The 57,671-nt window shown below is 70.1% G+C and carries 47 protein-coding genes (2 of these 47 cut by a window edge); 24 read left to right on the forward strand and 23 right to left on the reverse strand.

All coding sequences use genetic code 11. The features are described 5' to 3' along the window. Nucleotides 1–285 carry the 5' end (the start) of a GAF domain-containing sensor histidine kinase gene (locus IT371_17625; GenBank protein MCC6749489.1) on the reverse strand. Its footprint begins 1,506 nt before the window's first position, so the window shows 285 of its 1,791 coding nt (coding positions 1–285); it begins with the start codon at nt 283–285; its stop codon lies beyond the left edge, outside the window. Between the two features lie 70 nt (nt 286–355). Next, nucleotides 356–3,046 (reverse strand): DNA polymerase I, encoded by a 2,691-nt coding sequence (gene polA, locus IT371_17630; GenBank protein MCC6749490.1) that lies wholly within the window; start codon nt 3,044–3,046, stop codon nt 356–358. Between polA and IT371_17635 the strand changes: the two genes are divergently transcribed. Beyond that, nucleotides 3,021–3,935, forward strand: coding sequence for a hypothetical protein (locus tag IT371_17635; protein MCC6749491.1), 915 nt, complete (start codon nt 3,021–3,023; stop codon nt 3,933–3,935). The two genes, polA and IT371_17635, sit on opposite strands and share 26 nt — an antisense overlap. Nucleotides 3,936–3,949: 14 nt before the next feature. Here IT371_17635 and IT371_17640 read toward each other — a convergent pair whose 3' ends face one another. Beyond that, nucleotides 3,950–8,344 carry a translocation/assembly module TamB domain-containing protein gene (locus tag IT371_17640; GenBank protein ID MCC6749492.1) on the reverse strand — a complete coding sequence of 1,465 codons (4,395 nt, stop codon included), beginning with the start codon at nt 8,342–8,344 and terminating at the stop codon, nt 3,950–3,952. Nucleotides 8,345–8,384: 40 nt separating this feature from the next. Beyond that, entirely contained in the window at nt 8,385–10,853 is a 2,469-nt protein-coding gene (locus IT371_17645) for a hypothetical protein (protein ID MCC6749493.1), read from the reverse strand. Between the two features lie 106 nt (nt 10,854–10,959). Between IT371_17645 and IT371_17650 the strand changes: the two genes are divergently transcribed. Then, nucleotides 10,960–14,088, forward strand: coding sequence for a BamA/TamA family outer membrane protein (locus IT371_17650; GenBank protein MCC6749494.1), 3,129 nt, complete (start codon nt 10,960–10,962; stop codon nt 14,086–14,088). Between the two features lie 312 nt (nt 14,089–14,400). Next, nucleotides 14,401–15,486, forward strand: a complete 1,086-nt coding sequence (locus tag IT371_17655; protein MCC6749495.1) for a hypothetical protein — start codon at nt 14,401–14,403, stop codon at nt 15,484–15,486. Between the two features lie 43 nt (nt 15,487–15,529). Here IT371_17655 and IT371_17660 read toward each other — a convergent pair whose 3' ends face one another. From IT371_17660 to IT371_17675, 4 genes are all read right to left on the reverse strand, one after another. Then, entirely contained in the window at nt 15,530–15,787 is a 258-nt protein-coding gene (locus IT371_17660) for an acyl-CoA-binding protein (GenBank protein ID MCC6749496.1), read from the reverse strand. Between the two features lie 33 nt (nt 15,788–15,820). Then, on the reverse strand, nt 15,821–17,227 hold the full coding sequence (locus IT371_17665) for a sigma-54-dependent Fis family transcriptional regulator (GenBank protein ID MCC6749497.1): 1,407 nt from the start codon (nt 17,225–17,227) through the stop codon (nt 15,821–15,823). 61 nt (nt 17,228–17,288) lie between these two features. Continuing rightward, nucleotides 17,289–18,308, reverse strand: coding sequence for a folate-binding protein YgfZ (locus IT371_17670; protein ID MCC6749498.1), 1,020 nt, complete (start codon nt 18,306–18,308; stop codon nt 17,289–17,291). Beyond that, on the reverse strand, nt 18,305–18,529 hold the full coding sequence (locus IT371_17675) for a hypothetical protein (GenBank protein MCC6749499.1): 225 nt from the start codon (nt 18,527–18,529) through the stop codon (nt 18,305–18,307). The genes IT371_17670 and IT371_17675 overlap by 4 nt, the downstream gene beginning before the upstream one ends. Before the next feature lie 178 nt (nt 18,530–18,707). On the opposite strand from IT371_17675, the gene IT371_17680 reads away from it, so the two are divergent. The 5 genes from IT371_17680 to IT371_17700 all read left to right on the forward strand — a co-directional run bounded on the left by IT371_17680 (nt 18,708) and on the right by IT371_17700 (nt 25,312). Further along, on the forward strand, nt 18,708–19,754 hold the full coding sequence (locus IT371_17680) for a radical SAM protein (GenBank protein MCC6749500.1): 1,047 nt from the start codon (nt 18,708–18,710) through the stop codon (nt 19,752–19,754). An 11-nt stretch (nt 19,755–19,765) separates the two neighbouring features. Beyond that, nucleotides 19,766–21,232: a TolC family protein gene (locus tag IT371_17685; protein MCC6749501.1), complete on the forward strand. Its 1,467-nt coding sequence runs from the start codon at nt 19,766–19,768 to the stop codon at nt 21,230–21,232. A gap of 200 nt (nt 21,233–21,432) precedes the next feature. Beyond that, nucleotides 21,433–22,047, forward strand: coding sequence for an ABC transporter substrate-binding protein (locus tag IT371_17690; protein ID MCC6749502.1), 615 nt, complete (start codon nt 21,433–21,435; stop codon nt 22,045–22,047). 8 nt (nt 22,048–22,055) lie between these two features. After that, entirely contained in the window at nt 22,056–23,351 is a 1,296-nt protein-coding gene (locus IT371_17695; protein MCC6749503.1) for a hypothetical protein, read from the forward strand. A 62-nt stretch (nt 23,352–23,413) separates the two neighbouring features. Beyond that, on the forward strand, nt 23,414–25,312 hold the full coding sequence (locus IT371_17700; protein MCC6749504.1) for a beta-galactosidase trimerization domain-containing protein: 1,899 nt from the start codon (nt 23,414–23,416) through the stop codon (nt 25,310–25,312). An 11-nt stretch (nt 25,313–25,323) separates the two neighbouring features. Here IT371_17700 and IT371_17705 read toward each other — a convergent pair whose 3' ends face one another. Next, nucleotides 25,324–26,397 carry a PilT/PilU family type 4a pilus ATPase gene (locus IT371_17705; GenBank protein MCC6749505.1) on the reverse strand — a complete coding sequence of 358 codons (1,074 nt, stop codon included), beginning with the start codon at nt 26,395–26,397 and terminating at the stop codon, nt 25,324–25,326. A 169-nt stretch (nt 26,398–26,566) separates the two neighbouring features. Here IT371_17705 and IT371_17710 point away from each other — a divergent pair, with 169 nt between their 5' ends. The 4 genes from IT371_17710 (at nt 26,567) to IT371_17725 (ending at nt 30,072) form a co-directional block, all read left to right on the forward strand. Next, nucleotides 26,567–27,784: a thioredoxin family protein gene (locus tag IT371_17710; protein MCC6749506.1), complete on the forward strand. Its 1,218-nt coding sequence runs from the start codon at nt 26,567–26,569 to the stop codon at nt 27,782–27,784. Between the two features lie 61 nt (nt 27,785–27,845). Further along, on the forward strand, nt 27,846–28,517 hold the full coding sequence (locus IT371_17715) for a hypothetical protein (protein ID MCC6749507.1): 672 nt from the start codon (nt 27,846–27,848) through the stop codon (nt 28,515–28,517). Further along, a complete protein-coding gene (locus IT371_17720) occupies nt 28,514–29,110 on the forward strand; it encodes a hypothetical protein (protein MCC6749508.1) in 597 nt (198 codons plus the stop codon). The genes IT371_17715 and IT371_17720 overlap by 4 nt, the downstream gene beginning before the upstream one ends. Before the next feature lie 62 nt (nt 29,111–29,172). Further along, complete coding sequence (locus IT371_17725; GenBank protein MCC6749509.1) at nt 29,173–30,072, forward strand: hypothetical protein; 900 nt, start codon at nt 29,173–29,175, stop codon at nt 30,070–30,072. Between the two features lie 6 nt (nt 30,073–30,078). Here the strand turns inward: IT371_17725 and IT371_17730 are convergent, their stop codons facing one another. The 5 genes from IT371_17730 to IT371_17750 are packed head-to-tail and all read right to left on the reverse strand — an operon-like array spanning nt 30,079 to nt 37,012. Continuing rightward, on the reverse strand, nt 30,079–31,776 hold the full coding sequence (locus IT371_17730) for a tetratricopeptide repeat protein (protein ID MCC6749510.1): 1,698 nt from the start codon (nt 31,774–31,776) through the stop codon (nt 30,079–30,081). After that, complete coding sequence (locus tag IT371_17735) at nt 31,773–32,996, reverse strand: beta-ketoacyl synthase chain length factor (protein MCC6749511.1); 1,224 nt, start codon at nt 32,994–32,996, stop codon at nt 31,773–31,775. The genes IT371_17730 and IT371_17735 overlap by 4 nt, the downstream gene beginning before the upstream one ends. Before the next feature lie 31 nt (nt 32,997–33,027). Continuing rightward, entirely contained in the window at nt 33,028–34,602 is a 1,575-nt protein-coding gene (locus IT371_17740; protein MCC6749512.1) for a trypsin-like peptidase domain-containing protein, read from the reverse strand. A gap of 40 nt (nt 34,603–34,642) precedes the next feature. Next, nucleotides 34,643–35,608: a serine/threonine-protein phosphatase gene (locus IT371_17745; GenBank protein MCC6749513.1), complete on the reverse strand. Its 966-nt coding sequence runs from the start codon at nt 35,606–35,608 to the stop codon at nt 34,643–34,645. Nucleotides 35,609–35,626: 18 nt separating this feature from the next. Next, the gene (locus IT371_17750; protein MCC6749514.1) at nt 35,627–37,012 is read right to left on the reverse strand and encodes an FHA domain-containing protein; all 1,386 of its coding nucleotides are present in this window, start codon (nt 37,010–37,012) and stop codon (nt 35,627–35,629) included. A gap of 168 nt (nt 37,013–37,180) precedes the next feature. Here IT371_17750 and IT371_17755 point away from each other — a divergent pair, with 168 nt between their 5' ends. Together IT371_17755 and IT371_17760 are read left to right on the forward strand one after the other, a co-directional pair. Then, nucleotides 37,181–38,338, forward strand: a complete 1,158-nt coding sequence (locus IT371_17755; protein MCC6749515.1) for a carboxypeptidase regulatory-like domain-containing protein — start codon at nt 37,181–37,183, stop codon at nt 38,336–38,338. Next, complete coding sequence (locus IT371_17760; protein MCC6749516.1) at nt 38,335–39,867, forward strand: hypothetical protein; 1,533 nt, start codon at nt 38,335–38,337, stop codon at nt 39,865–39,867. Before IT371_17755 ends, IT371_17760 begins: the two co-directional genes overlap by 4 nt. Here the strand turns inward: IT371_17760 and tadA are convergent. Further along, nucleotides 39,857–41,932 carry a Flp pilus assembly complex ATPase component TadA gene (gene tadA / locus IT371_17765; protein ID MCC6749517.1) on the reverse strand — a complete coding sequence of 692 codons (2,076 nt, stop codon included), beginning with the start codon at nt 41,930–41,932 and terminating at the stop codon, nt 39,857–39,859. The two genes, IT371_17760 and tadA, sit on opposite strands and share 11 nt — an antisense overlap. Before the next feature lie 178 nt (nt 41,933–42,110). On the opposite strand from tadA, the gene IT371_17770 reads away from it, so the two are divergent. The 5 genes from IT371_17770 to IT371_17790 all read left to right on the forward strand — a co-directional run bounded on the left by IT371_17770 (nt 42,111) and on the right by IT371_17790 (nt 47,274). Continuing rightward, nucleotides 42,111–42,698: a hypothetical protein gene (locus tag IT371_17770; GenBank protein MCC6749518.1), complete on the forward strand. Its 588-nt coding sequence runs from the start codon at nt 42,111–42,113 to the stop codon at nt 42,696–42,698. A gap of 125 nt (nt 42,699–42,823) precedes the next feature. Continuing rightward, entirely contained in the window at nt 42,824–43,810 is a 987-nt protein-coding gene (locus IT371_17775; protein ID MCC6749519.1) for a hypothetical protein, read from the forward strand. A gap of 141 nt (nt 43,811–43,951) precedes the next feature. Next, entirely contained in the window at nt 43,952–45,634 is a 1,683-nt protein-coding gene (locus IT371_17780; protein ID MCC6749520.1) for a S8 family serine peptidase, read from the forward strand. 129 nt (nt 45,635–45,763) lie between these two features. Then, a complete protein-coding gene (locus IT371_17785; protein MCC6749521.1) occupies nt 45,764–45,985 on the forward strand; it encodes a hypothetical protein in 222 nt (73 codons plus the stop codon). A gap of 59 nt (nt 45,986–46,044) precedes the next feature. Further along, nucleotides 46,045–47,274, forward strand: a complete 1,230-nt coding sequence (locus IT371_17790; protein ID MCC6749522.1) for a beta-ketoacyl-[acyl-carrier-protein] synthase family protein — start codon at nt 46,045–46,047, stop codon at nt 47,272–47,274. A 15-nt stretch (nt 47,275–47,289) separates the two neighbouring features. Here the strand turns inward: IT371_17790 and IT371_17795 are convergent, their stop codons facing one another. Then, nucleotides 47,290–48,099, reverse strand: coding sequence for an alpha/beta hydrolase (locus IT371_17795; protein ID MCC6749523.1), 810 nt, complete (start codon nt 48,097–48,099; stop codon nt 47,290–47,292). 300 nt (nt 48,100–48,399) lie between these two features. Here IT371_17795 and xerD point away from each other — a divergent pair, with 300 nt between their 5' ends. From xerD to IT371_17820, 5 genes are all read left to right on the forward strand, one after another. Beyond that, the gene (gene xerD, locus IT371_17800) at nt 48,400–49,290 is read left to right on the forward strand and encodes a site-specific tyrosine recombinase XerD (protein ID MCC6749524.1); all 891 of its coding nucleotides are present in this window, start codon (nt 48,400–48,402) and stop codon (nt 49,288–49,290) included. A 140-nt stretch (nt 49,291–49,430) separates the two neighbouring features. Then, nucleotides 49,431–50,102, forward strand: a complete 672-nt coding sequence (locus IT371_17805; GenBank protein ID MCC6749525.1) for a site-2 protease family protein — start codon at nt 49,431–49,433, stop codon at nt 50,100–50,102. 4 nt (nt 50,103–50,106) lie between these two features. Then, nucleotides 50,107–50,904: a segregation/condensation protein A gene (locus IT371_17810; protein MCC6749526.1), complete on the forward strand. Its 798-nt coding sequence runs from the start codon at nt 50,107–50,109 to the stop codon at nt 50,902–50,904. Between the two features lie 48 nt (nt 50,905–50,952). Next, the gene (gene scpB / locus IT371_17815) at nt 50,953–52,014 is read left to right on the forward strand and encodes an SMC-Scp complex subunit ScpB (GenBank protein MCC6749527.1); all 1,062 of its coding nucleotides are present in this window, start codon (nt 50,953–50,955) and stop codon (nt 52,012–52,014) included. 6 nt (nt 52,015–52,020) lie between these two features. Beyond that, nucleotides 52,021–53,109, forward strand: a complete 1,089-nt coding sequence (locus IT371_17820) for an rRNA pseudouridine synthase (protein MCC6749528.1) — start codon at nt 52,021–52,023, stop codon at nt 53,107–53,109. A gap of 16 nt (nt 53,110–53,125) precedes the next feature. Here IT371_17820 and nusB read toward each other — a convergent pair whose 3' ends face one another. The 7 genes in view from nusB to rpiB are tightly spaced (at most 17 nt apart) and all read right to left on the reverse strand, a layout consistent with a single transcriptional unit that may run on beyond the window. Further along, complete coding sequence (gene nusB, locus IT371_17825; GenBank protein MCC6749529.1) at nt 53,126–53,563, reverse strand: transcription antitermination factor NusB; 438 nt, start codon at nt 53,561–53,563, stop codon at nt 53,126–53,128. Between the two features lie 10 nt (nt 53,564–53,573). Further along, nucleotides 53,574–54,062 (reverse strand): 6,7-dimethyl-8-ribityllumazine synthase, encoded by a 489-nt coding sequence (locus IT371_17830; GenBank protein MCC6749530.1) that lies wholly within the window; start codon nt 54,060–54,062, stop codon nt 53,574–53,576. Nucleotides 54,063–54,070: 8 nt separating this feature from the next. After that, complete coding sequence (ribB, locus tag IT371_17835) at nt 54,071–55,192, reverse strand: 3,4-dihydroxy-2-butanone-4-phosphate synthase (GenBank protein ID MCC6749531.1); 1,122 nt, start codon at nt 55,190–55,192, stop codon at nt 54,071–54,073. Beyond that, complete coding sequence (locus IT371_17840) at nt 55,189–55,836, reverse strand: riboflavin synthase (GenBank protein ID MCC6749532.1); 648 nt, start codon at nt 55,834–55,836, stop codon at nt 55,189–55,191. The genes ribB and IT371_17840 overlap by 4 nt, the downstream gene beginning before the upstream one ends. Before the next feature lie 7 nt (nt 55,837–55,843). Beyond that, on the reverse strand, nt 55,844–56,962 hold the full coding sequence (gene ribD / locus IT371_17845; protein ID MCC6749533.1) for a bifunctional diaminohydroxyphosphoribosylaminopyrimidine deaminase/5-amino-6-(5-phosphoribosylamino)uracil reductase RibD: 1,119 nt from the start codon (nt 56,960–56,962) through the stop codon (nt 55,844–55,846). Next, nucleotides 56,959–57,426: a transcriptional repressor NrdR gene (nrdR, locus tag IT371_17850; GenBank protein MCC6749534.1), complete on the reverse strand. Its 468-nt coding sequence runs from the start codon at nt 57,424–57,426 to the stop codon at nt 56,959–56,961. Before nrdR ends, ribD begins: the two co-directional genes overlap by 4 nt. Nucleotides 57,427–57,443: 17 nt before the next feature. Continuing rightward, on the reverse strand, nt 57,444–57,671 hold the final stretch of the coding sequence (rpiB, locus tag IT371_17855; protein MCC6749535.1) for a ribose 5-phosphate isomerase B. It continues 288 nt past the right edge of the window; the window shows 228 of its 516 coding nt (coding positions 289–516); its start codon lies beyond the right edge, outside the window; the stop codon is at nt 57,444–57,446.

Below are 57,671 nucleotides of genomic sequence, written 5' to 3' on the forward strand. Positions count from 1 at the left end.
GTTCACCGTCTGCCCGCTCTGGGCGGCCCACCCGGCGACGCCTTCCCCGACGCGCAGCCGGATCTCGCGCAGCTCGTCCGCCTGGAGCACCTTCGTCCAGAGCTCGGTGCGCGTTTCGTCCATCACGTAGAGCGTCGAGCGCTCCGCGTCCATGAGCTCCGTGATCTTGCCGACGATGAGGCGCAGGAGGTCGTCGAGGTCCAGGGTGGACCCCACCGCCCGCGCGATCTGCTGGATCGAGCGAACCTTGGCCCGCTCGCGCTCAAGTTGTGCTGCCAGATCCATCCGGAGAAGCTTCCCGCTTGAGGTAACCACGACCTCTCGGGGGAAACAAGCGTCCGTTGGCGTCGACCCGTCAGTCGCCGAGCTCGTGCTGGTCGGCCCAGTTGGTCCCCCAGCCGAGATCCACCACCAGCGGCACCGCCAGCGTCATCACGTCGGTCATCGCCTCCCGGAGGAGCGCCGCCGCACGCCCGAGCTCGGCCTGCTCCACCTCGAGGACGAGCTCGTCGTGCACCGTGAGGATCATCTCCGCCGCCACGCGCTCGTCGCGCAGGCGCCGGTCCACCTTCAGCATGGCCAGCTTCATCAGGTCGGCAGCCGTGCCCTGGACGGGCGTGTTCCGCGCCACGCGCTCGGCGTACTGCCGCACGGCGGGGCGCGCGGCGTCGATGTCGGGCAACGGTCGTCGCCGCCCGAGGAGGGTCCGGACCACCTTGGTCCGACGAGCCTCTTCGATCGTCCGCTCCATGAAGGCTCGCACGCCGGCGTAGCGCGCGAAGTAGCCCTCGATGTAGCGGCGCGCCTCCTCGCGCGGGATGCCGAGCTGCCGGGCCAGGCCGAAGTCGCTCTGGCCGTAGATCACGCCGAAGTTGACGGCCTTCGCCACGCGACGATGCGCGTCCGTCACCTCCTCGGCCCGCACCCCGAAGACCTCCTCGGCGGTTCGGAGGTGCACGTCCTGCCCCCGGCGAAAGGCGTCCGTCAGGAGCGGGTCCTCGGAGAGGTGCGCGAGGACCCGCAGCTCGATCTGCGAGTAGTCGGCCGTGAGCAGCACCTTGCCCGGCGGCGCCACGAACGCCCGGCGGATCTCCCGCCCCAGCTCGGTCCGCACGGGGATGTTCTGCAGGTTCGGGTCCGAGCTGCTCAGGCGTCCCGTGGCCGCCACGGCCTGGTTGTACGAGGTGTGGACCCGGTGCGTCTCCGGGTTGACCAGACTCGCCAGGGCGTCGATGTACGTGCTCTTCAGCTTCGTCAGCGTGCGGTACTCGTCGATCAGGGCGGCCACCGGATGCTCGAGGGCCAGCTCCGCCAGCACCTCGGCGTCGGTGGAGTACCCCGTCTTCGTCTTCCGCCCCGCGGAAAGCCCGAGCTGTTCGAAGAGCAGCTTCTGCAGCTGCTTCGGCGAATTGACGTTCACGTCCCAGCCGGCGTGGCCCCGCACGGTGGCCTCTAGCTCGCGCGCCTTGCGGTCCACCTGCTCGCCGAGGGTCTTCAGGCGTGGCAACTCGACCGCGCAGCCGGTGAGCTCCATGCGGGCCAGCACCGCGGTGAGCGGCAGCTCCACCTCGTGGAGCAACCGCCGCAGCTCGGGGTCGGCGTCCACCTCGGCCCCGAGGCGCTCGGCGAGCAAGAAGGTGGCCTCGGCGTCCTCCGCGGCGTAGGCCGTCGCGGCGGGCACCTCGACCGCCGAGAAGTCCCCGCGTGGCCCGGCCACCTCCTTGAAGGTGATCATCCGGTGACCGAGGTGCGCCTGCGCGAGCTCGTCCAGACCGTGGCTCTGCCGCGACGGGTCGAGCACGTAGGAGGCCAGCATCGGGTCGCAGGTGACACCCGACATCTCGACTCCCGCGCGCTTCAGCACCAGCCAGTCGTACTTGTGGTTCTGCCCGAACTTCGGAAAGGCCGGGTCGGAGAGGAGCGGCCCGAGCTGCGCCAGCACCTCGGCCTCGGCGAGCTGGGGGGGAGCCCCGAGGTAGCGGTGACCCGTGGGAATGTACGCCGCGCAACCGGCCCCCCAACACACGGACACGCCCACGATGCGGGCGCGAATCGCGTCCAGGCTCGTGGTCTCGAGGTCCACGGCCACCCGTCCGGCAGCGCGAATGGCACGGAGCACCTCGTCGAGCCCGTCGCGCGTCGTGGTCGTGCGATACAGGCTCCGGTCCAGGCTCGTCGCCGGGGCCGCGAGCCGCGTCTGCAAGCGGGTGAGCTCGAGCTCCGCGAGCAGCGTTTGAAGCGCCTGCGCGTCGGGGGCCCGGCGTCGAAGGTCCTCGAGCTCCACCTCCAGCGGACAGTCCCCGCGCAGCGCCACGAGCTGGCGAGCCATTCGGGCCCGGTCGGCGTTCTCGCCCAGGGTGGCCTGAAGCCGCTTCCCCTTCACCCGCTCCGCCCCGGCCAGCAGCCGCTCCAGGTCCCCGAACTCCTCGAGCAGCTTCGTCGCCGTCTTCGGACCCACCCCCGGCACCCCGGGCACGTTGTCGCTCGCATCCCCCACGAGGGCCAGCCAGTCCCCGAGCTGCTCGGGGAGCACGCCGAACTTCTCCTTCACCTCCTCGGGCCCGTAGCGCCGGTCCTTCATCGTGTCGAGGAGCCGCACCCCATCCCCCGCGAGCTGCATCAGATCCTTGTCGCTGCTCACGATCACCACCTCGAGCCCGAGGGCCCTTCCGCGGGCCGTGAGGGTGGCGATGACGTCGTCTGCCTCGAACCCGGGTACCGCCAGACGCCGAACGTTGAGGGCGTCCAGCAGCCGGTCCACGAGGGGAAACTGCGGGACGAGATCCTCGGGCATCGGCGGGCGATGCGCCTTGTACTCCGGATAGAGATCCGCCCGGAACGAGGGCGCCCCGGTGTCGAAGACCGCCGCCAGAAAATCGGGGTGGTGATCCTCGAGGAGCCTGATCAACATATTGGCGAAGCCGAGGACGGCACCGGTCGGCGTCCCGCGGGAGCTGGTAAGAGGGGGCAGCGCGTGGTAGGCGCGAAAGACGAACCCCGGCGCGTCGACGAGGTACAGCGTGGGAACCGAGCCCGCAGGGGACATGCCGCAGGTCTTATCACAGCCGCGCCGACGAGGGCCACGCGCAACGGCCCGGGTCCCGCTCGCCGCCGCCCTGGGCCTCTGGCTCGTCGCCGCCGGCTGTCCGGGCCCACCTCCACCGGAGCCGCCGGCGCCGCTGGACCCCGCGCTCGCGGCGCTGGACGAGCTCGCGGCCCGCTCGTCCCAGCGCCCGGGACGCCACGCGGAGCGGAACCTCGAGGCCTGCCTGGCCCGCGTGGCCCGCGAACACTCTTGCGCCCCCACGCCGGGAGTCCAGCACCGCGTCGGGGTCCGCCTGGCCCTCGACCCGCGCTACGCCGCGCAATGGCCCGGGTGGCGGGCTCGCCTCGCCTCGACCTTCCGGTGCGTCAACCATCTGTACCGACCCACGGGCATCGAGTGGCACGTGAGCTCCATGCTCTCCTTCGAGCCCGGAGCCGAGCGGCACGACCTCTACGCCCTGCTCGCGCGGCTGCAGCGGGAGTTCCCCCCCGACCGGCGTGCCCTGACCCTCGGCATCACCGTCTGGGACGAGCGGCACGTCTACCGCACCTCGGGGGGAGAGATCGGGCTCAGCCAGCGCGGCCACTGCGTCGTCCCCTCCTGGCCGCGCGTGGAGAACGACTGCATCATTCTGGCCCACGAGCTCGGGCACCTCATCGGCGCCAAACACGTCCCGGGCAAGCAGTGGGTCATGGGATGGGCGGCGACGCCCTTCTACCTACCGGCCTCGGATCCGCTCGCTCGCGTGGTGGCCACCTATCGCTTTCACCCGCGCAACGTGGCAGCCATCCAGGCGCACCAGAGCGCGCGCTTCACGGCGGACGGGCTGACTCCGACCCCCGCCTGCGCGGCGCGCATCGCCGCCCTCGACGCCTGCTGGAGCCTTTGATCGCTCCGGCGCGCCTAGCGCAGCGGAAGCCGGAACTTCAGCTCGAGTCGCACCCGGGACGGGTTCTCCTCACCGAGCGTGTCGATGCGGGTGGAGAGGCGCTCCGCCTTCCCGATGAGGCGCAGGTAGTCGTGAATCCGCCCCTCGGCGCGCCCCTCCACGCGAGACTGCCCGGCGAGCCCCTTCTCGTATTCTCCGCAGACGTCCACGTAGCGGCCGAACTTCTTGCACCCCTTGACCTGCACCGACTCGGTTCCCACCTCGAGCCGGGCGAGGTCGAGCCCCGTCACCTGTTTGATCGGATCTTCTAGAATGCTCGACAGGAATTGCCCGCTGAACTCTTTCAGCTGGGCGTCCGCGGCACCGACCGCGCCCGAGCCCCGCTGCTGCCCCGTGGTGAGTTCCTGGCGGAACTGCTCGGTGGTCCGCCCGAGCGTCAGCAGGGCGAGGATCTGCCCTTGGTCCAGAGTCGGCACGCTCGCCAGACTCATGCGCATCTGCGTGAGGGGGCCCCGCAGCATGAGCTTGATCTGATAGACCGAGCCGTTGCGGTCCTCGTGTTGCGTCTCGGCCACGAGATTGGCCTCGGCGTGGTCCGGATCGGCGTTCTTGTCGAAGACGATCTCCCCACGCTCCAGCGTGTACTCACCGCGCAGGAAGGGGATCCGGAACTTCCCCTCCTCCATCCGCACGATCCCCTCGAGCCGCGGCTCGGAGAGCGTGCCGCTCACGCTCAGCGCGCCGGTCATGCCGAGCTTCCCGTAACGGTTCGTCACGAGTAGCTGTCCGGTGGCCCGCACCCTGAGCTGCAGACCGAGGTTCGTCAAAAGTGAATTACCTTTCCAGAATGGATGTTCCTCTTCGAAGGTCCGGGGCCGGAGAAACGCCTGTCGCACGATGTCGAACTCGCGGATGTAGCGACCGTCCACTAGGTCCACGTCCCCGCGCAGCTCGAGCGACCGCGCGTCCCCGAGGAGCCTCACGTTCAGGTTGGCCTCGGCCAGGTACGTCTTCGGTTTGCGCTGCGGGATCCCGGAGCCGACGAGCTCGAGGTAGATGTCCACCGGCTCCCAGCGGTCGAGACGCACCTCGCCACCGATGCGGATGCTCCCCTCGTCGTAGGTGCCGTGCAGGGGCCGAACGGCGTAGAGTAGGTGGTTCTGCAGGGCGACGTGACCACGATTGAGCGTCAGCGTGCGTCCCCACCCGCGAGGCGAGAGCTCGACGCGCTCCACGCGAAGAGAGCCGACCACCCGCGGATCCGCGAGGGGGCCTGCCAGGCGGGCGTTGACCTTCACCACCCCCGCGGCGCGAGTGAACTGCTCGGGGAAAAAGAGCTCGAGAAGCTCCACGTTGACCGCGCCGGCGACGGACGCCTCCACGGTGGTGGGGCGAAAGCGGTCCAGGTTGAGCTGCCCCTGGGCAGCCAGCTCTTGCCCTCCTACGCTCAGGCGGATGACGGGGACCCGCAAGGCGCCGGGTACGAGCTGCACGCGGGCGTAGGGCACCTCGATGCGCGGGTCGAACTTGGGCAGCCGGACGAGCACCTTGGCCAGCTCCAGCGCCCCCTCCAGCTTCACCGCCTGCCAGGGTCCGCTCAGCCGGAGGTCCGCGCGCGCATCGCCCGACACCCAGCGCACCCGCCGCGCCAGAAAGAACTCAGCCAGCTTCAGCGTGAGCCGGCCCCGCAGGCGGAGGTCCGCCTGCCGCGTCGAGAGCCAGCCGCCGAGCACGAACTCGGCGTCGTGCACCGCCCGCCCCGGGACGGACGAAACGAGCTGCGCGTCAGTGACCTTCAAGAGGCCGTCCCGATACCTGAGCACCACGTCGTCGCGATTCGAGAGCTGCACCGTTCGAACGGTGTAGAGCCCCGGCGGCCTGTAGCGCATTCCGAGACGGAGCTCGCTGAACCGCGCATCGGCCTCGGTGAGGCCCCGCTCCGCGTCGGCCCGGAGCCGCACGCGCCCGCTGGCGGTGCCCCGCACGTCGCCGAGCGTCCGAATCTCCTCCGCCAGCCGTTCGATGGGGAAGCGCTGCACGTCGAGCGTCAGGTTCAGGCTGCGCTGCCCCCGCATCATGACGTAGCCGTCGAGGCGGAGCAGCCCGCCGAAGAACCGACCCGTGACGCGAATGGTGTCCGATCCGGGCGCGAGCGTCAGCGCCCCGGATCCGAGCGGCATGCGTCGGACGCGCGCGTCCTCGAGGTGCACGGTTCCCGCCAGACGGGGATCCTCGACGGTTCCGGAGAGCTCCACCTTGCCGTTGATCCGTCCCGCGAGGGGCACGGGCAGCTCCGGCACGCCGGGGATGCCGCGCACGGGGAAGTTCTGCGCCGACACGCGCAGGTCGAGCGCTCCGTCGAAGTGAAGGTCTCCCCAGACGCTGAGCGTCCCCCCATCTGCGCGCGGCAACCGCCCCTCGTAGACGCTCACGCGGTCGGGCAGCAGGCCGAGACGCAAACGAACGTTGCGGTAGCTCTGCCCATCTACGGTGGCCACCGGGAGCTGGATTGTCGCCACGCCTTTGGGCTGACCGAGCGGCCCGGAGAGCTGCAGGTCCGCATTCCCCCGCCCCTGGACGCGTCGCGGTAGGCCCAGGGTCCCCAGGTCGAGCCCAACGACCTGGAGGTGCCCCTCGACCGTCGGTGCCCTCTGCCAGCGCAACTCGGGGGTGAATAGGGCGAGCGAGGCCGCCCCGCGGATCTCGCCGCCCAGTCCGTCGGCGCGCAGCTTCCGGAGGTGCACCACGCCGCGCGACACCTCCACCGCGCTCGACACCAGCGGAAAGCGCAGCCCGCGGTAGCCCACCCGCTTGGCCGACACGCTCCCCTGGGCGGCGAGGCGGGGCCAGCGCCCGGTGACGTGCAGCGCGCCGGTCAGGCTCTCCACGGCCGCTGCGCGTCGCCTACGGGCGAGCGAGCTGCCGAGAGCAGGCAGGTCGATACCGAGCTGGAGGTTCACCCGCCTTTGCACCAGGCTGACGGAGCCGCGGGCGTGGAGACTGTTCCCCTCCGCGGAAACGGTCATCCCCGCGAGGTCCAGGATGGTGGGCGTCAGATGCGTCCGCCCTCGCACCTGCAGGTGGCGAGGCCACGCATCCCGCAGCTGGCCTCCGCGGTCCCAGTGCACGTTCACGTTAGCCGCCGCGCTGAACAGGGGCGCGGTCTGGCCCTGCAGCCGCAGCACGCCCTCCATCTTCCCGCCGAGAGCCGCGTGCAGCGGTGCCGGTGCGACGCCGGCGAGCCGGAGCTCTCCGTCCCAGCGTCGATCCACGAAGTTCATCTGGGCCCGACCCGAGACCTGCCCCTCGAGGAAGGTCCCGTGCACGTGCTGGAGGTCCAGCATCGGTCGGTCCGTACGGAAGCGAAAGCGCCCCCCGAGCCGCGCGAGAGCCGTCGGCCCCCGCCCGAGCTCCGCCTCGGCGATCCAGCCTTCGATCACCGGTCTCAGTATGGGGCCCCTCATGCGCAAACCGAACGCCGAGCGGCCCTCCACGGCCTGGCCCGAGACCTCGGCCAGCACCCCCTTGCCACGCTGGCTGTTGAAACCGAGGTCGATGCGCGGATGCTGGCCAAAGAACTGGATCATGCGCCCCGTCACCCGCAGCGGCGATCCGCGCACCTGGGCCTGCAGGTCGATCATCGCCTCCATCGGTTGGGCCTCGCTCGTGTCGAAGTGGGCGACCTGCACCTCGGTCAGGGGCACCTTTCGCCCCGCGACCTCGAGGACGCCCCGCGGAGCCCTGACCTGCGAGCCGAAGATCATCCCCTCCTTGGCCGATGGACCGCCGTTCCACCCGTAGTGCGCCTCGCGCAGGGCGAAGTCGTGCAGCCGCAGCCTCCACGACGGAAACCCGAGCACGAGCTGGCCCCGGTCGATTCTGACGTTACGAATGCGGATACGGGGTCCGCGCCCTGGCTTGCGAACCCGCGCGCTGAAGGCCGCCACGAGGCCGACCTCGGCGCCGCCGTCCGGCTGCTTCCCCTCGACGATCGCGCAGCGAACGCCCTCCACACGCCCGTCGTGGATCCGGATCTCGCCTCGCGTGAGCAGCGCCAGAAGATCCATCCGCGCCGTGGCGCGTCGCACGTAGAGGACCTCCCGCCCCGCGGGATCGAAGGTGTAGAAGTGCTCCACCTCGAGCGGGTGCGAGGCCCCGAGCGCGATGTCCACCACCGCCCGCGGCGACCAGTGCACGCGGCCGATCTTCATCCGACCGCGGATGTGCGGGTTGAGCTTCTCGGCCAGGTAGCTCGCGAGTCGCTCGTCGTTCCGATTGCGATAGGCCCAGTAGACGATCAGCGCGCCGCATAGACCGAGCAGCGACAGGACGAGGAGGAGCTTCGCCGGCCACCTCGGCGGTGCGCCCCAGCGCCGCTTCCGGCTAGGCCTCGGTTCGGGGTCGGTCATGGTCTGGTGGTTGAGTATACCAACCGGCTTCGTACAGGCCTCATTTGGGGGTGACGGTGCGCACGACCGGCGACCTGGCCGAGCTGCCCTCGCCGTCCTCCTCGAGGGCCGGTAGCGCCACTCGGAACTCGGTGGCCTCCGCAGCCGACGCCACGTCGATGCGCCCCCCCATCTCGCGCAGGAGCTGCCGCGCGATGGCCAGGCCGAGGCCGGTCCCCCCGGGCCGGCTGCTGAAGAAGGGCTCGAAGATGCGGTCCCTCGCCGCCTCGGGGATGGCCGGCCCGTCGTTCCCGACGCGGAGCTCCACTGTCCCCGACCGTCCCCCCGGGCTCCGACCGCCCGAGACCCACGCCATCCCGCCCCCCTGTCTCCCCTCGAGCGCCTGCTTCGCGTTGAGCAGCAGGTTCATCAACACCTGCGTGAGGTGATCGGCGTCGGCCAGCGCCGGCAGGGGGCCCGGCAGCTCGCAGCGCACGGTCACCCCGGCCTGCGCGAACTCGGGGATGAGCGCCGTGGCTACCCGACGCGCCACGTCGGCCAGGTCCAGTCGAACGAGGCGCGGCGGCTGCGGTCGGGCGAACGAAAGGAACTGCCCGATGGTTCGATTCATCCGGTCGACTTCGTCTTCGATGAACGAGGCGAGCTCGTGCCCCGTGTCGCCGCTGACGAACCGCCGCTTCAGCGTCCCGCTCGATACCTTGATGATACCGAGAGGGTTCTTGATCTCGTGGATCATCACGGCCGACAGCTGCCCGAGCGCGGCCAGACGCTCGCGCGCCGCGTGCTCCTCCACAAGGAGCGCATACTGCAGGGCGAGGGCCCCAGCCGGCGCCACGCCGCGGAGCGCTCGCAGATCGAAGGCCGCGTAGCGGTCGCCGTGCGCCCGCGGCCCCAAGACGAGCACCCCGGCGAGCCGCTCCGAGCTCCGCAGAGGGAGCAGCATAGAGACGCCGAGCGAAGCCATGAGCCGCTGGAGCCCGACCGGGGGTGCGCCCCGGGTCAGTTGCCCCACGTCCGTCGGCTCGCGAAGCGCCTCCAGCCACTCCAGCGCCGCAGCATCGAGGCCATCCGTCAGCTCGCGCACGGCGCCGCGGTCCTCCCCCGCGGTCGCCACCGGCTCCAGTCGCGCTCCCCCACGGCCGCAGACGAAGAGGCTGGTGAACTGGCACCGCGCGAGTTCGGTCACGCGCTCGGTCAAGCGGTGCGCGACCTCCGGTAGTCGCGCGGCCTCCTCGGCGAGCTCCCGACCGAGTCGCGCCACGGTCTCCTCCGCACGTCCCGCCTCCCGGAAGAAGTAGCGGTCCACCACGCGCTGCACGCCAAGCCGCAGCGGATGAAACACCAGGACCACGACGAGCGTAGAGACCACCACCGCCTCGGCGTGCCGGACGAGGTCGGTGTACCTCTGGGTCCAGTATCCGAGCGTTACGGCCAGAACGAGGACCACTCCGAGGTAGACGAGGACCACCAGCACCGTCGCGATGCCGTAAGTCGTGGTCGTGCGCAGCACGAGTCGCAGGTCGAACAGGTCCCGTTTGATGACCGCGTAGGCCAGCAGCACCGGAAAGAGGGCGGAGAGGATCAGGACGCGCTCGGCCGTGACCACCCGCGGCGAGAGGCGGGCGAGCAGCAGCGACCAGAGCAGGCCACCCGCGAGCGTGACCAGCAGCCCGATCCGGATCGCGGTGGCCTTGTTTCGGACGCGCTCCGACGGATCCCGGCGCGCGGCCACGGTCAGCAGACCGAGGTCGACGAGGAAGCAGACGGCCAGAAAGCCCGATGCCAGGTGGCCGGCCCACCCCACGGCGGGGCTGCCGCTCAGGCGAGCTTGCAGCAGCGCGACCACCGCCATCGCAGCGGCGTACGGGATGGCCAGGATCCCCGGCCGGTGCACTCCCTCGAGGCGGCGAGGGAAGACGCAAAAGAGGTGCACCGAGACGGCTCCGAGCAGAGGGTAGCTCACCCAGAGGCGCGAGAAGACGAAGGTCGTGTGCGCGTCGAAGAGGGTCAGGTAATACACCGCGGCGAGCACGCAGACGGACATGGCGAGGGCCGCCGCGTAGCTTCGACGGACGAAGAAGATGGCCGCACCGAGCAGCAGGTACATCGCGCCGATGGAGTACGGCAGGACGAAGGTGGCGACGAAGTCGCCCCGTCCGAGGGGGCGCACGGGGAGGCTGACCTGATACGCACGCCCTTCGGCCCGCGATACGAGGCGCAACGCGACGGGCCGCTCGACTGGCTGCGCCTGCAGTCGGGATCGCAGCGCCCTCCCATCCGCGATCGGCCGGCCCTCCACGGCCACCACGCGGTCACCGGCGCCGACACCCGCGGCGGGACCGGGCCACGCGCTGCGCTGGACCGAGGAGACGACGCCGCTCGCCTGGAAAAGAAACCCCGCGACGCGGAGCTCTCGCGACGCCACCGCCTGCGCCAGGGCAAGCGCGGCGAGCACCACCGTGGCGGTCAGGACCGCAGCCGGGATGGCGTACAGCAGGCGGCGGTCCATCCGGCTGCCATAGCACGCGCCCCCGCGCCGCGACAACGACCGGGGGACGCCACGAGGGCCCGCAAACTACCCGTGAGGTAAGGGCTCGGGTAGAGTGGGGCTGCTCATGGCCCGCCGTGCCTCCCCGCTCCTCTGGGGCCTCCCTTGCCTCTGCGCCCTGAGCGCCCTGCCCTCCTCCTTCGCCAGGGCCGACGCGACGCGCCGTCCGCTGGTGTCGATCGAGGGTCAGCTCCAAGACGACCCCCGGCAGCTCCTGCGCGCCCTCGCGCTCCCCACCGATCGGGACCCGTCCGATGAAGCCATCTTGCGCGCGCGGCAGAGCCTCGACGAGCTGGGCTACCGCGTCGCGGTGGACCGGCGAGGCGGGCGGACCGTCTTCCGCGTCGCGCCCTACACGCTCATCCGGCGCATCTACGTGAAGGGGAACTGGCCCCTCTTCGAGGAAGAGATCGTACGTCGTCTCGGATTCCGGCCGGGACAACGACTCCCCGAAGGCCGCGCCCTGGCCCACTCCATCGCGCTGCAACGCGACCGGCTGAAGAAGTACCTGGAGCGGGAGGGCTACTTCGACGGGGACCTGCACATCCGCGTGACGCCCCCGGACGCCCAGCACCACGTGAACGTCTACGTGCGCGTGAACAAGGGGCGGGGCTACAAGCTGGGGGGCGTGGAGGTCGAGCACGTCGGCCCGGGCGGGCGGGCCCTCACAGGGAGCGGCGCCGCGGCCACCGGGTTCGTCCCCGCGCTCTCCGATCGCCAGATCGAGCGCATCTTTCAGCACCGGCTGCTGCTCTATCGTCGGTCCTTCAACACCCGACGGTTCGCCGAGGACGTAGACGAACTGCTCAAGCGGTACCACCGGCTCAACTACCCGGGCGCACGGGTCAAGGAGAGCTTTCGTGTGGTCGCGGGTCGCCCCGCCGACCGGGCAGTGCAGATCAAGCTGCGGGTCCAGCAGCGAAAGCGGATCGTCGTCACCTACCGCGGGAACCGGGCGCTCGACGCGGGACAGCTCGACGAGGTCCTCACGCTGAAAGAATCGGGGAGCTACGACGACTACGAGCTCGAACAGAGCGCGAAGCAGATCCATCGGCTCTATCAGAGTCGCGGTTACCTCCAGGCGCGCACGCGCTTCACCCGCACCGTCGGAGGCAACACCGACTGGGTCACCTTCTGGGTCGACGAAGGCCCGCGGTTCAGAGTCGAGCGCGTCGAGCTCGTGGGCCACCGCTCCGTGAGCTCCAGCGAGCTGCGCAAGGTGATCAAGACGCGCCCCTTCCCCTGGCTCGGCTGGGTGGGGCTCGGCGAAGGGGGCTACATCACCGACCTCCAGCTCAGGCAGGACACCGAGCGCCTCGTCCAGCACCTCCGGGACCGTGGGTTCCCGGATGCGCGCGTCTTCGGGGACGTGGCGCCAGCCCCCGAACTCCTCGGGCACGCCGGAGCTCTCGCGGCGGTCGTGGGGACCGGGGCCCGGGCGCGGAGCCGACGCGCGTACGTGCGCTTCGTGATCCACGAGGGAGCGCAGGTGATGGTCCGCGCCGTGAGCGTTCTGCCGGCCGCGCTCTTCGCCGGGGCGCTGCCCGAGGTGGCGCCGCCGCGGATCGGCCCGCGAGGCCGCGCCGCGGAAGCCGACTCCGCTGCCTCGAGCAGGGGCACGAAGCTCCACGTCCTGGAGGGCCGCGCGGTCGCCGACAAGCCGTTGCCGCTGCCTCCGCCCCGCGGGGAGGCCCGCCTGTCGTTCGGGCGCGACGAACTTCTCGCCCAGCTCAGCCTCAAGCCCGGCCAGCCCTACGTCCCCGCGCAGCTCGAGCGCGACAAGCTCCGCCTCATCCGCTTTTATGCCGAGCGCGGTTTCCCGGGGGCCAAGGTCCAGGTCTTCGAGCAGCGGAGCCTGGACGGACGCCAGGTCGAGATCCAGATCACCGTCCAGGAGGAAAGCCTCGTCCGCTTCGGCCCGATCTTCGTGCGCGGCAACTTCCGCACGCGCGAACGCGTGATTCGCTCGGCTCTCGGTTTTCGCGAGGGCCAGCTCTTCGACATCCGCAAGCTCGAAGCGGCCGAGAAGACCTTGCGCGACCTCAAGATGTTCAACGCGGTGTTGATCCGGCCCCTCGCCTACCAGACCGGGCGCACGGTCGTACCGATCCTGGTCCGCGTGGAGGACCGCTACGACGACTGGGGGGCCCTCGAATTCGGCGTCGGCGGGAGCAGCGACAACCCGATCTTCGGATCGGTGGCCTACGTCTGGAACAACGTGCTCGGCTTCAGCACCACGCTCTCGCTCCGAGGCGAAGTCGGCCCCAAGATCCAGAGCATCACCGGGCTGTACAGCGACCCGCGCCTCCTCGGCTGGCCGGTCAAGATGGAGACCCAAGGCTTCTACCGCAACCAGATCACCGCACGCCTCGGGGACACCACGAGCTACGGCGGAACCCTCACACTCTCGAAGGAGCTCCTCCCGCGCCTGCTCGGCTCCGTGCGCTACGAGTTCCGCCAGGTGCAGCGCAAGGAGCCCCTCAATCGACCCACCGGGATCGCCGACGAAGCGAGCGAGGTGGACGTCCCGACTCGCACCGGCGCCGTGGGACCTGGGCTGGTCTACGACCACCGGGATAGCCCGCTCGCGCCCACGCGCGGCTTCTACCTCGGCGCGAATCTCCTCTTCGCCTCTCGCGCCCTCGGCGGCAGCGACGACTTCTTGAAGGTGCGGGCCAACGGCCAGCTCTACGTGCCGCTCCCGCTGCGTTTCACGCTGGCTGTCGGCGTCCGCTACGACCACGGGATCCCCTTCGGGGGGGCCGTCCTCCTGCCGAAGGTGGAACGCTTCTTCGCGGGCGGCGACAGCACCATCCGCGGCTTCGAAGAGGATCGCGCCTTCGCCGAGCGGGTCGAGCTCCCCGCCTCGCCCTACGGGGGCGTGAGCCTGTACCGCGTGCTGCCGCAGGGGGGCAACATCCGCATCCTGGGCAATCTCGAGCTCCAGTTTCCCATCTGGAAGGACAGCCCTATCTTCGGGCTGGATCTGCTTGGCGCGGCCTTCCTCGACAGCGGGGTGGTCTTCAACTCCTACGAGGTCCTCAAGGTCCGCGACTTCCGGCACGGCGCGGGTGTGGCCCTGCGCCTGGTCCTGCCCGTGGGCTTCGCCAGCTTCGAGTACGCGTTCCCCCTGGATCCCACCGTTGGCGATCCCCGGGACGGCCGCTTCCACTTCAACTTCGGCTTCATCTTGTAGGCGGGGCGTCGCCGCCCGCCGAGATCCCGCCCGGCCCCGCCGTGCGGAATTCGTAGAGCCCTGGACCTCCCCACCGGAAACCGGAAGACGCGTCCCGTGCCCCGGCCCGCCGCCTGAGAAACAGGCCCACATTCCGCAAGTTTGAAAAGACGAGGCGGCTGGCATGTGCCTTGCTCTACACGTCACCCGAGGAGCGAGAGCGGACTCGCCATCATCATTCGAGAGCCGAATCACCGAGGGAGGCCCCCGCGCGGAGGGGGTTAATCCACCCGGTGGCCAGGCTTGTCCTGTCGTCCACGAGGAGGAGAAGCGATGAGTGCCCTTCGACGAGCATCAGTCCTGGCGGTGATCTGCCTGACGGTCCCGAGCCTTGCGCGCGCCGAGCGCATCCAGGCTCCGGGGGCCGGCTTCGCGGTGGAGGTTGGTCGCGATCAGGCCGAGCGCATGGGGCGCTTCCAGCAGCGCCTGCGCTCCGCCGGGGTGCAGGGCTACGTGAACCTCTTCAAGTGGAACGCGCCGAGCCCCGACGGCCAGACGGGCGCCACGATCGTCGGGCTCGTCAACCAGCAGAACTGGAGGGGCTGGCTCAGCGACGTCGCCCCCCACACCATCGGCTTCATGAACAACGGTGCGCCGAACTCCCCCGGCGGGACGGGCTACCTGCGCATCGGCAAGCACTTCTGGCCGTACGGGACGATCCATCATGGCGTGGCGAATTACGGCACGCTGCCGAACCAGCCCTGGACCGATCAATACGGCAAGTACGTGGAGGCCACCTTCGAGGCCTCCGCCCAGGAGATCGACGCGGCGACGGCCTTCTGCGCCGCCCGCGCCTACCGTCAGGTCAACAACGCGCGGGGCGAGCCCATCATCCCCCGGTGGGTCAACCCCGGTCCCAGCAATCTCAAGACCGAAGGGTGCGCGGGAGCCTCCTCGTCCATGCTGAACCCCGAGTGGCGTCAGGCCTTCCGCCAGAGCGTGGACTCGATCCGCGCCTACGGCCGCCGGAACAACATCCGCGTCCTGGCCGACGTGACCGTCGCCACGGCGGACGCGCTCGACGGCTTCTGCGAGCGTATCGGCGCCCAGCAGTACACCACCCCGAAGCACCTGACGGTGAAGAACTACGCCAAGCCCACGCTCGGCATGATCACGCTCTTCAACGCGCAGCGGGTGACCGGGCGCGACACGTGGGGCGGGGCCCAGCTGAGCCCCATCAACGACCCGCTCAACCAGATCATCTGGGGCTCCAACTCGGGAGGGTACACCTGGCGTAGCATGGGGAACCCGGCCATCATCCCGGACACGGCGCCGGGTCAGCGCGCCGGCACCTCGTTCGTGAGCCACCGCCTCCCGCTCGAGGCGATCGGGGAGCAGCTGCGGGGCGCGGGGCGCTAGGCGACCGCGAGGCGCGTGGTTTCGCCGCGCGACACTCCCCCCTCTAACGGCTCCCGACGAGCCGATCCACCACCGCCACGTAGGCCTCCATCGCCGCCTCGCGCGTCATCCCGCGGCGTCCGGCCCACGCGTCGTACTTGGCGCGCCCCTTCAGGTCCAGCAAGCCAGGTCGCTTACCCGACACGTCCCCCGCCGTCCCCTGCTTGTAGAGGGCGTAGAGCTCGAGCAGGGTATCGGTCGACGGCGTGCTGCTGAGTGTCTTGACCCGCCGCTGGGCCTCTTCGAAGCGTTCCTGCACCATCTTGCCTACCTCCTTCTTGTCCTTGCGCCAGGGTCAGCCGCGCGGCCGCGGCTTCGCGAGCGCGAACTCCTGGATGCGTAGTTCTAGAATGCGTCGACTTGTTCCCAGAATCGCGGCGATCTCTCCGTTCGGACGCCCACCGTAGACCTCGAGGGCCCGCTCCACGAGCTGCCGCTCCAGGTCCTTGACGAGCTCCTGCAGCTGTAGCCAACCGTCTTCGAGCGAGGTCACCACCTGGTCCAGCTTCGGACGATGCTCGCGCGGCCGCTGCAGCGGCAACTCGGCCACGCCAATGACGGGAGTGTCCGCGAGCAGCCGGGCCCGCTCGATGATGTTCTGGAGCTCGCGCACGTTGCCCGGAAAGCCGTAGTTGAGGAGGAGTTCGTGCGCCTCGGGGCTGAGAGAGACGGGGCTCTGCTCACCGGCAGGCGCGCCCTCCCTGAGAAAGTGCTCGACGAGCAGCGGCACGTCCTCGCGCCGCTCCCGCAGCGACGGCACCTGGATCGGGATGACGTTGAGCCGGTAGTAGAGGTCCTCGCGGAACGTTCCGTCCGCGATGGCCCTCGGCAGGTCACGGTGGGTGGCCGCCACGAAGCGCACGTCCGCCTGAACCAGATCGATGCCCCCCACGCGGGTGAACGCCCGGTCCTCTAGGGCGCGGAGGAGCTTGGTCTGCAGCGCGGGGGACATGTCCCCTACCTCGTCGAGAAAGAGCGTCCCCCCGTGCGCCTGCTCCAGCCTGCCGATCTTCGTCCGCACGGCGCCCGTGAAGGCCCCGCGCTCGTGCCCGAAGAGCTCGCTTTCGAGCAGGCTCTCCGTCAGCGCCGCGCAGTTGACCGGCACGAACGGCCCCTCGGCCCGGGCCCCGGCGAAGTGGATCGCGCGCGCCACGAGTTCCTTGCCCACCCCCGATTCCCCGGTGATGAGCACCGTCGCATCGCGCTCTGCGGCCCGCTCGATCAGGGCGCGCAGCGAGCGCATCGGCTCGCTCTCCCCGATCAGATCCGCCCCCCGCGTCCGTTCCCGCAGCCGCGTCTTCGAGCGCTGGCTCTCCCGCTTGAGCTCACCCGCCTTGAGCGCCTTCTCGACGGTGAGCAGCATCTCCTCGTTCGAGAACGGTTTGATCACGTACTCGAAGGCGCCGGCCTTCATCGCCTCCACGGCCGACTCCACCGTCGAGTACGCGGTCATGATCACCACCTGCACGCCGTCGTTCGCGGCCTTGGCCCGGCGCAGCACCTCGAGCCCGTCCGCGCCCGGCATGGAAAGGTCCGTCACGACGAGGTCGAAGGGCTCCTCCACGCGGGAGAGGGCTCGCGTCGACTCGGACTCGGTGAGCACGTCGTAACGGTCCTCCTCGTTGAGCATGATCCTCAGCGACCGACACATGTTCGGTTCGTCGTCGACGATCAGGATGCGAGGACGACCGGAGCTGGCCATGGGCGCAAGCCTATCGCAAATCCGGCCCGCGCTCGCAAGGGTCCAGCGCCGGCCCGCGAAGTCAGAAGGCGGGACAGACGCGCGGGGGCGACGCGCAGGGGACGTGCGGAAGCGCGACAACCTCCAGCGCTCCGCCTCCCGCCAGGAGCACCTGGGTGCCAGGGTCAGCGCAGGAGCGGTGAAGGTAGCCGAGGGCCACCACCGCGCCGCACTCGGGAGACCAGCTCGAGGAGGTCACCCTCCCGGCGTCGGGACGCAGAGCGGTCGCGAGGACTTCGCCCGGCTCGGGGAGCCGCTCCCCGCTGCCGCGCAGCCCCACCAGACGGTGGGCGACCTCCCCTCGGCTCTTCACCCGGCAGATGGGCTCCTGGCCCACGTAGCAGCCCTTCGTGAAGCTGACGGCCCCGAGCTGCCCGGCCTCGAGCAGCAGGACCTCCTCGGAGAGCTCCGCCCCGAGGCGCGGCGTGCCGGCCTCGATCCGGCAGGTCTCGAAGGTGGCGGCGTCTCCGAGCACGGCCCCGCCGGCGGTGAAATGCTCGAGGAGTCCCGCCAGGCTCCCCGGTCGTCCCAGCACGAGCCAGCCAGGGGCCGCGAGCTGATCGTCGCCGAGGACGGTCACCGCTGCCTCCCCGAGGAGCGACGCCCGATGCGTGTACGGAGGAAGGGGCTCGGGCAGGCCGAGCAGGGATCGTGCGCGCTCCACCTCGGGCCCGTAGAGGCCGACGACGTCGGCCGCCTCCGATCGCACCTCCACGCGGTCCATCACGGCGTACCGGCCGAGCGCCCCCTCGAGTCGCGAGGCTCCCTCCGCCGGGACGAGCAGCCGGAAGTCCTCCGCGTCGCAGAGGACGGTCAACGGCGTGATGACCTTCCCCTTCGGTGTGAGGAGCGCCGCGGGGGCCGCCTCCCCCGGCCTCAGAGAGCGGACGTCCGCCGTGAGCAGCCGCTGGAGAAAGGAGGACGCGTCGGGCCCGACGACGCGCAGGAGCCCGAAGAGCTCTGCGAGCGGCAGGACCGCCAGGCCGTGTCGCGCCGCCCGTGCCGCGCCGTCCTCGCCCTCGAGCCCCGCCGACCGCATCACCCGCCCGTCCTTCGGATCTGCGCCAGCGTGGGCCGATCCCGGAAGAGCACCGTCTTGAGCACCACGAGCCGCGCCATCTCCGTCTCTTCGAGTCGCCCGAGCCGCTCGACCAGGGCCGTGAACTCGCCGTCGCAGGCTTCGAAGGCCACCCGGTCGAGGCGTACCATCCCGCCACGACCGAAGTAATCGAAGAGCTCGAGGTACTCTTGATACGGGGACATGGCGTGGGTGGTAGCACCGGTTCCCAGGAGCGGCAAGCGCGCGGCGCGAGGAGGCGCCCCGTGCCGGCCCGCGCACGACGCGTCCCCGGCTCGTGCGGGCCCTTGCCCGCCGGGCGCTGCCTGCGCTAGAAAGGCCGCGGTCGGCGAGCGGTCCCGCTGCCACCTCCGAGGCCCCGGCATGGCACCAGTAGAGCTCGAGCTTGAGCACACTCCGGTCCCCCGGCCTCCGTCGGGGGCCTGGCTCTCGGCCTACGACGTGGCGAAGGTCGCCTTCTTCCTCTTCGGATTCCCGCGCAACGGCTTCGGGTCGGTGGACGTCACGAGCCGCTGCAACCTGCGCTGCCGGCACTGCTACTACTTCGCCGGCCCGGAAGAGGACCTCCCGCGCGAGCTGAGCGCCGATCAATGGGAGGCTCGCCTGCAGGAGCTCCGACGCTCCAACTCGCGCTGGCAGTTCCCGTTCTTCAACTGCACCTGGGTCGGAGGCGACCCGCTACTCCGGCAGGATGTCATCGCGCGCTGCAAGCCGTACTTCCGGTACAACACCATCGTCACCAACGGCACCATCCCGCTTCCCAACTGGCCTGACGTCAACTGGTACATCTCGATCGACGGCGACGAGACGCTGCACGAGGAGCTGCGAGACCCGTCGGGCCACTTCCGGCGTAACGGACGCCCCGGCATCTACCGTCGGATCGTCGATAACGTCTCCCGGAACCGGCACCTCGGCGTCACGATCGCGTACTGCATTACGCGAGACAACGTCCGCTGCATCGAGCAGGTCGTAAAGGACTGGAATGCGGCCGGCGCGAAACACATCACCTTCGACTTCTTCACGCCGGTCGCGGGCCTCGACGACCGGATGTGGCTCGACTTCGCCGAGCGCGACGCGGTGCTCGACAAGCTGGTGGCCCTGCGACGGATCTACGGTGACTTCTTCGTCATCCCGGAGCGCGTGCTGCGGCTGATGCGCTCGGACCGTTGCCGCGAGGTCACCGCGACCTGCCTGCTGGCACGGCGTTCGTTTGCCCTCGACGCGGGCGGTCGCCAGAAGGGCAAGTGCGTCATGGGGGACGCCGCGGACTGCAGTCGCTGCGGCTGCGTCGTGCCGTTCTACCTCCGCTCCCTCACCGATCGCCCCCTGATCCTCGGGGACGTGGGACGCGAGCTCGCCACCGCGGGCCGGCGCCTCGCCTCGGACCTGGCCGCACACGTTCTCCCCTGAGCATCCGACCCATGCCCATGCACCTTCCTCGCTCCTCCTCGATGCCGCGCGCAGTCCCGCGCCGACGGACCGCAGGCCCCCGGCTCCTCGCGGCTTTGGCCCTCCTCGCAGCGGCAGCCCCGGCCCACGCCCAGGAGGGGAAATCGTCCCCGGCTGCGACGGGTCTACGGCTCACGCTGGCGCAGCTCATCACGCAGGCGCGGCAGAAATACCCCGGCGTGGAGGCCGCGCAGCGCGCGCTCGAAGGGATGGAGGCACAGCTCTATCGCGCCAAGTGGGCCTGGCTCCCGCAGGGCCAGATGCGCGGCTTCGTGGCCCCCTCTCCCGACATCAAGTGTCTGGACCAGAACGGAAAACCCAGCACGACCAACTGCTTCAGCACGACCAGCGTGGACGCCCGCTCCTTCAACATCTCGGGGATCCTCGCCCGGATCGAGCTCGACGTCGGCGTCCCGCTCTACACCTTCGGCAAGCTGGCGGCGGCGCGGCAGGCCGCCGCAGCCGGCGTGGACCTGCGGCGAGAGCTCGTGCGCGCGACGGGAGACGACCTGGAACTCAAGGTCACCCGCGCCTACTTCGGCCTCAAGCTCGCCCGAGAGATCCTGCGCACCGTGCGCGAAGGGAAGACGCACCTCGTGAAGGCGAAGGAGAAGATCGAGAAGGATCTGGACGACGGAGAGGGCGACTCGACGGTCACGGACCTGCTACGGATCCAGACCTTCACCGCCGAGGTGGACGCGCGCATCGGCGAAGGCGAGAAGGGCGAACGGATCGCGCATGCGGCGCTGGGCATGATGGCGGGCCTCACGGGCCAGGCCTTCGACGTGGACTCGGCCGTGCTGGATCCGATCCCCGGGAAGCTCGACCGCGTCGGCGCCTACCTGCAGCTCGCGCGGCAGCACCGGCCCGAGACGCACATGGTCGCGGCGGCGGTCAAGGCCGCGCGCGCCGGGGCGGCCGTCGAGAAGGCCGGCTTCTTCCCCGACTTCGTCCTCGTGGCCTACCTCGGCTACGCGGTGGCCACGAGCGCCGACGACCCGCAGAACGCGTTCTTCAACGACCCGCTCAACTTCTTCGGCGCGGGCTTCGGACTCGCCATGCGCTGGAATCTGGACACGGTGCAGCAGGTGGGGCGCTACCGCGCGGCGCGGGCCCTCGCGCGGGAGACCGAGGCGCGCCGGGCCGAGGGCCTGGCGGCCATCGACCTCGAGATCCGTCGAGAGTACCTGGAGCTGGCCGAGGCCCAGACGCGCCTGCAGGCCACCGACCGCGGCCAGAAGGCGGCCCGCAAGTGGCTCGTCGCCACCTCGCAGAACCTGAGCGCCGGTCTCGCCGAACCGAAGGACCTCACCGACGCGCTGCTGGCCTTCTTCCAGCTCCGCGTGCGCTACCTGCAGGCGATCCACGACGTGAACGTGGGCTGGGCCGTGCTCGGCCGGGTGGTGGGCCTCGCCGCCCGCCGGATCGCGACGCCATGACGGCCGGAGCGCAGCCCTCCGCACGCAAAAAAGCGGACAACCCACGCGGCCGGTGGTACATCTCGGGCTGTGAACGAGGGTTGTGACTGTTGCACGGTCGACGCACCCCCCTCGAAAAAAATCGATTAATTTCCACCGGCCCGTTATGGCATGGGGTATGCATCGCCGCAGGGCAGCACATGCCTCCGGGAGGCCTGACCATGACGAACCTGCACCGCCTCGCACTTCTCCTCTCGCTCCCCGCGCTGCTCTGGACCGGCAGGGCGCTGGCCCTGGCCGACGGCCCGACCCAGGCGCTCCGCCGGACCAACACGCAGATCTCCGCCCTGCTCCGCAAGAAGGTTCGGGGGGGGTCGGAGCAGGAGAAGCAGGTCAAGCGCAAGCTCAAGGAGACCGTCAACTCCTTCCTGGACTTCGAGGAGCTGGCGCGCCTCGCGCTCGGCCGCCACTGGGAGGGACGCACCCCGAAGCAGCGCGCCGAGTTTGTGGGGATCCTGCGCGAGCTGATCGAACGCAGCTACCTCAAGCAGATCCGCGGGAACCTCGACTACAAGCTCGACTACCGTGGCGAGCAGATCACGGGCGACAGCGCGCACGTCCACACGGTCGCGAAGGTGGTGAAGGACGGCCGCGCCGAGGAGGTCAGCATCGACTACAAGATGCGTCGGGTGCAGGGCACCTGGCTCGTCTTCGACGTCGTGACCGACGACGTCAGCATCGTGCGAAACTACAAGTCCCAGTTCAACCGCATCATCGTGCGCGAGTCGTACGACGCGCTGGTAAAGAAGATGCGGCGCAAGCTCGAGACCATCTAACGTTCGCCGTGCGTCGGCACGTCCAGCCTCGCCCCCTCCTCCCCCATCGCCATCGCCCGACAACCCGCTGGCGGGCCACCCACGCTGCGCTCCTGACCCTGCTGCTCGCCGCGTGCGGACGTCCCGAGGTAGACGGCTTCCTGAGCAAGCCGATCCCGCTGCGCCTCGCCCGGGGAATGGCCTTTGCCCTGATCCGCTACGGCGAAGGCCCGCCGCTCACCGCGCTGCTCGACAGCGCCGCCCCGGTGAGCGCTCTCGCCGCGGGCGGAGGCGCGGCGGCACCTCACCGTCGGGACGCGCTGCGCCTGCTGGACGCGGAGCATCCCGAGGTGACGCGCTTCATGGTCGCCGACCAGGACACCTACGAAGTTCCGATGCACGGCGTGGGGCTCGACCATGCGCAACCCATCCAGGCCGTCGTGGGCGCCCCCTTGCTCTCGCTCTTCTCGGTTCGGCTGAGCCACGCGGGCCGTCCCCCCTCGGTGACGATCCGCGACGAGATCCCGGACTCGACCGAGGAGCTCGCGGGCGACTGCGACCCCTGGCAGATGGTCCGCCCAACGGGTGCCGGGTCCACGAGCCCATGCCCCGCCATCTTTCTCACGAGGCGACTGGGGGGAGGGATCCTGAGCCTGGGCGGCGTCGAGCAACGAACGCCCGCCTCGAGGCTAGCCGTCCCTGTCTGCATGCTCGCCGCGCCTTTCGACCCCCGATCCGACAAGCCGGAGCGGATCGGACCTGGCGGCGTGCCCGCGACGGCCGTCCTCTCCACCGGGCTTGGCGTGTCGGTGATCGCCCGCTCCACCTTCGAGCGTCTCCGCGCGGCAGACCCCACGATCCCCGAACAGGTCGGACACACCCTGAACCTTCCCTCGGGACCGGAGTCGGTTTCCCTGACCCGCATCTCGCGGCTGAGCCTCGTCTCCGACGAGTCTCGAGATCTGGGTCCGTGCGCGGAACAGGCGCGTCGCCGGCGCTTGCTCGTGGCCAACCGGGCGACGGCCATCCCGAGCGACCTCGACCAGTACGGAGCGAGCGTGGCGGAGCTTCTCGCGCCGGTCGAGCTCGCCGTGCTGAGAGACGACGCCCCGCTCCTCCAGGGGCTGCGGCAGGAGCTCCGCACCACCGTCCCCGACGTGGACCTCGTGCTGGGGGCGAGCGTGCTCGCAAACTTCGACGTGGATCTGGACTACCCCTCCGAACGCACGATCCTGCGCTGTGCCGCGACAGCCGCGGGTTCCCCCTGCCGCGTCCTGCCCCATTGCTCCGGTCGTGGTGACCGGCCGGCCTGCCTGCAGGACTAGCTCCCCCGGAGCCCTGAGAGACCGCCTCCCCCCTCCTGGCCCATCTGCGCTACGCTGCGCGCATGCGCACGACGCTTACTCTCGGTGGACGACCCACGTTCCTGCTCGGCGTGAACTACTGGTCCCGGGGCGGAGGCCCCCGCATGTGGGACCGCTTCGACGAGGCCCGCGTTCGCGCGGAGCTGGCCCAGATGCGGGGCATCGGCCTGAACACCTGCCGCAGCTTCGCCTTCATTCCGACCTTCATGCCGAGCCCACCGCAGGTCGCCGCCGAGCCGGTGGCGCGGCTGCGACGCTTTCTCGACCTCTGCAGCGAGACGGGGATGAGCTCCATCCCCTCCTTTTTGGTCGGGCACATGTCGGGGGAGAACTACGACTTCCCGGGCCAGGCCGGCCGCTCGCCGTACACCGACCCCGAGGTCCTGGCCTGGCAGGAGGCGCTGGTCCGGGCCGTGGCACAGGCCGGAGCGAATCACCCCGCCGTCGCGGCGTACCTGGCCAGCAACGAGATGCCGCTCTGGGGGGGCAAGGCCTCCCCCGAAACCATCGTCGCCTGGGCGCAGCGCCTCCGGAGCGCCCTGCGCAGCGTCGATCCGCATCGCCCGTTCAGCCTCGGCGACGGCGTGATGAACCTGAAGGGGGGCCAGAACGGTTTCGACGTGCCGAGCCTGCGGCCCATCGTGGACTTCTACGGGCCTCACACCTACGCCGCGGACTCGGACCCCCTCCGCCAAGCGGTGAACGCGGAGTACTGCCTGCGCAGTGTGAGCTACCAGGGCCTGCCGGTGATCTTCGAGGAGTTCGGTTGCTCGTCCTGCCAGGTTTCCGAGGAGAACCAGGCTCTCTACTACCGCGAGGTGCTCCACTCCTGCCTGAGCAGCGGCGCCGCGGGAGCCCTCGGCTGGTGCTTCTCGGACTTCGACCTCGCGGACGATCCGCCGTACACGCACCACGCCTTCGAACTCGGCTTCGGCATCACCCGCGCCGACGGCAGCGAGAAGCCCGTCTGCGGCGAGCTACGCTCCTTCGCGCGGCTCGTGGAGGCCATCGACTATCCGAGCCTCCGTCCCCCGCGGCCGAACGTGGCCATTCTCGTGCCGTCCTACTTCCACACCACCTACCCCTTCTCGTGGGAAGACCGCGACCGGATGCGCCGCACGCTCCTGCAGTCGTACCTCTTGTGCGTGGCGGCGGGCCTCGAGGCGGAGCTCGTCCCCGAGGAGGTCGACCTCGCGCCGTACAGGCTCGTCCTCCTCCCCTCCACGCAGAAGCTCCTCGCCTCCACCTGGCGCGCGCTCCTCGAGCACGCGCGACGCGGCCACACCGTCTACTGGTCCTACTTCGGCGGCGACTACAACTTCCATCAGGGGATGTGGTGCCAGAACTTCACCGAGCTCACCGGCTGCCGCCACACGCTCCGCTACGGCTGCGCGGATCAACCGAGCGACCCGGCGGTCCTCCGCGGCAACGGCCTCGAGCTGACGGCTCGCACGACGGCCTCGGGGCCGTTCCCGCGCGCGTTTCTCCCCGTCGAGGTTCTCGACGGCACCAGGATCCTCTGCAGCGACGATCGCGGCCGTCCGGCGCTGACCCGGAAGGCCCACGGAGAGGGGCAGGTCTACCTCTGCACCTACCCATGGGAGCACTATCTCGCCGAGCAGCCCGACGTGAACCGCGAGGACCCGGCGCACACGCTCTATCGCTTCCTCGCCGAGAACGCGGGCGTCTCGAGCCCCTACCCGAGCAGCCATCCATCGGTGCAGACCCGCCTCGTGGAGTCCGCGGGGGGGCCTCTGCTCTGGGTCACGAATCACGACTGGAGGCCGGTCCGGACCCGGCTCGACACGCCGGGGGCCAAGGCCCTGCACGGCACCGACGACGTCCTCCCCGAGGGACCGGGAGAGCTCTCGCTGCAGGCGAAGCAGGTGGCCGTCTTCCGCCTCGCGAGGCGAGGACCCTAAGCAGGCCCTCCCTATTCGAACGTGACCGCGCGCTCGAAGTCCTCGGGGTTCGAGGCGGCGCTCTTGCCCACCTCGAGCTTGAGGTGCCCGGCACGGTAGAGCTCGAGCAGGTGCTGATCGAAGGTCTGCATCGCGTAGAGATCCTTGCCCTGCTCCATCACCTTGTGAAGCTCGTCCAGCCGGTCTCCACGTCGCACGTACTCGCGCACCGTACGGGTGGCACGCAGCACCTCCACCGCGGGGATGAGCCCTAGCCCCGACTTGTTCACGAGCAGCCGGAGCGACACGATCGCGGTCAGGCAGTCCGCGAAGCGCACGCGGACCGAGTCCTGCATCTCCGACGGAAAGAGGCCCACGAACCGCTCGATGGTGCGAATCACGTCGGTCGTGTGGATCGCGCTCATGACCATGTGCCCCGTCTCGGCGGCCTTGAGACAGGTCTCGGCCGTCTCCTGCTCCCGCACCTCCCCCACCATGATCACGTCCGGGTCCTGGCGCAGAGCGGCTACCAGCGCATCCCGGTAGCTCCCCGTGTCGCTCCCCACCTCGCGCTGCGTGATGATGCACTTGCCGTGGCCGAACAGAAACTCGATCGGGTCCTCGATCGTCACGACGTGGGCGTGGCGGGTCTCGTTGATGTACTTGAGCATCGCCGCGATGGTGGTGGATTTGCCCATCCCCGTGGCGCCGGTGACGAGGATCAGGCCCCGCCGGCTGCTCGCGATATCCCCCAGCACGCGCGGGAGGTTCAGCACCTCGAAGCTGCGCACGTCGTAGGGGATGACGCGAATCACGATCCCCACCGAGCCGCGCTGCAGGAAGACGTGGACGCGAAAGCGCCCGATGCCGGGGATGCTGTACGAGAAGTCGCGCTCCCCGGACATTCTGGACGGCTCCCACGCCGGATCGTCGAAGAGCACGCGCGCGATGTCGATGGTGTCCTCGGGGGTCATCGGCGCGTACTTGGCCGCGAGGAGGTCGCCCTTGACCCGGTAGTGGGGCCGGTGTCCGACGGCGAAGTGGATGTCCGAGACGCCGCGCTGGATGCCGAACGTCAGGAGCTTGATGAGCTGGTCCTTGTCCACCCGGTCCTCCTGGGCCCGCCGTTGCCCCGGGGCCGACCTGGCCGCGCTACCCCGTGCCGCGCGCTTTCCGCCGAGATCGTCCTGATTTATCGAAGACCTAGCAGTGTAACAGAACCCTCGAGAGCCGCAAGCTTCGTGTCGCAAACGGCCCTGCTATACTACGCGGCCCATGGCGTCCTTCGAAGAATCCCTCGCACGCGGTACCCTCTGGGCCTTCGCCACGGCGTTCGGCTCCGGCGTGGCCACCAGCTTCACCGGCTGCGTCTATCCCATGATCCCGATCACCGTGAGCATCTTCGGCGCCAAGAGCGCGAGGAGCCGCGGCCAGGCGTTCCTCCTCGCCACGTGCTACGTGATGGGGATCGCCGTCATGTACGCGACCCTGGGGGTGCTAGCGGCGCTCGCGGGGTGGGCCGCGGGGAACCTCCTCGCCTCCCCCTGGGTGATCGTCCCGCTCTGCGGCCTCTTCGTGGCCCTCGCCGCCTCGATGCTGGGCCTCTGGGAGATCCGGCTCCCCGCCGCGCTCCAGAATCGGATGGCGCTGATCGGAGGGCACGGCTACCGCGGCGCCTTCGCGATGGGCCTCGTCGGAGGGATCCTGATCGCGCCCTGCGCGGGGGCGTGGCTGGGTGGGCTCCTCGGGTACGTGGCCGCCACGCGCAACGTCTTTCTCGGCGGCGGTCTCCTCTTCACGTACGCCCTCGGCATCGGTCTCCTCTTCTGGGTCATCGCGACCTCGGCAGTGTCTCTGCCGAAGAGCGGCGGCTGGATGGACTCCGTGAAGTCCGCGCTCGGCGTGGCGCTGCTCGTCGCGACGCTCTACTACCTACAAAACGTGCTGGCCCCGCTCGCGCGCTACACCTCCGGGAGTTGGCGCTTCGCTGGCCTCAACCTGGCCCTCGCCGTCGCGGGGATCGCCGTCGGGGGGCTTCACCTGACCTACCACGGGGCCGGCGCGCTCACGGCCCTGCGCAAGACAGTGGGCGTGCTCGCCCTCTCCGTGGGGCTCTTCGGCGTGGTCAACTTCGCCTTCACCTCGGACACCAAGCTTCCGTGGCTCTACGAGGAGTCCGTCGCGCTCGAGCGCGCCAAGCGCCATCAGAAGCCGCTCCTCATCGACGTCTGGGCACGGTGGTGTATTCCGTGCAAGGAGATGGAGAGCAAGGTCCTGGCCGACGCGGCGGTGCGGCGCGAGCTCGGTCGGTTCGTCATGTTCAAGGCCGACGTGACGGAGGACACCGCGGCAGTGCGCGCACTGCGACAGCGCTATCGCGCGGCGGAGATCCCGCTGCTGATCGCGCTCGATAGCGAGGGGCGCGAGCGGATGCGCGTAGGGAAGATCGACTCCGCCGACGAGCTGCTCACGCTGCTACGCCGGGTACCGTAGCGCTCGAGCGAGACGAGGATCGCTTGTCGCCACGCGGCCGGGGGCTATACTGAGAGCCAACATGTCGAGACCACGATGTTTTATCGTGATCTGCATCACGCTCGGCGCGTGTAGGCGCGACGCGCCTCCGACTCCCGATCACGTCACCTCGTCCTCCTTGCCACCCATCGTGATCAAGGCGGACCGGAAGCTCCTTTATACCTATGCGACGGGGCCCACGGGGGCCTTCGAGACGACGGCCAAGCTTGCCGACGTGGCGGAAGCGCAGCGTCACTGGGTGCGCGTCGTGGACCTCGCCATCTCCCCCGACCGTCGAAAGGACCACGAGCTCGTCTACGTGGCCGACCTGCGCGCGCCGCGGCCAGATGGTTCGTATCCGTATGTCGTGGTGTCGCGAACCGCCTTCGAGCAGGTGGCCCGGCGCGGCGAAGCCCCGCCCACCGCGGGGGGGACCGGCGGGCCGGCGCCTGACGCCAAGAACACGAAGGTGGTGCTCTACGGCACGAGCTGGTGCCCGGCCTGCAAGGCTGCCGCGAGCTACCTGCGCGAGCACCGGGTCCCCTTCGTCGAGAAGGACATCGAGAAGGATCCCCAGGCCGCAGCCGAGCTGATGCAGAAGGCTAGAGCGGCCGGGATCTCCCCGTCGGGGGTTCCGGTGCTGGACGTGCGCGGCACGCTGCTACAGGGCTTCGATCCGCAGCGTCTGACGGCGCTGCTGGGAGGGAAACCATGAAACGACTACTCCTCGCCGCTCTCACCGCCCTCATGATCACCTCGGTCGCCCCGCGCGCAGAGGCCAAGATCTTCGAAGTGTGGGGCTCGGGTCTCCTCGGCACCTCCTTCGGCAACGGAAAGACAGGCAAGGACTTCTTCTCCTGGGTCGGCGGGGGAGCCGCGGGGGCGGAGGTCGGGGTCAAGCTCCTCTTCCTCGGCGCGTACATCGACTATCTGCGCTTCTTCGGTGGAGACGCCGGCGCGAACCTCGTGAGCTTCAACCTCGGGGGAGACGGCACCGTGAACTTCGGCCCGCTCGCGCTGGTCTTTCGCCTCGCGGGGGCGTTCTACATCGGCACGCTTCCCGACGACGTGACCATCCTGCGGGACGGGGTCGCGATCAAAGGGAACAACGTGCACACCCGCGGCATCGGCGTGAGAGGCGGCCTCGGATTGCGCTACACCTTCCTCAAGATCTTCTCCGTGGGCTGCACGCCGCAGGTCGGTTACCATTACTTCTTCGGCGGCGCCGACGAGGACCCCCGGAACGAGAACTCCCACGGGTGGGACTTCCAGGCTCTGGGGTACTTCCGCGTCGGCCTTGGCTTCTAGACCGGCCGACGGTAGTGTTGGCCCGACTCTCCTCGGGAGCGGCGACCCGGATGTGCAGCTTTGTGAGCTCCTTGCGTGCCGTGCTCCTGATCTGCGCGATCCTTCACCTCCCCTTCTCTTCCGTCGCCGAGGCGCAGAGCAATCCGCACTTCGAACGCGGCATGAAGCTCCTCCGCGAAATGGACGAAGGGAAGGCGCTGAAGGAGTTTGCCAAGGCCCTCGGGTATCCGGGCACGACCTCCCAGCTCAAGGCCCGCATCCACATCTACCGGGGGGTGGCGTTCTTTCACCTCCTCGACAAGAAGTCCGCGCAGCAGGCCTTCCAGGCCGCGCTGACGCTCGATCCCCAGGTGCAGATCCCACGCACCGTCTCTCCCAAGATCCGCGTCTTCTTCGACCGCCTGAAGCAACAGCTCAGCCCCCCGGACGCCGAGGTGATCGGGGACGACGGGGGACGGAAGCCCTCGGGCGGCGGCTCCGCGAGCGGCAGAGGGCGCGGTGAAGACGACGACGATGACGATGACGACCGCGGGAGCCGCAGGGGCAGCGCCGGTTCCGGCAGTGGCGGCGGGGGCGACGAGCAGAGCCGCCCCGACCCGGACCCCGACCGGCCGCCAGCACGCACGCCCGACAGTCGCCCGGGCGCGAACTGGGCCGCCTGGACGAGCCTGGGGCTCGGCGGCCTGGCGCTCGCCATCGGCATCGGACTGGGCGTGGCCTCGCGCAAGGACCAGGCGCAGGCCGATGATCCCACGCTCCCGTACGACGACGCCTTCGCCTACGCGAACGCAGCCTCCAAGAAGGCCCTCGGCGCCAACATCCTCTTCGGCGTGGCGGGCGCCGGCGCGGTGGCTGCGGTGGTGCTCTTCATCGTGCGCCGCGGGCGTCCCAGGTCGAGGTCGGTCTCGATCGCGCCGCTCCGGGGAGGCGCTATGGTCCAGATGGTGGGCGTCACCTGGTGATGGCCCTCACTCCTCGAGCCGCGTCTTGACCTGTTCCACCTCCTGACGGTACGGCGGCGAGCAGCGTAGGAACTCCTGGTACTGATCGCGGGCCCGCGCCCGTTCCCCGACCTCCCACAGCAGATCTCCGAGGAGCTTCCGCGCCTCGGGACTGTTCGGCGCCGCGCTGACGGCACGCTGGGCCTGCTCCACTGCCGCCCGCCGCTGACCCGCTCCGGCGAGCCGCCGCGCGTGCGCGAACTGCGACTGCACCCATGCGTGGCGCGCCAGATCGGCCGAGCCGAGCAACGGGTCGGCAGGGAGGTTCTCGATGCGCCCGCCACTCGCGTTCGGCTCGCCGAGGAGCCGTTTGAGATCCACGGCCACGAACTCTCCGGCCAGGCGCGGTCCACGAGAGACCCAGAGCACCAAGTCCGTCAGATCCACCACCACCCCGTGCGTGGCGATCAGGGCGTCGATGGCGTTCCGGTGACCGATCGGGAGGGGTTGCTCGCCGGCGCCCTTGCGGTCACGCAGGATCTCCGCCGCCACCCGGGGGTCGATGCGCGTCGCATGTCGCGTGAGGAGCTGGTTCAGGCGCGTCAGACGCGCGTCGCTCGTGGAGTAGCGCCGCAGGCGGTCGTTGGCCGCGTCCGGCTTGAACTCGTCGGAGAGGAAGTGGTTGGTCACACCGATCACCCCCCCGGGAGCGCGCCGTACGGCGGTCTTCCGCGGAGAGAGCTCCACCACGACCGCGTCGGGGACCTTGCCGTCGGCGATGAGCAGCGCCTCGGGGACCATCACGCGGTGCTGCTTGACGACCTCGAGGGCCTCTTTGATCGACCCCGCGCGTTCCAGGATCTCGCGCATCAGAAACGTGACCGGGATCCCCGGCTGCGGCGGGTCATCGGTGCGCGCGGCGTTGAGCGAGACGTAGATCCGGCGGGCGTTCACGCCTGTCACTACGCCCATCATGCCGGGCCAGGCCACGGAGACGAAGGGGACGCGCCCGGCCGGATGGTAGGCCAGGACCGCCTTCTCGCGGTCGAAGATCCGTCCGCCCTCGAAGTCGAAGTTCCGAGCCACGATGAGGTGTCCGTTCGTCGACTGCTTCCCCCACGCGGCGAAGGCCGTGCAGCCGACGAGAGGGGAGCCCTCGAGCCGCTGGGTCATGTCGTAGAGCGCGTGGTAGTAGAAGATCCGCTGGAAGGGTTCCTCGTCGTAGACCTCGGCGTCGCTCACGGTGCGGCTGAAGGCGGCCAGCTCGACCAGGCGTTCGGGCGGCGTCTGTTCCGGCAGGTGCCGGTAGCGCCAGCGGACGACGTTCCCTACGGCCCAGCGTTGCCAGCGCCCCGGCAGGAGCTCCGCCTGGAGCTGCTTCAGGTGGCGGTCGAAACGGTCGGTGATGCGGGCCGCGAGGAGGCCGTGGGCGTGGCCGAGCTGACGCGCATCGCCGCGCAGCGCGACCCGCCAGATGCCGTCCTGGCGCTCCATCCAGCTCGTCCCGGAGACGAGGCGAACTCCGTGCGCCGCCGGCTCGACCTCGACGGTGGTCGGGATCGAGGGCCCGTCGTCGTCGGGCGGACGCATCCAGGTCCACCGACGGAAGGCCGTGTAGAGCAGCGTCAGACTCACTCCCGCGACCAGCGCCCCGAAGGCCGCCTTGCGCACCCAGGGGCGAAGGCGACCCTTGGGTCCCGTTCCGCCGAGCAGCGTCGCCATCACGCGCCCCGCTCGATGAGGATTGCGGCGCTCGTGCCTCCGCAGGCGTGCCCCACCACGAGCACGCGTTTCAGCGACGCGGCCGACATGGAGGTGACCAGCCCCGGGAGGTCGGGAAGGCCCCCGCAAGGCCCGACGCCAGCCGCCGCGAAGACCTCGCCTCTCGCGAGCGCCACGAGCGCCGCCGCCACGCGCAGAAGACCCGCCCCCATGTACGTTCCAACGACACCATGGGGGGTGGTGACCGGCACGGGCCGAGCCCCGAACGCCTCGCGCAACACGCTCGCATCCAGGGCGTCGAGCCCTCGGCTGCCGCACCCGCACCCGATGACGAGGTCCACCTCCTCCGGGCCCCGCCCGGCCTCCTCCAGCGCGGCGCGGATCGCCTCCACACCGGCGGCCACACTCGCCCCAGAGCCCCGCGGCGCCTCCCAACCCCGGAAGGAGCGGTCACCCGACGCCGAGCCGCACCCGACGACGCGGCCCAGGCTGGCGCGCCCTGCACCTCGCGCGAGCTCCTCGGGCTCCAGCCGGAGCGTCACGGCCCCCTCGCCGAGGAGTTGACCTCCGCGATCGACGGCATACGGGCGCGGGGGACCGTCGGCGAGCGCCCCGAAGCGGCGATAGGCATGATGCGCGGCCGGCGTCAGCTCGTCGACGGCGCCGACGAGCAGGGCCGGCGCATGCCCGAGTCGGAGCGCGTCGCGCGCCACGAGGAGCGCGAGCTCGCCGGACACCTCGCGGTGATTGACGGTCGTTTGATACCCCTGCAGACCTAGCTCCATCGAGAGCTGCGCCGCAACCACGTTCATCACGGAGGCAGGAAAGAGCGACGGACTCGCCACCGAAGGACCGCCATCGCCGAGCTGCCGCAGGAGCTCCGCCGTCTCCTCGAGCGCGCCGAGGCCCGTGCCGATCACGACCCCCGCGGCGTCCGAGGGCAGTGCGGCTCCCTCGGCCAGCGCGTCGTGCGCTGCCACGAGGGCCATCCTCGAGAGTCGCCCGATCCTCCGCAGGCGTTCGGGGGAAACCAGCCCCTCGAGCGGGACCTGCGTGACGCTGGCGCCGGCCTGCGGCTCTCCGCGCGCGGAATAGACCGGCGGCAGCTCGCGCCCCAGACACTCGCCCCGATAGAGGCGCTCCGCCAGCGCGTGCATTCCGCGCCCCGCCGGGGAGAGCACACCGACTCCGGTGATGACGACTCCTGTGGGGGCGCTTCTCATGGGGGGCAGCCGATCACGACGGGGCTTGGGGCTACAAGCCGGTCGAGCGGATCAGCTCCTGCAGCACGTCCACCCGGATACCGAAGTTGTAGCCGGCGAGCTGCTTGGCGACCTTGAGCTCGCTCGCACGGCCGGTCATCGGGTCCATGACCTGCATCGTGCCCGGTTCGACGTACCCGCCCGCGTTCACCGCTACCACCTTGCCGTGCTGGTTGAAGATGGGGCTGCCCGAGGTGCCTCCCGCCGTGAAGGCGCTGTGCTGCAAGAGCCGGTTCTCTCCGAAGGCCCCGGTCTCGCCATCCAGCTTGGTGACGCGCCCCACCACCCCCTGCACCAGCGTGGCGTTCGGGGAAGCGACGCTCGCCAGCCGCCCCGGGAAGCCGTAGGTATACATCACGTCGCCCGACTCCAGCTCCTTGAGGTCCGCCTCCCCCGCGAGCTCTACCGTCGACGGGACGTCCCCGCCCACCTGCAACAGGCCCACGTCCTCGCTGATCGTCCGCAGCGGCTTGTGGTACGCCGGGTGCCGCACCGCCCGCAGGATCTCGAGCTTCTGGCTCGGCTCGCGGTTCATCACCACGTAGCTCTTCATCCCCTGCGCCTGGAATTGCTCGAGCGCCGCCACGCAGTGCGCGTTCGTGGCGAGCACGCGCTTCGCCACCGCGAAGGCCGTGCAGTACCCCTTGGCCTCGCCCATCGGCGTGTTGAAGGCGATGAGAAAGACCGCCTTCATGTTCTTTCGCACGATGTCCTTGCCGGAGGAGCCCGACGGTCCTTGCGCCAGCCGCTGGTTGAGCTGCTCCAGGCGCTCCGCCAGCTTCTTCTTCTCCTCTGAGGTCGCCCCCTTCTGCTGCTCCATCAGCTGCGCCATCTCGCGACGGAGCTCCGCCTGCGCTCCCGTGGCTTCCTTCCGCTCGACGTGCCGCAGGAAGAGCAGCCCCCCGACGGCTCCGAGAAGCAGCGCTACTCCGAGAATCGCCACCACTTTGAAGCGGCGCGTGCTCTGCGTCACCGCCTGGTTCACCATCGAGCGGAAGAAGACAGTCGACTTGCCGACGGGCCCCACGTGCTGCTGCCGCGACTGCGAAAGGGCCTGGTCGATCATCATGGCCACGGTCCGCGAGCCCACCATGTGGCCCTGTCCGGCGGCGGGGGGCGGCCCACCTGCTGCTGGCGCTGCTGGCATCGCGGGTGACACCGGCATCATCGCGGGCGCTGCCGGGGCTACCGCCTGAGGCCGCGCTGCGAGCGCCGGAGATGGTGCCGCAGAAGCCGGCGGGGCGACGGCGGCGACGGCGCCCACGAACTTCACCTCCACGCGGGGACCGTTCGGGCCGAACGCAATCTGGTGCCCGCTCGCCAGGCGCAAGCGGTTGACGCGCGCCCCGTCGACGAACGTGCCGTTGGCGCTCCCCACGTCGTAGAGGTAGTGGCCGTCCGCCTCGCGGCGGATCTCCGCGTGATGACCGGACACGTCCAGGTCGCGCTGTGCGTCGAAGGGCACGTCGTTGTCGGGACGGCGACCGAGCCGCACCACCGGCAGGTCCCCGACTTCGATCGACTGCCCGGCTCGCGCGCCACTCACGAAGGTGAAGACCATTCCCATCTGCACGTCCTTCGAAGATCCCGTTCTGTCCGCCAGAACGCTAGCGTCGGCTGCGTCCGAGCAAGATGATCGCACCCGCCATGCCCGCCATCAATACTGCCGCGGCGACCACGAGCAGCCATTGCCGCCTTCGCATGCGTTGCCGCGCGGTTCGCAAGACCCGCAGCTCCACGCGTTCGACCGCCGGCGCGTCGTCCTCGCTCGCGGCCTCGGGGAGCGACTCCCCCTCCACGAGCGCCAGGAGCACGCTGATGTTGTCGTGCCCCCCGCGCGCCTTGGCGGTCTCTACCAGCGCCCGCGCGACGCGGCCCAGATCCTGCGCGTGCGCCACGATGGCCGTCTCGATCTCCGCGTGCGTCAGATGGTCGGTCAGACCGTCCGTACAGAGAAGTAGCAGGTCCCCTCGACGCAGCGTCACGCGTCCCGCCGTCGGCTCGAGCAGGTCGCCCACCCCCACCGCCTGCAGGATCACGTGCGGGTACCCGGTTCCCGCCGCCTGGTCCCTGGTCCCGAGGAGCTGCGAGAGGGACTGATCGCTGGTGAACTGCACGAGCTGCCCCCGCCGAAGCAGGTAACCGCGGCTGTCCCCGACGTGCACGAAGTGCAGCCGCCCGTCGAGAATCGCGCCCACAGTCAGCGTGGTGCCCATCCCGGCGCACGACGCATCTCGGCGACTTCGGCCCAGGATCTCTCGGTTGGCCTGCAGCGCCCCGCGCCCCAGCGTCTCGAGCAGGTCGGCCGTAGCGCCCGGCTGCCCGTCGCGTCCGAGGCGGCCCATCACGTCGGCCGCCATGCCGCTCGCCACGTGTCCCGAGGCGGCCCCCCCCATGCCGTCGAAGACTCCCAGCACGATGGCCGAGCTGTCAGCCGGACAACGGTGTACGAGGCCGTTCGGCAGGACCTCTTCCGAACGCAGCGACTTGGCCAGCAGGACGTCTTCGTTCCGCTGACGCACGAGGCCCACGTCGGAGAGCCCGAACAGCGTTACCTCGGTCGCGGCTGGCATCGGGAGGTCGATCGTGCCTCAGGGTAGCTCGAAACGCAGGAGCTGGTCCCCGATGCGGAGCATCTGCCCGGGTCGCAGTTCGAGCTGCTGTCGCACGCGCAGGAAGGTCCCGTTCGAGCTGCCGAGGTCCTGGGCCTGAACCGCGCTCCCCACCAGCGAGAGCGAGAGGTGCTGACGCGACATGAATTCGTCGTCGGGGAAGATGTAGTCCCCGTCCTCGCGACCGATCACGACGCGCGGTCGGTAGAGGTAATAGATGTCCCTGTGGATGCCGGCCACGGTGAGCTGGCGGAGCCGCCCCCACGGTGGCCGGAGGGGCGAACCGAAGATCAGCACGCCATCCTCCACCGCCGGAGCGACCGCGCGCTCCGCGTCGGAGACCTGATCGAAGCGAAAGACCTGCTTGCCGAGCAGAAGCATGTCCCCCTCGTGCAGGGTCGCCGGCTGGTCCACGCGCGCGAAGACCCCGTTACGCGACCCGAGGTCCTGCACCATCCAGTTGCCGTCGGCGATGTAGAAACGCGCATGCCGCTCGGAGAGGTACGGATCGTCGTTGAAGACGAGTTGCCCGTCGAGGCGCCCGAGGTCGAACGACTCCTCGGCGATGGGGTGCGTCTCGCCGTCCGTGCCGTCGCGGCGCACTGAAACGAGCCGCGCCAGCACCTGTCGCTCGAGGACGGGCTCCGAGGTGGCGCGTCGCGCGCCGGGCCCCATGGTGGAGGCCCCCACCGGCGCCCGCGCCGCCACGCTGCGCACGACGGCGGGCGGCTCCACGGCACGCATTCCGGCCGGCGGGGTCACGTCGCCCGGCCCCTCGGCGCGCAGGGCGCCCGGCGTCAGCAGCGTCGCCGCCTGGCCCTCCGACAAGGGGGGCAAACCTGCCAGCGCCCGCTCGCTGGTGAGGTCCATGAGCGTCTTCGCCACGTCCGGCGACGGGGCGTGCGCCGCAGGGTCGATGGGAGGGCGTGGCGCCGAAACTGCCGGCTGCGCGGGTTGCGTCGGTGCTTCGGGGGGAGCGGTCTGGACCTCCGATTGCGACCACGCGGGTGGAGGCGCGACCGGCGGGGCGGTCGCCCCGACGAGCGGAAGAGGCGTGCCGCAGTGCTGGCAGAACTTGTAGCCCAGCGGCGTCTGCCCTCCGCACGAGGGACAGCCGACCTTCTGCGGCGCACCGACGGCGAGCGGCGTACCGCAGTTCTTGCAGAACCGCATCCCCGGCGCATTCACGGTGCTGCACACCGTGCAGGTCGCGCTGGCGGACACCTCCTGCGAGGGCGGGCGCGGCGCGGCGGGACGAGCCGCTTGCACGTTGGTCGCCGGCACGGGCGCCAGCGGCGAGCCGCACGCCTGGCAAAAACGCGATCCGTCGCGATTGTCCTTGCCGCAGTTCACACAAGCTGGCATCGGTGGCTCCTCGAGAGCGGTCTAAGCGCGGAGTCGCAGCGCTCGCGCAGGCCCACTCCTCCGAACGAGCCTCCCCACCTGCCGCGAGGAACTGCTCATTTACATTCTGGGGGAGCTGGGCTATAGCGAATGCCACAACCTGTTGGAAGGAAACTATCAATTCGCCCCATGGCCGTCAACGCGCTCGACCGATTCCTCGCCAAGTGGCGGCCCCGGCCCCCGCTACTCACGCTGCCGCTGGCAGCCCTTCTCATCGGCGGCTGTGGTCCGCTGGTCAAGCCTGCCGGCTTCCGGCACCGCCCGGACTCGATCCGGCGCGGCTCGATGCTCGGCCCTTTCGATGGACGCGTGGTCGACGCCGACACGGGGCGACCGATCGAAGACGCGCTCGTGTGGTGCAGCTGGGCCTTCGACCGCGGGCTCGGGACTGCCGGACCTGAGGCGACCCGAACGGCCTCGGTGCGCACCGACCCCGACGGCGCGTACCGGCTGCCGCTCCTGCGGTGGTTCCCTCAAGGACTGAGCGCGCGACTCGCTCGCCTCTCGGTGATCATCTACCGTCGGGGGTACGTCGCGTACCGTCACGACCGCGTCTTCGGCCAGCGGGGACCCCGAATCGACTTCTCGCAGCGCGACAACGTGGTACGCCTCTCCCGCTGGAGCCCCGAGCTCTCCCACGCGCAGCACCTGCTCTTCGTCGGAGGCGGCCCCGAGCTCCAACAGGCCACCCATTGGGAGGCGGCCCTCGCGACGGCCGAGCTGGACGGCGGAGGGCGGCACGCCTCTTTTCTCACGCGCCCCTCGGGACCAGCTCCGTCGGGCCCGCGTCCCCGCCGGGCGCCGCAGGCCCGCCTCCTCCTCTCGTCGGACGAGCTCCGCGCGGTCACCGGCTATCAGGGTCCCCTGCAGGACGGCTCGCTCGCCGATCCAGGCGACGCCACCGACACAATCCATTTCCGCGCCACCGACCGTCCCGAACGCTACGACGTGGCGCTGCGCGTCTGGCGCACGACCAGCGAAGGGCTCGCGGCGCGCTACGAGTCCACGCTGCGCGCCCTACCGGGGAGCAAGCAATCGGACGAGTTCGCCGACCGGTCCTTCAGCGTGCTGCAGGGCGAGATCCTGGGCCTAGGTCTGATGGACCGCGCCACGTCGACGGTCGTGTTGATCACCTGCGGCCGCGGCCAGTGCGCCACGGACAAGGTGCTCCTCAAGCTCGCGCGACGGGTCGAGCAGAATCTCGCCCGTCTCCCTGCGCTCGGGGCTCCCGCCACGCAGCCGCAGCTCGCGCCGCCGTCCCCCGCCGAGGAAGGAACCGCCCCGTGAGGAGACGCCCCCGACGACGACGCGCAGGCGCTGCTGCCGCGTTCACGCTCCTGCTCGCCATCGTGGCGGCTCCCGGGAGGCCGCTTGCCTACGAGGCCGCGAGCACCCACGCGGGCCTCACGGGCCTGGCCGCGCTCCACAGCTCGCTGCATCGCTTTCTGCGCGCCATGGGCCTGCCGCTCGGGCTCTTTCAGCGCCTCACGCTGGACGCGCGGGCCCTCGACCGCCGCGAATACGTTCTGCTCGTCCGTAACCTCGAGAAGCTGGACGGAGCCGGCGGGTATCGCCCCGACGCCCGCCTGGGACAGCGGGCCGTGGGATGGCTGCTCGCGGGCGCCGTGCTGGCCGAGCTACCGGCCTCGCAGGATCGGCACCACTTCTATTCGCCCGCCCTCCGCGCGGGCCTCGACAACGCCGCCTCCGGGGCGGGAGGCATCTTCAGCGTCTTCTCGGCGCTGGAGGACGGCGACACCTTGCGGCAGTTCCTCACCGGGACGGCCTTCGATCTGACGGGCGTCTCGGCCCTGCGCTGGATCCGCCACGACGAGAACCCGCAGAGCGTCACGCGCGTGCTCGAGCACCTGGTTGCCGCCGTGCGGGCCCCCGAGGCCCACGCGCGCGAAACACACCTCGTGCTCGCGCTCGTCGGCGTGGGCGGCTTGCTGCACGTGCTGCAGGACATGGCCGCGCCCGGCCACGTGCGGAACGACTACCTGGAGGGACACCTCGAGCGACTCGGCGGAAGTCCCTTCGACCTCGGCTCGGCCTACGAACGCGTCGTCGCCGAGGCGTACGGACAGCACGGCCTGCCCCCCTACCGCGGATCACCCGTCCGGCGCCATCGCGTCGAGGAGTTCTTCAGTAACGCGCGATGGACCGGCCTCGCGGACGTGACGGCGAGGAGCCACTTCTCCGCCGGAACGGTCCCTCGCACCGTGCCCCTGCTCGTCGAGTCGGACCCTACCGAGCTTCGCCAACGACTGGCTGCGCAGCTCCCCCTCTCCGAGCCTCCGCTCGCCCCCTTCGATCTTTCCTGCGCGCGCCGGCGGGTCTGTTATCAGCAGGGCCGCCACGGTCCCCAGCTCGCGTACACCGTGCAGCCGAACGGCACCCTGCGCTTCGGCCTCGACCTGCGTTGCCTGATGGCCACCGCAAGGCACTTGCTTCCGCTCGCCGCTGGCTATTCGAGCGGGCTCATCGACCACCTGTTCCGTCGGGGCCTCGAGCTGGACCGCCGCGGCTCGGAGGTGCACGTGCGCCTGCAGGGGCTCCGCTGGACCCAGGCGCGACTCGAGCTCCTCTGGGAGGACGCCTCCGGCCGTCGCCGGCCCCTCCTGGGACGGAAGCTGCGCCACCCCTCCGGCCTACCACCCGAGCTCGCGACCTTCCCCTTGACGCTCCCCACGGGGGCTCGGCGGCTCGTCGCGCTCGCCGAAGGAATCGACCTCCACGGCGAGCGTTCCGTTCTCTCGGCCAGCGTCTGGGTCGCGAGCGCCGCCCCGGGCGCTGCGCCGCGCGCTACTCCCTGAAGAGACCGGCGTTCACGGGGACCCCTCGGCGCTGCTGCTCCTCGACGAAGCGTGGAGTCTTGCCGGCCGAGGCGAAACGCCCGCGCGGTCGCCCTTGGTCATCCGTGCCGTCCACCCGGAAGCTGAAGAGGTCCTGCAGGACCACGGCGTCCCCCTCTAGCCCCCCCACCTCGCAGATCTGCGTCACGCGCCGAGACCCGTCCGCATACCGCGTCACGTGCGCGATCACCTGGATCGCCGCCGCCGCCTGCTCCCGCACCGCTCTGCGCGTGTAGTCCATCCCGCCGAGCAGGGCCATCGTCTCGAGCCGCTCGAGCGCCTCCCGTGGACTGGCGGCGCTGACGCTGGCGAGGGAGCCATCCCGGCCGCTGTTCATGGCCTGCAGCAGGTCCAACGTCTCCGCGCCGCGGCACTCCCCGACGATCAAACGATCCGGCCGCATGCGCAGACTGTTCCTCACGAGCTCGCGCAGAGGGACGCCGCCGCTCCCCTCGAGATCCGGGGGCCGGCTCTCGAGCTGCACCCAGTGCTCGTGCTGGAGCTGGAGCTCCGTCGCATCCTCCACCGTGACGACCCGCTCGGCCTCGGAGATGAAGCTTCCGAGCACGCCCAGCAGGGTGGTCTTCCCCGCCCCGCTCCCGCCGCTCACGATGATGTTGCGGCGCGCGCCCACGCAGAGCTGCAGGAAGTCGAGCATCGGCTGGCTCAGACAGCCACCACGCACGAGCTCCTCGCCCGAGAAGGCCCGACGGCGAGACTTCGAGATGGTGAGGCAGGGTCCCTTCACGGCGAGGGGTGGAATCACGGCGTTGATCCGGCTGCCGTCCTTCATGCGCGTGTCCACGAGCGGGTTCGCGTCGTCGATGCGCCGCCCGAGAGGCATGACGATTCGCTCGATCACTCCGAGGAGCGTCTTGTCGCTCGAGAAACCGCGCACCGAGAGCTCGAGGCGCCCGCCCCGATCCACGTAGATGCGGTCGGCTCGGTTGACGAGGATCTGATCCACCGTCTCGTCGGCGAGGAGATCCTCGAGGGGCCCAAGGCCGAGGGCCTCGTGCAGCACGTCCTTGATGAGCTGATCCTGGTCCACGAAGCTCGGGATGCTGCCTTCGCTGTCGAGGCCTTCCACGACGTCGCAGATGGCGTTCTCGGCCTTCTCCCAGAGCTCCTCGTCGGCCAGCCGCTCGGCGTCCACCCGCCGCAGGTCCAGGATCTCCACCAGTCGCTCCTGGATCTCGCGCTGGAGCTCGAGCTGCTTCTCCCGTCGCGGATCTCGAGCCGGCGGCTCGACCACCGGCGCAGGCGCCGACCGTCGGGCGGGCGGCTCCACGGCGGGCGGCGGTACGGCGATGCGCCCGAGCGTGGGCTGAGGCGCCGTCTTCGGCCGTGGCGCCACGACCGGCTCGGGCTCGACGGAAGGCATCGCCGGCATACCTGACGCATCGCTCGTGTCCGGACCCACGGTGTCCCGTCCGAGCGAGCGTCGCACCGGCGATCCCGTCGGACGGAGCGCGGCCTGAGGCGCCGTAATCATCGGTCCGGGCGACGAGGGTCGGTCCAGGATCGGTCCCCCCGACGGGCGCGGCAGCTCGCGCGAAGGCGGCGCTGGCTCGTCCTCCTCGCTCGTGGGACGTGGCTTGCGTTTCGGCGGCGGGGGCGGCGGCGACATCGTCGGCCGGCGCCCCGGATCGCTCGCGGCTGGACTGCTCGCCGCCGGTGGTGGCAACGCCACGGCGGGGGTGGACGCGGCGACCGTCTCTTGCAGGGCCGCCCCCCCGGGCTCCTCGACGCTGATGATGAAGTCGCCGATGTAGATCTTGTCCGTGCCCTTGATGACGAGCGGACTCGTGATCTTTCGACCGTTCACGTACGTACCGTTCGTGCTCTTCAGGTCGACGATGATGAACTTCCCGTCCTTGAGCACGATCCGCGAGTGGCGCTTGGAGACGTTCCCCTTGGGCAGGATGATGTCGTTGCCCTGGACGCGCCCGATGTTCACCTCCGCCTTGTCGAAATCCTGGCGCCGCTGCTCGCCCCCTTTTTCGGTGATGACTACTGTGAACATGGCGCCTCCCAAGGGCGCGGCGCGGGTCCGTCCGCCGCTAGCTGGAGCTAAACTGCCGGGAAAAAGTTACAGAATCGCGGTTCTGGGGTCAAGTTTGGGGGGGCTGGGAGACCGCGCAAGTTTGACCGGGCAGCAAACCGCATGCTAACCGTGACCTATCAGCGAAAGGAAGACGGCGGTGTCGATGATCCGGAGGGTGCTCATCGTGGCCGGCCTCTGCGCGGCGGCGGTGGAGGCGCGGGGTGAGGCACGCCCACGCTTCTACCTGGAGGTGCGCGGCGTGCGCGACGCGTCCGCCGGTGTCTGCGGCAAGGAGGCGCAGCTTCGCGCGGCTCTGCTAGCCGAGCTCAAGAAGCGGCCCGAGGTCGTGACGGACCTCGGGAGCCCGCCACCCAAGGCCGAGGCTCTCGAAGGGGCGCTCAAGGAGCGGCGTCTCGTCGGCTACGCCCTGCTCCTGCGCGTCGTGCGTTGCGGCCACGAGGTGAAGCCTCCCGCCAAGGGGAAGGTTTACCGGACGCTCTCCGCCGACGTGGCGGTGGCCCTCGACGCGGAGAAGATCCCGTCCGGGCAGATGGCGCTCGCCGGCGACGGGGACGCGCAGGTCGCGACCGAGGTAGGCGAGGTGAAGGACAAGGAGCGCAAACAACTCCTCGCCGAGGCGCTCGCCGAGGCCACGAAGCAGGCGGTGACGAAGTCCGTGCAGACGCTCTCTTCCCCACCAAAGGGGGGAGCAAAGGGGCGAGGCAAGAAGGGGCGCAAGCGGTGACCCGAGGCGGCTCGCGACCCCGGCGCCGAGGCCGCCGAGCCCGCCGCCTCGGACCGCTCGGCGGAGCAGGTGCCCTCCTCGTCGCGCTCTGGGTCAGCAGCCCGCGAGCCGAACACCGAGCCGTCGTGGGCAGCGAAGCGACGGTTCGCGTCCGCGGGTCGGGGCGAAACGGGGCCACGCCCTCCCGGCCCTTCCTCCGAGGCATGGCCCTCGGGCACTACACCGACCTCCCGAGGGTCGAACTCGCGGCCAAGCTCCGAGAGCTGAAAGCCCTCGGAGCCAGCCACGTCTCGATCGTGGCCCAGTGGTCCACGCGGGACGTTCGCTCCACCTCCATCGCGCCGCGTCCCGATCACACCACGCCCGACGCGGTCCTCGAACGCATGATCGCACATGCACGGACGCAAGGGCTGAGCGTGCTGCTCTTCCCCATTCTCGACGTCCAGCGCCGCAAGCCCCTCGAATGGCGGGGCACCCTCAAGCCCACCGACTGGGATGCGTGGTGGCGCAGCTATCGCCGCTTCATCCTGCACTACGCCCGCCTGGCGGCGAGAACGCGCGCGGCCATCCTCTGCGTCGGATCCGAGCTGGTGACGACCGAGGGGATGCGAGAGCGCTGGGTGGAGCTCATCGCCGAGGTGCGCAAAGTGTATCGCGGTGCCCTGCTCTACTCCGCCAACTGGGATCACTTCGAGCCCGTCAGCTTCTGGGAACACGTAGATCTCGTGGGCGTCACCGCGTACCACAGCCTGGCCCAGAAGAACGACGCTCCCGAAGAGGAGATGTATCTGTCCTGGCTCCGGGTCCGAGACACTCTCGGCCGATGGTCGCGGCGCCTGGCCCGGCCGTTCATCTTCACCGAGGTCGGCTACCCCAGCCAGGACGGTGGCGCGGTCCACCCTTGGGATTACACTCAGGGGACAGCCGCGGATCCCGAGGAGCAGCGCCGTGCCTATCGGGCCTTCGTCCGCGCCTGGCACGGAGACAAGACCCTGGCCGGCGTCTTCTTCTGGGACTGGTACGGCTCCGGGGGGCTCATGGATACCCAGTACACCCCGCGGCACAAGCCTGCGGAGAGCGTGATCCGGCACTGGTTCCGGAGCCGGCGGTAGCGGGGCCGCATGCTGCCCTCCCCACGGGGCACTGGAGTCGCCGTACCCCAGCGGGTGGCCCCCACGCGCGGCCTGCGGGTGCAATTCCCGCTGGTTGAGTGGCGCGTCCTGCCGGCACGGGCATTGCTCCGCTCCCACGTCGTGGCCTCCCGTCTGCTCGTGCTCGCGCCCCTGCTCCTCGTCGCCGGGGTGGCCCGCGGCCAGACCCCCGAGATGGCTCCCGGCGAGATCATCGTCGGGTGGCGCGCGGGGAAGGCCCCCGCAGTCCTCGACGCCACGCAACTGCTTGGGAAAATGAGTCCCGCGTACCGGGTCCGCCAGCTGGACGCGGCCCACGAGCTCATCCGCCTCGTTGACCCGTCCCCCGACGCCACGCTGGCGGCAGTCGAGGCTCTTGGCCGGCACCCTGACGTGGCCTTCGCCCAACCGAACTACATCCGTCGGCCCTTCCTTCGCCCGAACGACCCGCACTACGCGCTGCAATGGCACCTGAAGGCCGTGGGGATGGAGCAGGCCTGGGAGCGGTCTCGCGGCGCGGTTTCCGTGGTGGTGGCGGTGGTGGACACCGGAATCCGAAGGGATCATCCGGATCTGGCCGGCCGGCTGCTGCCCGGCTACGACTTCATTGCCAACGCCACGAGCGCCGCCGACGGAGACGGCTGGGACGACGACCCGAATGATGCCGGAGACAACGCGGCCACCAGCTCCGCCTTCCACGGCACGCACGTGGCGGGGATCATCGGCGCCCTCTCCGACAACGGGATCGGCGTCGCGGGCGTCAACTGGGCCTGCAAGATCCTGCCGGTCCGGGCCCTCGGGGTGAACGAGGGCAAGGGTACCGATGCCGACATCGCGGCTGCGATTCGCTGGGCCGCGGGCCTCTCCGTCTCGGGAGCTCCGGCGAACCCCACGCCCGCCAAGGTCATCAACCTGAGCTTCGGCGGTCCGGGCGCGAGCCAGATCCTGAGCGAGGCCATCGGCGCGGCGCACCGCGCGGGGGCGATCGTGGTGGCCGCAGCGGGGAACCAGGGGATAGACGGCGCGAACATCTACCCCGCCGCCGTTCCGGAGGTGATCACGGTCGGCGCCACCGACTACGCCAGCAAGCGCGCGGGCTATTCGAACTACGGCAAGGTGGTGGATCTCGTCGCGCCCGGAGGCGACCTCGGATCCAAGCTGCCGATCCAGTACCAGAACAAGGACTGGCCCGCCGGGATCCTCTCCACCATCTACTACAAGTCGAGCAACACGTTCGACTACCACTTCTACGAGGGCACCTCGCAGGCGGCTCCGCTGGTGGCCGGCGTGGTCTCCCTCATGCTCACGGTGAACCCGTCGCTCACGCGCCAGCAGACGCTCTCCATCCTGCAGAACTCGGCCAACGGGGCGGGACGCTGCAACGAGGGGTGCGGCGCGGGCCTGCTGAACGCCGCCGGCGCCGTGCAGCAGGCCATCGATCCGAACAACCCCGGATCCGCGGTAGATCTCGAGTTCGGCGTGCAGTGCAAGGTGGATGGGCAGTGCAAGAACAAGATCTGCCGCGCTGTCGCCACGGGCGCGAAGATCTGCACGCAGTTCTGCAGCACCCAAGAGGGGTGCCCGAACGGCTCGAGCTGCGTTTCGGGGCTCTGCACGCCTCCTTACAAGCCGCCGAGCGGGACGGCCGGCACGGGCACCGCCGGCCCCGCGGGGGCGGTGATTGGAACCTGCGCCCTGCCCCCGACCACCGACGCCTCCGGGGCCGAGCCCTGGGCCGCCCCGATCCTTGGCTGGCTCCTCCTCGCGCTGCGCGGTCGGTCCCGCCGGAAGCGTAGACCCGCGTAGGGATCTCGCCTGCTAGGCCTTCTGTACTGGGGACAGGTGACCCAAGCGGCGGGGTCGCCTCGCCCTCGGGGAAAGGAATGTCGGCTCCCGCCGTAGGACGACGACGAGCGCGAACCGAGGAGGAACCGGGTGGAGCCTGAGACGCGGGTGTCGTTGCTTCGGCTGGGGGGGACGTTGCTGGTGGTGAACCTCATGCTCCTCGGGTGCGGACTGCTCCTCGTTCCGCACCTGGTGGGGCGCTGGAGGCGGGCGCGAAAACCACGGATCGATCCGGAACGCGCCCTCCGCGACGCCGCGCGCCACGAGGCCCTCCCGGCGAGCCCTGTCACCGCACGCGTCCCAAGTCCGTAGGCCCGCCTCGACCCGGGCCGCCGAGGCGGGGTATCTTCCGACAGCGGACGATTCCAGGCATGCCTCCATCCCTCCTCCCCGACCGCCGGCGCGCGGTCGTCACTGGCCTAGGTGTTGTGTCGGCGCTCGGCAGCGGTGCGAGCGCGCTCTCGCTCGCCCTGCGCGAGGCCCGGAGCGGCATCGGGCCGCTCACGCTCTTCGACCCGGCGCCTTACGGCGCTCGGGTAGCGGGTCAGGCCCCTGCCCCCGGCACGCGCTTCCTGGGTCGCACGCCGCGCAGTGCCAGTCGCGCCGACCGCTTCGCGCTGGATGCTGCGGCCGAGGCGCTCGCCGAGGCGCAGCTCCCCGAGGCCACGCTCGAGGCCTCCGCCGTGGTGCTCGGCACGGGGGCCGGAGGGGCCGAGCTCGCCGAGGGGTATCTCGCAGGCCTCCGCCTGCGCGGCGAGCGCCACACGCCCGTCTCGCAGCTCGCGCACCAGCCGCCCGCCTCGAGCACCGACCTCGTCGGGAACACCTTCGGCAGCCACGGTCCCCGTCTCTCGCTCATGACCGCCTGCTCCTCCAGCGCCACCGCAATCGGGGTCGCACTGGACTGGATCCGCGTAGGCCGCGCAGAGTGCGTGATCACCGGCGGCACGGACGCCCTCTGCGCGCTCACCTTCGGCGGGTTCACCACGCTCCGGGCGCTTGACCCGGAGGCCTGCCGCCCCTTCCACCGCCAGCGGAGGGGTCTCACCCTCGGCGAGGGAGCAGCGATCCTGGTGCTGGAGGAGGCGGAGGCGGCGCGCAAGCGGGGCGCGCGCACCCGCGGCGAGATCGCCGGATACGGCGTGTCCGCCGACGCGCATCACCTAACCGCTCCACACCCGGACGGGCGGGGCGCCGTTCACGCCATGCAGCGCGCGCTCGCAGACGCGGAACTGGAGGCCGCTGAGGTGGACTACGTCAACGCGCACGGTACGGGGACACCGCAGAACGACCTCGCCGAGGCGCGCGCGATCCGCGCTGTCTTCGGGGAGCTATCCTCCCGCGTCCCCGTCAGCTCCACGAAGGCCATGACGGGGCACCCCCTCGGCGCCGCGGGCGCCATCGAAGCGGTGGTGTGTCTGCTGGCTCTCGAGGAACAGCTGCTGCCCGCGACCCTGCGGCTCGACGACCCCGACCCGGCCTGCCCGCTCGATCTGGTGCCGCTCCAGCCAAGGTCCGCGTCGCTCGGCGTCGTCCTCTCCAACTCCTTCGCCTTCGGGGGGAACAACACCGCGCTCGTGCTACGCCGCTGGCCTGCGTGACGGAGGCGCTCTGCCCTACCGCGCAGCGCCCCGGCAGTGCGCGACGAAATCGGTGAAGGCGGTCCGGTACTCCGGCGCGTTGGCCTCGAAGATGTCGTTATGACCCCCACGCGGAAAGAGCACGAGGCGGTGCAGCCGGTCGCCCGACCACTCGGCAAGCCGTTCCGCATGGTCCATCGGCACCACCGCGTCGGCGCGCGTGTGCAGCACCAGCACGGGGCACTGCAGGGCCCGCAGCTTCGCGCGATGGTCGAAGTCCCTTCTCACCGCCGTTCGCAGCGCGGCGACGTCGATCCCGAGGCCCGCGTAGTCCAACCCGCGAACATCGATGCGCTGCTGCAGGTCGGCTACTCCGCTGTCCAGCACCAGCCCGAGCACTCTGCGCGAGGCCGCCTGGAAAGCCGCGTCGAGGGCGAAGGTAGAGCCCGCCGAACGGCCGAAGAGGATCACCCCCGGGACCTCCGCGCGCGACCGTCCGAGCAGGTAGCGCAGAGCCACGTTGGCCGCCTCCCGGCAGCTCGAGAAGCTCGGCGTGCCCCCGCTGCCGCCGAAACCCGGGTAGTCCACCATGAGGAGGTTCAGCCCGGCCTGGTCGGCGCGTTGCCGCCACCCGGCGAGGCCGTCGGCCACGAGCCCGCGATTGCCGTAAAGGCAGAGGAGCGTCGGCGCTCCGGGCCGCGTTTTCGACCAGTACGCCCGCACGTGGTTCCCGTCGGCGAGGCCGAGGCGCAGCTCGGTCACGCCAGGCTGTGCAGCGGGCAGCACACCGGGGGTCGGGAAGAAGTAGGCTCCTCCGATGGCGGGATGGTCGTACGGAGCTCTCACGCCACCTCGTGGCCCACGCTCGGCGCGGACCTCGGACGCCGCGCCCGCGGCCAGCAGGGCGCAGCACGCCACCCCCCACCCAGCGCGAACTCGACTTCGGGTTCCCTCGCGACGCACGGGCACTCCTCCGAGGCCGGTACAGCAGCTGCCGTGCCGTGCGGCGTCATCCAGGATCTCGCCTCATTACACCGACTCCGGGGCATCGGGCCGGGACCGGGGTTGCCGAAATCCAGCGAGGTGCTGGATGGCCCCGCCACCCCCTTTTTGCCCGGGGCTCGTCCCGCATGGTACCCATGAGCCATGCAGCTCGACGAGGCGGTGGACCTGTTCCTCGTGCACCTCAAGGTCGAGCGCAACCTGAGCCCCAACACGGTGAGCGCCTACGCGAGCGACCTCGCGCAGTTCGCGCGCTTTTGCCAGGATCGCGGGCTTCGCGAGCTCGAGGCGGTGGACGGACAAGCGGTGCTGGACCACCTGATGCGGCTGTCTCGCGCCCGACGGGCGGTGCGCAGCCAAGCCCGCGGGCTCGTCGCGCTGCGCGGCTTCTTCAAGTATCTGCGCCGCGAAAAACACCTCTCGGTGGACCCTACCGCCGTCGTGGACCTGCCCAAGGTGGGCCGGAAGCTGCCCGAGGTGCTGTCGCTCGGGGACGTGGAACGCCTCCTCGCCGCACCGGATGCAAACCAGCCCCTCGGCCTGCGCGACGCCGCAATGCTCGAAGTGCTCTACGCCACGGGCCTGCGCGTCAGCGAACTCTGCGGCTTGAAGCTTGCCGACCTGGACCTCGAGCGCGGCTGTCTCCGCACTCTCGGAAAGGGGCGTAAGCAGCGGCTCGTACCTCTCGGCGAGGCGGCGGTGCTCATCCTCCGGCGGTACCTGGTGGAGGTCCGCCCCCCCCTGGACCGCTCGCAAGACGGCCATGTCTTTCTGAGTCGCCTCGGTGGCCCCCTCACGAGGCAGGCCTTCTGGAAGTCCATCAAGGCCTACGCGTTGAAGGCGGACATCACGCAGCGCATCACACCCCACAAGCTGCGGCACTCCTTCGCCACGCACCTCCTCGAGCGGGGAGCTGACCTCCGGGCAGTCCAAGCCATGTTAGGCCACGCCGACATCTCCACCACCCAGATCTACACCCACGTGAGCCGAGCGCACCTCCTCCAGGTCTACCGGCGCCACCACCCTCGGGCCTGACCCCTCCCAGCGGGCCCCGGCAACTACACGATCGCTGCGTTTTTCACGACTTAGGACGCCCCAAACGGCGTTTGACTTCGCTCCGACCGGCCAACATAATACCCCGTCCCGCCCCGCCCCGGCGGTCGAGGCAAGCCCCGGTGTTAAACCTGTCCCTCGAGCGGATCCGCGAAGCGGTCGTCTTCCTGATCGCGCTCATCCTCTCCATCGCCGTACACGAGTTCGGCCACGCCCTCGTGGCGGACAAGCTCGGGGACCGCACGCCGCGCTACCAGGGCCGCGTCACCCTCAACCCTCTCGCGCACGCGGACCTCTTCGGCACGATCATCTTTCCCCTCGTCGGGCTGCTCATGCAGGCCCCCATTCTCTTCGGCTGGGGAAAGCCCGTCCTGGTCAACCCAGCGGCCTTCACCCGCAAGCTCCGGCAGAAGATCGGCCATCTCCTCGTCGCGGCCGCCGGCCCGGCGATGAACGTCGTCCTCGCGCTCCTCGTCACGTTGATCTACTTCGTGGTCCTCGCCACGGGGATCGTCAAACCCTTCGGTGAGCTCGCCCGCGGGATCGAACACGTCATCGGGCTCAACTGGGTGCTGGTCTTCTTCAACCTCATCCCGTGCCCTCCCCTCGACGGCGGCGCGGTGCTGGCGGGCCTGCTTCCCGACCGCTACAACCACGTCAACGAGTTCCTCCGGCAGTACGGCTTCATCATCCTCATCGGGCTCCTCGTCACCGGCCTCACCTCCATCTTCGTGCGGCCCGCGCTCTACCTCACCACGGCGTCGATCCGCCTGGTCTACTCCCTGCTCGCCTGATCCCATGAGCGATCATCCCGAGGCGGACGAGTATCAGGTAGAGCTCCCGGAGTTCGAGGGGCCGCTGGATCTCTTGCTTCACCTGGTGAAGCGCCACGAGCTCAACATCGTGGAGATCCCCATCGCCTTCATCACCGAGAAGTACCTCGAGTACCTGGACCTGATGCGGCAGCTCAACCTGGACGTCGCTGGCGAGTACCTGCTCATGGCGGCGACGCTCGCCCACCTGAAGTCGCGCGAGCTGCTGCCCCGCCAGGACGACCTAGCTCCCGAAGAGAACGAAGACCCCGACGCTCCCGATCCGAAGCACGAGCTCATCCGGCGCTTGCTCGAGTACCAACGCTACAAGGACGCCGCCGAGCAGATCTCGAATCGCCCCACCCTAGGGCGCCAGGTCTTCCCGCGGGGCGTCGCCATGGAGCCGGTGGATCCCTCGGAGCTCCCGCTGCAGGAGGTAGGGACCTTCGCCCTCATCGCGGCGCTCAACGAGGTGCTACAACGCAGCCAGGTCAAGCTGAGCTACGACGTGGTCATCGACCACATCTCCATCAGCGACCGGATCAACTCCATCGTGGATCGGCTGGCAGTGAGCACCACGGTCCCCTTTCTCCAGTGCTTCGACCTGAAGGCCCCCGGGCCTCAACTGCGCCACGAAATCGTCGTGACCTTCCTCGCGATCCTCGAGATGGCGAAGCTGCGCATGGTGCGCATTCTGCAGAACGCGCAGGACGGCGAGATCCTGATCGCCCGCGCCGGCGAGCTCCGGTCCGTCGAGGCCGAGGTCGAGAAGCAATACAGCTAAAAGGGGTGGGGCCACCAGGCGCCGTCCGCTCGATAGAGGAAACGCATCATGCAGCTCAAGTCGATCCTGGAGGCCCTGATCTTCGCCGCCGACAAGCCGATCTCGGCGCGCCAGCTCAAGGAGCTCACGGGGGCCAAGCCGGCGGAGGTTAGCGAAACCCTCGAGCACATGGTGCACGAGTTCCAGAATTCGGGGATCCAGCTCGTGGAGCTGAGCGGGGGCTACCAGTTCCGCACCCACCCCGACTGCGGCACGTACGTGAAGCGTATGCTGGCCGGGCGGCCGGCGCGCCTCACCCGCCCGATGGTCGAGACCCTCGCCATCGTGGCCTACCGCCAGCCCATCACCCGACCCGAGATCGAGGAGATCCGCGGCGTGGACTGCGGCGGCACGATGCGCGTCCTGATGGAGCGCAATCTGGTTCGCGTGCTCGGCAAGAAGGAGGAGCCCGGCCGTCCCGTGCTCTTCGGCACCACCAAACACTTCCTCGAGTTCTTCAACTTGAAGGATCTGCGCGAGCTGCCGACGCTCAAAGAGTTCACCGAACTGTCGGAAGAGCACCAGGCGCAGTTCGACGACATGTATGGCGGCCGCTCGGCCGAGGACAAGGTCTCCGTCCCCGTCTCCGACGAGGTCGGGACCGCCGAGCCGGAATCCCTCGCGGACGGCGTGCCCCCCGACGGGGGAGCCGAAGTCGCCCAGGCGGCGGAGGCCTTCGACGCGGCGACGCCGGGCGACGCGTTCGCGGCGACGCCCGGGGCCGAGGAGCAGCTCTCCGAGCACGCGGTCCCCGAGTGCGCGCCAGCGAACGACGGAACGAGCGAGGACCCGGCGTTTGCTGGGGCCCAGGCCGCCGTCGACAGCGCGGTGAGCGCCGTGGAGGAGCTTGCCGCGGCCTCTACAGGAGAGCCGGCCCCTCTTCAGCCCGCCCCGCCGCCCGCGCGCCCCGCCTGGTCCGAGGAGGAAGACGACGAAGCGCTCGACGCGCTGGACCGGGCCATCGCGCGTGCCGAGGAGGTCCTTGCCACCTCGCAGCCCCCCCGCGCCGCCCAGACGCCGGCCGCTTCCGGCACCGGCCCGGACACGTCCGACCCACCGGCGGTGGACTAGTCCCCCATGTCCGAAGCGCGCCTCAGACTCCAGCATTTCCTCGCCCAGGCGGGCGTGGCCTCGCGCCGCAAGGCGGAGGAGCTCATCCTCGCCGGCCGCGTCGCGGTGAACGGGAAGGCCGTGACCGAGCTCGGCACGAAGGTCGACCCGACCGCCGACCGCGTGACGGTAGACCGCGAGCGCGTCCTCCCCGAAGCGCACGCCTGGATCGTCCTCAACAAGCCCCGCGGTGTGATGTGCACCACCCGCGACCCGGAAGGGCGAACCACGGTGATGGACCTCCTCGGCGAGACGGGGAGTCGCCTCTACCCCGTCGGGAGGCTGGACTACCTGACCGAGGGGGCACTGCTCGTCACGAACGACGGCGCTCTCGCCGAGGCGCTCATGCACCCGCGCAATCGCATCCCGCGGGTCTACCACGTCAAGGTTCACGGACTGATCTCGGTCGAGGCGCTCGAGCAGCTCCGCAAGGGGGTCCCCCTCGAGACCGGGGAGACGGTCGCCTCGGAGGTCTTCATCCTGACCACCACGGGCCAGCACAGCTGGCTGGAGATGACCATCCGGCAGGGCCTGAACCATCAGATCCACCGCATGATCGAAGCGGTGGGGACGCGCGTCCTCAAGTTGATACGCGTCGCCTTCGGCCCTCTGACCGTCGAGGGACTCCCCCCGGGCCGCTTCCGGCCCCTGGTACAGGCGGAGGTCGACGAGCTGCGGAAGGCCGTCGGGCTCAAGCGCGAGACGGTGCGGCCTCCCGCCGCGAGCGCCGAGCGTTACCGACGTCGGCCCCAGCCCCAGGAGGGACGCGCAAGAGAAGGCGACCGTGCCGCCACGGGCCTGCGCCGCAGGGACGCGTCGCGCCAGCGGCAACCGCTCCCTCGGTCACTCACCGACGAAAAGAAGCCGCCGCAGGAACGTCCGGCGCGTCAGACCGCCGCGCGACGGGCCGCCCCGGCCGACGCCAAGCGAGGCGCCGCTCTCCCGAAGGCCGCCGAGCGCCCTCGCTCCAAGGCGACCGCTGGACCGGGGGGCCACAAGCCGAGGAAGCCGACCGGCAAGGCGCCGCGCGCGCGCCGCCCGCCTCGCCGCGACTAAGTACTCCCCCCAGAGCCTACTTGGATTGACCACCCTGCGCGCGATGGTCTCTCCGCAGCCTGTCCAGCACCCCGTTCACGAAGCCAGCCGACTCGGTGCTCCCGAAGGCCTTCCCGAGCTCGATCGCCTCGTCGATCGCCACCTCCGCCGGGACCTCCGGGCACGCCATGATCTCGTACGCGGCGATCCGGAGGATGTTGCGGTCGATGCGGCTCATGCGGGCAAGCCGCCAGTTCTGAGACGCGGCCTCGATGGCACGATCGAGCTCGCGCAAACGATCCCGCACGCCGAGACACAGCTCGCCCGCGAAGTCGCGCACGTCTTGCTCGGCCTCGGGGTCCAGGTGCTCGAAGAAGTCGCGGACTCCCGCTTCCGCTCGAGAGAAATCGTCGACGGTGTCCAACTGGTAGAGGATCTTGAGGGCGGCCGCGCGGCCTGCCCGACGACTGCCCATGGCGTTCTCGCTATCTCGTGCCGCCAGCCCGGGCCGGCATCTGCTTCAGGAGGTTCGCCATCTCGATTGCGGCGACAGCGGCCTCGAAGCCCTTGTTCCCCGCCTTCGTGCCGGCGCGCTCGATCGCCTGCTCGAGCGTATCCGGGGTGAGCACCCCGTAGGCCACGGGCACGCCCGTCTGGAGCTGCACCTGCGCCATCCCCTTCGTGACCTCTGAGGCGATGTACTCGAAGTGCGGAGTCGCCCCGCGGATCACGGCCCCGAGGCAGATCACGGCGTCGAACTGCCCGCTCTCCGCCGCACGCTGGGCCGCGAGCGGGATCTCGTAAGCGCCGGGAGTTCTGAACACACTCGCGGCCTCGGCGTCACCTCCATGCCTGCGGACCGCATCCAGCGCTCCTTCGAGGAGCCGATCGGTGATGAAGGCGTTGAAGCGGCTCACCACGAGGGCAAACCGCAGCCCCGTCGCCGAGAGATGACCTTCTACTTCGCGTGCCATGACCTCACCTAGCTTGGGTTCAAGGAAACCTGTTCGACCACCTCCAGCCCGTACCCCTCGAGACCGACCAGACGCTTGGGGTTATCCGTCATGAGGCGGATCCGCTTCAACCCCAGAGACAGAAGAACCTGCGCCCCCAGGCCGAAATCGCGCAGCTCCGGGGGATGAGACTCCGCGGAACCACCGAGCGCCGCCGCGCCGCGCGCGATTCGCTCCACCTGCGCGACGAGATCCACCCGCCCCGGTACGACGTAGACGAAGACCCCCGCCCCCGCCTCTTCGATCTGGCGCAGCGCGCGCAGGTTCTTGCTCCCGCTGCCGCTCGCGCTCACCCCGAAGACATCCGCGGGGACCACCGCCCGGTGCATGCGCACGAGCGCCGGCGTCCCAGAGTCGACGGGCCCGCAAACCAGCGCGAGGTACTGAGCGTCGCTCACCTCGGTGCGATAGGCGATCAGCCGAAAGGGCCGCGTCAGTCCGGGCGGCACCACCTCGGCGCTCACTGCTTCGTGAATCAGGCGTTCGCGCTGAAGACGGTACTCGATGAGCTGCGCAATGGTGAGGATCCCGAGGCCGTGCTCCTGCGCGAACCTCTCGAGGTCCGGGCGTCTGGCCATCGTTCCATCGTCGTTCATGATCTCGCAGATCACGCCCGCCGGCTCGAGCCCCGCGAGTCGCGCCAGGTCCACGGAGCCCTCGGTTTGACCGGTGCGCACAAGAACGCCGCCCTCCATGGCGCAGATCGGGAAGACGTGCCCGGGCGACACGATGCTGTGGGGGCCCGCGTCCGAGGCCACCGCGGCGTGAATCGTCGTCGCGCGGTCGGCTGCCGAGATGCCCGTCGTCACGCCGTCCCGGGCCTCGATGCTGACGTGGAAGTTCGTTCCGAAACGCGACTCGTTGCGCTCGCTCATCTTCGGGAGCCCGAGCCGACGGACACGCTCCCGCGTCAGCGTCAGGCAGATGAGGCCCCGCCCGTGCCGGGCCATGAAGTTGATGTCCTCCGCGCGCGCCTTGGTGGCCGCCATGCAGAGGTCTCCCTCGTTCTCCCGATCCTCGTCATCGACGAGCACGATCTGCCGTCCGGCACGGATCTGCTCGAGAGCCATCTCGACAGTGAGCTTCGTCATTTCACGTACCCTTGCTCGCGGAGCCACGCCTCGGTGAGACGGCCGCCCTCCGGACGGCTCCACGCTCCCAGCAGGCGCTCGACGTACTTGGCCAGGAGGTCCACCTCGAGGTTCACGCGATCACCCGGAGCCCGTGCGCCCAGGGTCGTGACCTGCAGCGTGTGCGGCACCAGGGCCACGCGGAACCCCGCTGGCTCCAGCGCCGCCACCGTAAGGCTTACCCCGTCCACGGCGATAGACCCTTTCTCCACCACGTACCGGAGCAGCGCCTCCGGGGCCTCGAACGTCAGCTCGCGCGATTCGCCCTGCGGGACTACCGCCCGGAGGTGGCCCACGCCGTCCACGTGTCCCTGCACGAGGTGGCCCCCGAGCGGCTCCCCGAGTGACAGCGCCGGCTCGAGGTTCACGCGAGCCCCCGGCACGAGCTCGCCGAGCGTCGTCCGCGCCAGCGTCTCGGGCACCATCTCGACCTCCGCCACCCCTGGTTCACGCCGCACCACCGTCAGGCACACGCCATTCACGGCCAGGCTATCGCCCAGCTTCAGCCCCTCCGCCAGCTCCGTCCGAACGCGGAGCAGCGTCACCTTCCCGCGGGGGAGGCGCGCCGCCACTTCACCGACGCTGCGAACGAGTCCGGTGAACATATCTGGCCTAAACCTCCGCCCAGCTCGGCCGTCCGCCGATCATCAGATCGTCGCCCACGCGGCGCACGCGAAGCCTCTCGAGCCCTACCGCATCCTCCATCCGCTCGACAGCCCCCGCAGCCAGCAGCGGGAGGGCCCCGGGGTCCCCCAGCACCTTCGGCGCAACGAAGAGCACCACCTCGTCCACGAGCCTCCCGTCCCAGAACGCTCCGGCCAGCCGCGGCCCCCCCTCCAGGAGCACGCTCATGATCCGCAGCTCCCGGAGCGCGACGAGGAGCGCACGGATGCTCACGCGACCGGCCTCCTCTTTCACCTCGTGAACCTGCGCCCCCGCCGCCTCGAGGGCGCGCCGTCGGCTGACCGGTGCCCGCGCGGTCGCGAAGATCCACGTCGCCGCCCGCGAGCTGCGGGCCGCGACGACCGCTCTTGCCGTCGGAGGTGTCCGGAGGCGGCTGTCCACGATGACCCGCACCGGATCACGTCCCCCGGGCACATCGCGGCAGGTGAGCTCCGGATCGTCCGCCACGACGGTCCCCGATCCGACGACGATCGCCGCGTGTTCGTTCCGCAGGCGGTGCCCCATGCGGCGCGCGGCCTCCCCGGTGACCCACCGCGCGTGCCCCGTCCGCGTTGCCACCCGGCCGTCGAGCGTCGCCGCCGCCTTGAAGGTCACGAGCGGACGCCCCTGCTGCATGACCACGCGAAAGGCCCGGTTCAGCTCCAGGCACTCCGCCTCGAGGACCCCCGACCGAACCTCGATCCCCGCCCGGCGGAGGATCTGAAGCCCCTTGCCGTTCACGAGGGGGTTCGGGTCGATCATCCCGACCACCACACGCTTCACGCCCGCGTCGATGATCGCCTGCGTGCAGGGGGGGGTCAGACCGAAGTGACTGCAAGGCTCGAGGTTCACGTACAGCTCCGCCCCGCGCGCCGCCCTTCCCGCCGCACGTAGCGCCACCACCTCGGCGTGATCGGTTCCGGCGCGCCGGTGGTAGCCCTCACCGACGATCTCGCCGCGCTTCACGACCACCGCTCCCACCATCGGATTCGGGCTGGTCCTCCCGAGCCCGCGGCGTGCGAGGCGCAGCGCGCGACGAAGATACTGCTCCTCCACGTCGCGCTTCACCGTTCGTCCTCTCGCCCATGCAGCAGGTGCTTGAGCTCGTCCATGAACTCGTTCACGTCGCGGAAGGAGCGGTAGACCGAGGCGAAGCGCACGTAGGCCACCCCGTCCACGGCCTTGAGCTTCTCCATCACGCGCTCGCCGATGTAGCTCGAGGGCACCTCCTTCTCCCCCACCTCCTGGAGCTCGCGCTCGATCTCGTCGGCGATCCCTTCCACCGTCGCCACGGAGACGGGACGCTTCTCGCAGGCCTTCCGGATCCCGCTCAGCATCTTCGCCCGGTCGAACACGACGCGGCTGCCGTCCTTCTTCACCACCATCGGGAGGATCTCCTCCACGCGCTCGTAGGTGGTGAAGCGGCTACTGCACTCCTCGCACTCGCGGCGGCGCCGGATCACGGCGCCGTCCTTGGACAGGCGGGAATCGATGACCTTGTTCTCAAGGTGCTGACAGAACGGGCACTTCATGGCTTCTGCTCGGCGCTCTAGCGCCTAGATCGCTCGGCCTGTCGGATCTTGTCCAGACGACGCTGATGACGGCCACCCTCGAACGTCGTCTCGAGGAACTCCCGCAGGACCGCGCGTCCGACCTCGGGGCCTATCACTCGTCCCCCGAGACATAGGACGTTCGCATCGTTATGAGCCCGACACATGTGCGCGCTGTAGGGATCGTGACACAGCGCCGCGCGGACGCCCGCCACCTTGTTGGCCGC

This window comes from Deltaproteobacteria bacterium (assembly GCA_020848905.1).
GTDB lineage: Bacteria > Myxococcota_A > Polyangia.

What these genes read in the sequence shown, in the direction of transcription:
- polA (MCC6749490.1), bottom strand. Translation starts at nt 3,046, where the DNA reads ATGTCCCCTGCGGGCTCGGTTCCCACGCTGTACCTCGTCGACGCGCCG.
- IT371_17640 (MCC6749492.1), bottom strand. Translation starts at nt 8,344, where the DNA reads ATGACCGACCCCGAACCGAGGCCTAGCCGGAAGCGGCGCTGGGGCGCA.
- IT371_17645 (MCC6749493.1), bottom strand. Translation starts at nt 10,853, where the DNA reads ATGGACCGCCGCCTGCTGTACGCCATCCCGGCTGCGGTCCTGACCGCC.
- IT371_17650 (MCC6749494.1), top strand. Translation starts at nt 10,960, where the DNA reads ATGGCCCGCCGTGCCTCCCCGCTCCTCTGGGGCCTCCCTTGCCTCTGC.
- IT371_17655 (MCC6749495.1), top strand. Translation starts at nt 14,401, where the DNA reads ATGAGTGCCCTTCGACGAGCATCAGTCCTGGCGGTGATCTGCCTGACG.
- IT371_17660 (MCC6749496.1), bottom strand. Translation starts at nt 15,787, where the DNA reads ATGGTGCAGGAACGCTTCGAAGAGGCCCAGCGGCGGGTCAAGACACTC.
- IT371_17665 (MCC6749497.1), bottom strand. Translation starts at nt 17,227, where the DNA reads ATGGCCAGCTCCGGTCGTCCTCGCATCCTGATCGTCGACGACGAACCG.
- IT371_17675 (MCC6749499.1), bottom strand. Translation starts at nt 18,529, where the DNA reads ATGTCCCCGTATCAAGAGTACCTCGAGCTCTTCGATTACTTCGGTCGT.
- IT371_17680 (MCC6749500.1), top strand. Translation starts at nt 18,708, where the DNA reads ATGGCACCAGTAGAGCTCGAGCTTGAGCACACTCCGGTCCCCCGGCCT.
- IT371_17685 (MCC6749501.1), top strand. Translation starts at nt 19,766, where the DNA reads ATGCCCATGCACCTTCCTCGCTCCTCCTCGATGCCGCGCGCAGTCCCG.
- IT371_17690 (MCC6749502.1), top strand. Translation starts at nt 21,433, where the DNA reads ATGACGAACCTGCACCGCCTCGCACTTCTCCTCTCGCTCCCCGCGCTG.
- IT371_17700 (MCC6749504.1), top strand. Translation starts at nt 23,414, where the DNA reads ATGCGCACGACGCTTACTCTCGGTGGACGACCCACGTTCCTGCTCGGC.
- IT371_17710 (MCC6749506.1), top strand. Translation starts at nt 26,567, where the DNA reads ATGGCGTCCTTCGAAGAATCCCTCGCACGCGGTACCCTCTGGGCCTTC.
- IT371_17715 (MCC6749507.1), top strand. Translation starts at nt 27,846, where the DNA reads ATGTCGAGACCACGATGTTTTATCGTGATCTGCATCACGCTCGGCGCG.
- IT371_17720 (MCC6749508.1), top strand. Translation starts at nt 28,514, where the DNA reads ATGAAACGACTACTCCTCGCCGCTCTCACCGCCCTCATGATCACCTCG.
- IT371_17735 (MCC6749511.1), bottom strand. Translation starts at nt 32,996, where the DNA reads ATGAGAAGCGCCCCCACAGGAGTCGTCATCACCGGAGTCGGTGTGCTC.
- IT371_17740 (MCC6749512.1), bottom strand. Translation starts at nt 34,602, where the DNA reads ATGGGAATGGTCTTCACCTTCGTGAGTGGCGCGCGAGCCGGGCAGTCG.
- IT371_17745 (MCC6749513.1), bottom strand. Translation starts at nt 35,608, where the DNA reads ATGCCAGCCGCGACCGAGGTAACGCTGTTCGGGCTCTCCGACGTGGGC.
- IT371_17750 (MCC6749514.1), bottom strand. Translation starts at nt 37,012, where the DNA reads ATGCCAGCTTGTGTGAACTGCGGCAAGGACAATCGCGACGGATCGCGT.
- IT371_17755 (MCC6749515.1), top strand. Translation starts at nt 37,181, where the DNA reads ATGGCCGTCAACGCGCTCGACCGATTCCTCGCCAAGTGGCGGCCCCGG.
- tadA (MCC6749517.1), bottom strand. Translation starts at nt 41,932, where the DNA reads ATGTTCACAGTAGTCATCACCGAAAAAGGGGGCGAGCAGCGGCGCCAG.
- IT371_17790 (MCC6749522.1), top strand. Translation starts at nt 46,045, where the DNA reads ATGCCTCCATCCCTCCTCCCCGACCGCCGGCGCGCGGTCGTCACTGGC.
- xerD (MCC6749524.1), top strand. Translation starts at nt 48,400, where the DNA reads ATGCAGCTCGACGAGGCGGTGGACCTGTTCCTCGTGCACCTCAAGGTC.
- IT371_17810 (MCC6749526.1), top strand. Translation starts at nt 50,107, where the DNA reads ATGAGCGATCATCCCGAGGCGGACGAGTATCAGGTAGAGCTCCCGGAG.
- scpB (MCC6749527.1), top strand. Translation starts at nt 50,953, where the DNA reads ATGCAGCTCAAGTCGATCCTGGAGGCCCTGATCTTCGCCGCCGACAAG.
- IT371_17820 (MCC6749528.1), top strand. Translation starts at nt 52,021, where the DNA reads ATGTCCGAAGCGCGCCTCAGACTCCAGCATTTCCTCGCCCAGGCGGGC.
- nusB (MCC6749529.1), bottom strand. Translation starts at nt 53,563, where the DNA reads ATGGGCAGTCGTCGGGCAGGCCGCGCGGCCGCCCTCAAGATCCTCTAC.
- IT371_17830 (MCC6749530.1), bottom strand. Translation starts at nt 54,062, where the DNA reads ATGGCACGCGAAGTAGAAGGTCATCTCTCGGCGACGGGGCTGCGGTTT.
- ribB (MCC6749531.1), bottom strand. Translation starts at nt 55,192, where the DNA reads ATGACGAAGCTCACTGTCGAGATGGCTCTCGAGCAGATCCGTGCCGGA.
- IT371_17840 (MCC6749532.1), bottom strand. Translation starts at nt 55,836, where the DNA reads ATGTTCACCGGACTCGTTCGCAGCGTCGGTGAAGTGGCGGCGCGCCTC.
- nrdR (MCC6749534.1), bottom strand. Translation starts at nt 57,426, where the DNA reads ATGAAGTGCCCGTTCTGTCAGCACCTTGAGAACAAGGTCATCGATTCC.